General features: G+C 38.0%; 50 protein-coding genes (1 of these 50 running past the window's edge). 13 read left to right on the top strand and 37 right to left on the bottom strand.

Translation table 11 applies throughout. From position 1 onward, the window contains the following. The 23 genes from H5159_RS06685 to tagH all read right to left on the bottom strand — a co-directional run. Nucleotides 1–1,129: the 5' portion of an RHS repeat-associated core domain-containing protein gene (locus H5159_RS06685; RefSeq protein ID WP_310742391.1), read on the bottom strand. The gene continues 4,373 nt to the left of window position 1, outside the view; the window shows 1,129 of its 5,502 coding nt (coding positions 1–1,129); the start codon lies at nt 1,127–1,129; the stop codon falls past the left edge of the window. Next, nucleotides 1,129–1,980 carry a hypothetical protein gene (locus H5159_RS06680; RefSeq protein ID WP_182780048.1) on the bottom strand — a complete coding sequence of 284 codons (852 nt, stop codon included), beginning with the start codon at nt 1,978–1,980 and terminating at the stop codon, nt 1,129–1,131. Before H5159_RS06680 ends, H5159_RS06685 begins: the two co-directional genes overlap by 1 nt. Beyond that, entirely contained in the window at nt 1,977–3,005 is a 1,029-nt protein-coding gene (locus H5159_RS06675; protein ID WP_182780047.1) for a hypothetical protein, read from the bottom strand. Before H5159_RS06675 ends, H5159_RS06680 begins: the two co-directional genes overlap by 4 nt. Nucleotides 3,006–3,007: 2 nt before the next feature. Then, a complete protein-coding gene (locus H5159_RS06670) occupies nt 3,008–3,298 on the bottom strand; it encodes a PAAR domain-containing protein (protein ID WP_024595244.1) in 291 nt (96 codons plus the stop codon). 35 nt (nt 3,299–3,333) lie between these two features. Next, entirely contained in the window at nt 3,334–3,690 is a 357-nt protein-coding gene (locus H5159_RS06665; protein WP_024595245.1) for a hypothetical protein, read from the bottom strand. A gap of 7 nt (nt 3,691–3,697) precedes the next feature. After that, on the bottom strand, nt 3,698–5,575 hold the full coding sequence (locus H5159_RS06660) for a type VI secretion system Vgr family protein (protein WP_182681464.1): 1,878 nt from the start codon (nt 5,573–5,575) through the stop codon (nt 3,698–3,700). A 73-nt stretch (nt 5,576–5,648) separates the two neighbouring features. Beyond that, nucleotides 5,649–6,128 carry a type VI secretion system tube protein Hcp gene (locus tag H5159_RS06655; protein WP_024594574.1) on the bottom strand — a complete coding sequence of 160 codons (480 nt, stop codon included), beginning with the start codon at nt 6,126–6,128 and terminating at the stop codon, nt 5,649–5,651. A gap of 250 nt (nt 6,129–6,378) precedes the next feature. Further along, entirely contained in the window at nt 6,379–8,982 is a 2,604-nt protein-coding gene (gene tssH, locus H5159_RS06650; RefSeq protein WP_182716264.1) for a type VI secretion system ATPase TssH, read from the bottom strand. 22 nt (nt 8,983–9,004) lie between these two features. Continuing rightward, nucleotides 9,005–9,994: a type VI secretion system baseplate subunit TssG gene (gene tssG, locus H5159_RS06645; RefSeq protein WP_024594572.1), complete on the bottom strand. Its 990-nt coding sequence runs from the start codon at nt 9,992–9,994 to the stop codon at nt 9,005–9,007. Further along, complete coding sequence (gene tssF / locus H5159_RS06640) at nt 9,991–11,817, bottom strand: type VI secretion system baseplate subunit TssF (RefSeq protein WP_182711775.1); 1,827 nt, start codon at nt 11,815–11,817, stop codon at nt 9,991–9,993. The genes tssG and tssF overlap by 4 nt, the downstream gene beginning before the upstream one ends. Further along, nucleotides 11,814–12,299 carry a type VI secretion system baseplate subunit TssE gene (gene tssE, locus H5159_RS06635; RefSeq protein ID WP_024594570.1) on the bottom strand — a complete coding sequence of 162 codons (486 nt, stop codon included), beginning with the start codon at nt 12,297–12,299 and terminating at the stop codon, nt 11,814–11,816. Before tssE ends, tssF begins: the two co-directional genes overlap by 4 nt. Nucleotides 12,300–12,316: 17 nt before the next feature. Beyond that, a complete protein-coding gene (locus H5159_RS06630) occupies nt 12,317–13,084 on the bottom strand; it encodes a type VI secretion system accessory protein TagJ (RefSeq protein ID WP_182711776.1) in 768 nt (255 codons plus the stop codon). Between the two features lie 2 nt (nt 13,085–13,086). Further along, nucleotides 13,087–14,613 carry a type VI secretion system contractile sheath large subunit gene (gene tssC / locus H5159_RS06625; protein WP_182780046.1) on the bottom strand — a complete coding sequence of 509 codons (1,527 nt, stop codon included), beginning with the start codon at nt 14,611–14,613 and terminating at the stop codon, nt 13,087–13,089. 36 nt (nt 14,614–14,649) lie between these two features. Beyond that, nucleotides 14,650–16,140: a type VI secretion system contractile sheath large subunit gene (gene tssC / locus H5159_RS06620; protein ID WP_182711778.1), complete on the bottom strand. Its 1,491-nt coding sequence runs from the start codon at nt 16,138–16,140 to the stop codon at nt 14,650–14,652. Continuing rightward, nucleotides 16,137–16,640 carry a type VI secretion system contractile sheath small subunit gene (gene tssB, locus H5159_RS06615; RefSeq protein WP_024594566.1) on the bottom strand — a complete coding sequence of 168 codons (504 nt, stop codon included), beginning with the start codon at nt 16,638–16,640 and terminating at the stop codon, nt 16,137–16,139. The genes tssC (H5159_RS06620) and tssB overlap by 4 nt, the downstream gene beginning before the upstream one ends. Before the next feature lie 16 nt (nt 16,641–16,656). After that, entirely contained in the window at nt 16,657–17,772 is a 1,116-nt protein-coding gene (tssA, locus tag H5159_RS06610) for a type VI secretion system protein TssA (RefSeq protein WP_182780045.1), read from the bottom strand. Nucleotides 17,773–17,992: 220 nt separating this feature from the next. Beyond that, nucleotides 17,993–18,790, bottom strand: coding sequence for a PP2C family serine/threonine-protein phosphatase (locus tag H5159_RS06605; RefSeq protein WP_024595081.1), 798 nt, complete (start codon nt 18,788–18,790; stop codon nt 17,993–17,995). Further along, a complete protein-coding gene (tagF, locus tag H5159_RS06600; protein ID WP_024595080.1) occupies nt 18,783–19,511 on the bottom strand; it encodes a type VI secretion system-associated protein TagF in 729 nt (242 codons plus the stop codon). The genes H5159_RS06605 and tagF overlap by 8 nt, the downstream gene beginning before the upstream one ends. Continuing rightward, nucleotides 19,493–23,005: a type VI secretion system membrane subunit TssM gene (tssM, locus tag H5159_RS06595; RefSeq protein WP_182724126.1), complete on the bottom strand. Its 3,513-nt coding sequence runs from the start codon at nt 23,003–23,005 to the stop codon at nt 19,493–19,495. Before tssM ends, tagF begins: the two co-directional genes overlap by 19 nt. A 9-nt stretch (nt 23,006–23,014) precedes the next feature. Beyond that, nucleotides 23,015–24,295: a type VI secretion system protein TssL, long form gene (tssL, locus tag H5159_RS06590; RefSeq protein ID WP_024603626.1), complete on the bottom strand. Its 1,281-nt coding sequence runs from the start codon at nt 24,293–24,295 to the stop codon at nt 23,015–23,017. A 21-nt stretch (nt 24,296–24,316) separates the two neighbouring features. Further along, nucleotides 24,317–25,645 (bottom strand): type VI secretion system baseplate subunit TssK, encoded by a 1,329-nt coding sequence (gene tssK / locus H5159_RS06585; RefSeq protein ID WP_182780044.1) that lies wholly within the window; start codon nt 25,643–25,645, stop codon nt 24,317–24,319. Between the two features lie 15 nt (nt 25,646–25,660). Further along, nucleotides 25,661–26,125, bottom strand: a complete 465-nt coding sequence (tssJ, locus tag H5159_RS06580) for a type VI secretion system lipoprotein TssJ (protein ID WP_024595400.1) — start codon at nt 26,123–26,125, stop codon at nt 25,661–25,663. 15 nt (nt 26,126–26,140) lie between these two features. Beyond that, nucleotides 26,141–27,451, bottom strand: coding sequence for a type VI secretion system-associated FHA domain protein TagH (gene tagH / locus H5159_RS06575; RefSeq protein ID WP_182780042.1), 1,311 nt, complete (start codon nt 27,449–27,451; stop codon nt 26,141–26,143). Between the two features lie 493 nt (nt 27,452–27,944). On the opposite strand from tagH, the gene H5159_RS06570 reads away from it, so the two are divergent. Further along, nucleotides 27,945–29,918: a serine/threonine-protein kinase gene (locus H5159_RS06570; protein WP_182719986.1), complete on the top strand. Its 1,974-nt coding sequence runs from the start codon at nt 27,945–27,947 to the stop codon at nt 29,916–29,918. 169 nt (nt 29,919–30,087) lie between these two features. After that, nucleotides 30,088–30,444: a PEGA domain-containing protein gene (locus tag H5159_RS06565; RefSeq protein ID WP_182780040.1), complete on the top strand. Its 357-nt coding sequence runs from the start codon at nt 30,088–30,090 to the stop codon at nt 30,442–30,444. A 64-nt stretch (nt 30,445–30,508) separates the two neighbouring features. On the opposite strand, the gene H5159_RS06560 is transcribed toward H5159_RS06565, so the two are convergent. Further along, nucleotides 30,509–30,880, bottom strand: coding sequence for a DUF1294 domain-containing protein (locus H5159_RS06560; protein ID WP_182780038.1), 372 nt, complete (start codon nt 30,878–30,880; stop codon nt 30,509–30,511). 51 nt (nt 30,881–30,931) lie between these two features. On the opposite strand from H5159_RS06560, the gene H5159_RS06555 reads away from it, so the two are divergent. Next, complete coding sequence (locus H5159_RS06555; protein WP_182780036.1) at nt 30,932–31,462, top strand: hypothetical protein; 531 nt, start codon at nt 30,932–30,934, stop codon at nt 31,460–31,462. A gap of 62 nt (nt 31,463–31,524) precedes the next feature. Here H5159_RS06555 and H5159_RS06550 read toward each other — a convergent pair whose 3' ends face one another. Further along, the gene (locus H5159_RS06550) at nt 31,525–32,067 is read right to left on the bottom strand and encodes a carboxymuconolactone decarboxylase family protein (RefSeq protein WP_024595406.1); all 543 of its coding nucleotides are present in this window, start codon (nt 32,065–32,067) and stop codon (nt 31,525–31,527) included. A gap of 112 nt (nt 32,068–32,179) precedes the next feature. On the opposite strand from H5159_RS06550, the gene H5159_RS06545 reads away from it, so the two are divergent. Beyond that, nucleotides 32,180–32,767, top strand: coding sequence for a TetR/AcrR family transcriptional regulator (locus tag H5159_RS06545; protein ID WP_004334521.1), 588 nt, complete (start codon nt 32,180–32,182; stop codon nt 32,765–32,767). Between the two features lie 103 nt (nt 32,768–32,870). Here H5159_RS06545 and H5159_RS06540 read toward each other — a convergent pair whose 3' ends face one another. The 5 genes from H5159_RS06540 to H5159_RS06520 all read right to left on the bottom strand — a co-directional run bounded on the left by H5159_RS06540 (nt 32,871) and on the right by H5159_RS06520 (nt 38,333). After that, nucleotides 32,871–34,991, bottom strand: coding sequence for a methyl-accepting chemotaxis protein (locus tag H5159_RS06540; protein ID WP_182724130.1), 2,121 nt, complete (start codon nt 34,989–34,991; stop codon nt 32,871–32,873). Nucleotides 34,992–35,098: 107 nt separating this feature from the next. Continuing rightward, entirely contained in the window at nt 35,099–36,316 is a 1,218-nt protein-coding gene (gene arsJ, locus H5159_RS06535; protein WP_149603491.1) for an organoarsenical effux MFS transporter ArsJ, read from the bottom strand. Nucleotides 36,317–36,340: 24 nt separating this feature from the next. Further along, a complete protein-coding gene (locus H5159_RS06530) occupies nt 36,341–37,351 on the bottom strand; it encodes an ArsJ-associated glyceraldehyde-3-phosphate dehydrogenase (protein ID WP_182780034.1) in 1,011 nt (336 codons plus the stop codon). Between the two features lie 20 nt (nt 37,352–37,371). Further along, complete coding sequence (locus H5159_RS06525; RefSeq protein WP_024595411.1) at nt 37,372–37,728, bottom strand: metalloregulator ArsR/SmtB family transcription factor; 357 nt, start codon at nt 37,726–37,728, stop codon at nt 37,372–37,374. A 176-nt stretch (nt 37,729–37,904) separates the two neighbouring features. Continuing rightward, nucleotides 37,905–38,333: an organic hydroperoxide resistance protein gene (locus H5159_RS06520; RefSeq protein ID WP_024595412.1), complete on the bottom strand. Its 429-nt coding sequence runs from the start codon at nt 38,331–38,333 to the stop codon at nt 37,905–37,907. Between the two features lie 129 nt (nt 38,334–38,462). Between H5159_RS06520 and H5159_RS06515 the strand changes: the two genes are divergently transcribed. From H5159_RS06515 to astB, 3 genes are all read left to right on the top strand, one after another. Next, on the top strand, nt 38,463–38,897 hold the full coding sequence (locus tag H5159_RS06515) for a MarR family winged helix-turn-helix transcriptional regulator (RefSeq protein WP_024595413.1): 435 nt from the start codon (nt 38,463–38,465) through the stop codon (nt 38,895–38,897). Between the two features lie 45 nt (nt 38,898–38,942). Next, nucleotides 38,943–40,049 (top strand): L-dopachrome tautomerase-related protein, encoded by a 1,107-nt coding sequence (locus H5159_RS06510; protein ID WP_182780033.1) that lies wholly within the window; start codon nt 38,943–38,945, stop codon nt 40,047–40,049. A gap of 635 nt (nt 40,050–40,684) precedes the next feature. Beyond that, on the top strand, nt 40,685–42,031 hold the full coding sequence (astB, locus tag H5159_RS06505; RefSeq protein ID WP_170071193.1) for an N-succinylarginine dihydrolase: 1,347 nt from the start codon (nt 40,685–40,687) through the stop codon (nt 42,029–42,031). 92 nt (nt 42,032–42,123) lie between these two features. Here astB and H5159_RS06500 read toward each other — a convergent pair whose 3' ends face one another. Continuing rightward, nucleotides 42,124–42,978, bottom strand: coding sequence for a mechanosensitive ion channel family protein (locus H5159_RS06500; RefSeq protein ID WP_182780031.1), 855 nt, complete (start codon nt 42,976–42,978; stop codon nt 42,124–42,126). Between the two features lie 275 nt (nt 42,979–43,253). Between H5159_RS06500 and H5159_RS06495 the strand changes: the two genes are divergently transcribed. Both H5159_RS06495 and H5159_RS06490 read left to right on the top strand, forming a co-directional pair. Continuing rightward, on the top strand, nt 43,254–43,934 hold the full coding sequence (locus tag H5159_RS06495) for an SDR family oxidoreductase (RefSeq protein ID WP_182737661.1): 681 nt from the start codon (nt 43,254–43,256) through the stop codon (nt 43,932–43,934). A gap of 48 nt (nt 43,935–43,982) precedes the next feature. Further along, on the top strand, nt 43,983–44,663 hold the full coding sequence (locus H5159_RS06490) for an SDR family oxidoreductase (protein ID WP_024597443.1): 681 nt from the start codon (nt 43,983–43,985) through the stop codon (nt 44,661–44,663). Nucleotides 44,664–44,785: 122 nt separating this feature from the next. On the opposite strand, the gene H5159_RS06485 is transcribed toward H5159_RS06490, so the two are convergent. Next, entirely contained in the window at nt 44,786–45,244 is a 459-nt protein-coding gene (locus tag H5159_RS06485; RefSeq protein ID WP_182737660.1) for a GNAT family N-acetyltransferase, read from the bottom strand. Nucleotides 45,245–45,649: 405 nt separating this feature from the next. Between H5159_RS06485 and H5159_RS06480 the strand changes: the two genes are divergently transcribed. After that, a complete protein-coding gene (locus tag H5159_RS06480; RefSeq protein ID WP_182780029.1) occupies nt 45,650–46,963 on the top strand; it encodes a M20/M25/M40 family metallo-hydrolase in 1,314 nt (437 codons plus the stop codon). Between the two features lie 64 nt (nt 46,964–47,027). On the opposite strand, the gene H5159_RS06475 is transcribed toward H5159_RS06480, so the two are convergent. The 4 genes from H5159_RS06475 to H5159_RS06460 form a co-directional block, all read right to left on the bottom strand. Beyond that, nucleotides 47,028–47,825, bottom strand: coding sequence for a response regulator (locus tag H5159_RS06475; protein ID WP_182780027.1), 798 nt, complete (start codon nt 47,823–47,825; stop codon nt 47,028–47,030). Between the two features lie 121 nt (nt 47,826–47,946). Further along, nucleotides 47,947–48,663 carry a Sir2 family NAD-dependent protein deacetylase gene (locus H5159_RS06470; RefSeq protein ID WP_182780025.1) on the bottom strand — a complete coding sequence of 239 codons (717 nt, stop codon included), beginning with the start codon at nt 48,661–48,663 and terminating at the stop codon, nt 47,947–47,949. Beyond that, nucleotides 48,660–49,676 (bottom strand): kelch repeat-containing protein, encoded by a 1,017-nt coding sequence (locus H5159_RS06465; protein WP_182780023.1) that lies wholly within the window; start codon nt 49,674–49,676, stop codon nt 48,660–48,662. The genes H5159_RS06470 and H5159_RS06465 overlap by 4 nt, the downstream gene beginning before the upstream one ends. Nucleotides 49,677–50,119: 443 nt before the next feature. Further along, on the bottom strand, nt 50,120–50,995 hold the full coding sequence (locus tag H5159_RS06460) for a sensor domain-containing diguanylate cyclase (protein ID WP_182733413.1): 876 nt from the start codon (nt 50,993–50,995) through the stop codon (nt 50,120–50,122). 479 nt (nt 50,996–51,474) lie between these two features. Between H5159_RS06460 and H5159_RS06455 the strand changes: the two genes are divergently transcribed. From H5159_RS06455 to H5159_RS06445, 3 genes are read left to right on the top strand one after another with little or no spacing between them, the layout of a single operon-like run. Further along, nucleotides 51,475–53,535 (top strand): TonB-dependent receptor domain-containing protein, encoded by a 2,061-nt coding sequence (locus H5159_RS06455; protein WP_182780022.1) that lies wholly within the window; start codon nt 51,475–51,477, stop codon nt 53,533–53,535. Between the two features lie 9 nt (nt 53,536–53,544). Beyond that, nucleotides 53,545–54,072, top strand: coding sequence for a YfiR family protein (locus tag H5159_RS06450; RefSeq protein WP_182780020.1), 528 nt, complete (start codon nt 53,545–53,547; stop codon nt 54,070–54,072). A 4-nt stretch (nt 54,073–54,076) separates the two neighbouring features. Further along, nucleotides 54,077–56,098, top strand: a complete 2,022-nt coding sequence (locus H5159_RS06445) for a bifunctional diguanylate cyclase/phosphodiesterase (RefSeq protein WP_182780018.1) — start codon at nt 54,077–54,079, stop codon at nt 56,096–56,098. Nucleotides 56,099–56,351: 253 nt separating this feature from the next. Here the strand turns inward: H5159_RS06445 and H5159_RS06440 are convergent, their stop codons facing one another. Then, nucleotides 56,352–56,987: an isoprenylcysteine carboxylmethyltransferase family protein gene (locus tag H5159_RS06440; RefSeq protein WP_182696525.1), complete on the bottom strand. Its 636-nt coding sequence runs from the start codon at nt 56,985–56,987 to the stop codon at nt 56,352–56,354. Nucleotides 56,988–57,671 lie beyond the last annotated feature (684 nt).

Genomic DNA, 57,671 nt, shown 5'->3' with positions numbered 1-57,671 from the left:
TTTCGTTTTGCTGATTAGTAGACTGAACAAGGTTTTTGTTTTCATCGTACTCGTAGCTTGCAAGCAATGGCGATAGCAATTGCTGTTTGTTGTTTTTATCTGTGCAATATGCTGCTATTTTGCTTAATAAACCTTGCGCGTTGTAGCTAATTATACAGCCACGTACTTTGTTTACTTCTATACGGTGTAGGCGCTCTTTCGCATCGTAATAAAACGCGATGCTTTGGCCTTTTTCGTTAATTATTTTTTCAAGCAACCATGCGCTTTCGCCTGATTTAAAGGTAAGGTGTTGGTCGTCTGGCGTTACAAGTACTTGCTTACCATTTGTTTGGTAATGTAGCGCAAGGTTACTACTTAACTGATAGCTCGATTGGCCAGGTTTTACCTTTTCAAATTTATGTTTAGCGCCATGCTCGTCTTGGTACTCTAACCAGTAGGTGCCTTTTTGTTTAGGACCCACTTTTGGCGGCGGCAAGTAATGCTCTGTAAGGCTTGCCATAAAGTCATGGCGCCAACCATTACCCATTGTTGTACACACATCAGCATGAGATGAGCGATACAAACGTCGCCACACTAATTGGCGGCTGCCCGCCAATGTAAAGTCGATAAGCGGGAGGATTTCTTCGCCCGACAGCATTGATACCGGATCTGAACGGCACTCTTGATTTGTAATGGGCTCTTCGCTTGCGGTGTTATTACTTGCACCGCCAGTGTTTTTAGCGGGTGCTTGCGATGCGCTTTTACCTGATGCGGTTGAGCTTGATTTTTTGTTCGACTTTTTGCCCGCTGAGCCACTATTAGTATTATCGCTTACTTGAATGGCCGACTTTGCTTTTTGGTGGAAACACGTTACTGCGCCAGCTATTAAAGCTTGGGTAAGTACGCTTGCGGTTTCGCGAGCTGATGCGCTGCGTGGGCAGTTAACGCCAGCACTATTTAATAAATTAATTACATCAAGACGTTTGGCAGCGTCACCAGTTAGCGCACCACCAATTTCAGCTATTTGCTGTTTAGCACTTTGTGCCGTGTTTGCTACTGCAGGTGCATAGCCAGAGGGCGTTTGGCCTTTACCAGCAACGAGGCAAATGGGGTAACTTGATCCTTGTAAAACAACTGTATTACTTTGCATTAGTTGTGTACTTCCTCACTTATCCATAAGTATGATGCTGCGGCCTGGTATTTTGATTGTTCTTGAGAAATCACTAACGCATGTTTAAAGTGATTTACAATAGCCGGGCTTGAGGTCAATTGATATAAATTGACGAGTCCTTCAAGCGCACCAATTTTACCTAATTTGTAATTAGGTAATTCATAATGTGTATGCTCACTAATTAAATTACTGAGCAATTGTAAATTTGTTAACCACACATCGCTTTCGTGGTTTACGCCATTACCTGGCGCACATATAAAATCTATTCGTTTTTTACTATTAAGCGCAATGTTAGAAAAAATCCCACTTAATTGGTTATGCTTTATAAAATCTACAGATGGAGCCAGTTCGTGGCTTTGTTGCATCCAACCAGTTTTAACCGCTGTAACAGTTGCAAATGCACCACCAACACCTCGATAGGCATATTCACCATTTATATTTGCTTTGTATGTTGCGTCTACTGCAAGTACGTTAACCTTTTTCCACTGATTTTTTTGCACAAGTTCGATCATTGTATTAGCGGCTGTAGCACCATAAAACAAAATATGACTTACATGCTGTGGAAATAACTGTTTTAAACTATTTGCCAAAAGTTGCTTAAGCTCGCCTTGGTATTCAAGCGCAGGAAGCAACCAAACTAAAGGTGCTTGTAAGTCTTCAACTTTTGCAAATAATTCTTTTGCTTTTAATATGCAATCGTAAATGCATGCATTCCACGATTGCCATTCTTTAAACTCATTTGATGCAGACTCTTCGCCGTATAAAAGCTCATCTATGTCTTGAGAAAATGGCGCTAAAAAACACTCCATATTAATATTAAAAGCACTCACAACACGGCCTCCGCAGCTAACTTTTTAGCAGTAGCGTATTGGTAGTAGTTATATAAGTTAAATACAGCTTGGCTATAGCTATCCATAGCAGACATTTCTATAGCATTTAACTTAGTATTTAGCGCTTTACCTGCTATTAAGCGCGAAGATGAAAGCTCGCCCTCAAACTTTGGCCAGTTAGTGTGTAACTGACGCTTAAATTCACTACACGATAACTCATCACCTTGCCATGCTTGCTGTTGTGTTTCAAAGCTCACCAATAAATCAAGCTTATCGCCAAGCAAGCGCCTTATTAAAGCAATAATGGTATGTGGTTCTTCAACTTTATTTAAAAAAGTATTAGCTAATGGAATTAATTTTGCAAAGCTACTTTGCAGTAATACCTGCATGGTTTGGTCAACCGTTAAAGTGTTGCTTGCATGGTTGCCAACTACATTCACCTGTTCCCAACTGAGTGATAATAAAAAAAGCGACATTAACGGAGAATTAATAAGCCCAGCATTGCATAAGTGTTTAAACGTATTTATTACTTCGGTATTTTTGGCTGGGCTACTTATTAATAAATTTTGCTCCAACGCTGGCTGTAAATGCTCAAGTGACTCTTTGTCAGTGGTTAATGCAAAGCACAAAGTTTTTAAGTCAATATAAGCGATTAAATTCAAGCTGTGTTGCTGTAACAGAACTTTATAAATAATTAATTTAGTTAGGCTATGTAAGGTAGGCTCGTTCATTAAAGCGTTAATAAACGCTAAGTTAATGTTTTGAGGCAAATTAGCCATTACCTCAACGCATGCTTGTGCAGTGGAATCAATATTGGGGTCACTTTGTAAAAAAGTGATTAATTGCACTAAATCTGGCTGGCTAAATTTTTGTGGGACGTTATTTTTCTTAGCCGTTAACCAACATGCTTCTAATAGCTTTGTTTTAAGCGTTTTAATAAAACCTACGCATGTAAAAGGGCAATATTGTGCTTCACTAATTGCTAGCAGTTGCGCTTTATGATTACTTAGGTATGTAGATAGCAAGGTTAGCCACCTATTAATACTGTAGGGTTGCCAACAACAATTTTACCGCCGTGGGAGCTGTCATCGCCCATTCTAGCTGCAGGCTTACCGTTAATTTTAACCGAGCCAGAACCCGATTTAATACTATCTGGTGGGCCAATACACACCATCATGTCGCCTTTGCGCGCAGCAGGCATTCCACCAATTAAGACATTAGTTGAACCAATAACTACAGGGCCGCCTACATGCGGCACTGTGCCGGTTGTTTTGGGACACACATGCATGTGACCAATTGTAGCTGCGGGCTTGCCCATAAAGACTCCTTGTCTGTTTATATTTTTAAATAAAACTAATCAAATAAAGGGATAATTAATAACTTGCTGTGCGCCACTAATAGAGATAAACACTCTATTAATTCACTTTGAGAATAATCTGAAAGTGCAACAGGGCTTTGCATAGCATATTGGTATAATCCCGACACAACATCTTCACTATTTAATACAGGGTGTAAATTATTTAAAAACTGACTAGCGTAATAACCATTCATTGCTTTTAGGTGACTTAATGCTGGATTTAGCAATGGATCGTCTGGCCTATTAATTGGCAAACATATTAAATGCGCAAGCCCATAACGGCAATATACAACATATCCGTTATTATTAATGCCGTTTCTAAGTCCTGAATGAAAGCTATTTATTATTTCCATATTTGCACTAATTTAATTTAATCATTCCAGCTGATAAAGTAATAGCACTGCCGTCAACTTTAACATTACTACCTTTAATATTTATATTAGTGCCTTCAATAGTTATATTACCATTACTGCTCATTTTAATTTGTGCAGAGCCTGTTTTAATAACTATTTCATCACCCGCTTCTATATTTAATGTTTTACCTACTTTTAAAGTATCGTTTTCACCCATTTCGGCAATACGATTTTTAGCAACATTAAGGGTGTCGTTGTTAGCAATATCTGTTTTTCTGTCGTTGCCAATTTCAATGTTGTGGTCGTGATCTGTCTTATCGTTTTGATCGTTTTTAACATAGAGCTGCTTGTCTTTTTCTGCTTGAAGATAAACCAGCTCACTGCCTTTTTTATCTTCAAACCTAAGCTCGTTAAAATTATCTGCTCCGCCTTCTTTTGTAGAACGCGTTTTTATGCCGCTTTGCGTTTTTTCTGCTGGTAATGCATACGGAGGCATTAAGTCTGCGTTATACACAGCCCCACTTATTATAGGTTGATCTGGGTCGCCATTTATAAAATCCACAAGTACTTCTTGGCCAACGCGAGGGAAGAAAAAAGCCCCCCACTTTTTACCAGCCCAGTTTTGGGCAACGCGGATCCAACACGAACTTTTAGAATCTTTTTTGCCTTCTCTGTCCCAATCAAATTGCACTTTTACGCGACCATATTGGTCAATCATAATTTCATCAGCGCTGTCGCCAGTTACGATTGCCGTTTGGACCCCGTTTATTACAGGCTTTTTCTTATTTATTTGTGCTCTGTAAGGGATTTCTTTCGGGACACATTCAAAGTGATTTGAATAAACTTCTTCTACCGATGACTGCTGCGAACCTGATTGGTTGGGTACTGTAATTGAAGTCATCATAGAGGTAATAACAAATGTTTTACCTTCAAGACGTGGGTCTTCGTGCTTTTTAAAACTAAATAACTTACCTACAGTAAATGAGCGGCAATCACTGCGCCCACTAGAAAGCTTCATGTCTCTTTGCAGTGACTCTAGCTGCACAGACGCTAGATTAGCAGCGCGCGGATGGCACTCTTGCTCGCCCGTGTATTCAAAAATTTCAGAGACCGATTGAGTAGGAAGCTCAGGGTTTGCTTGCTCGCCATCAGGGTATCGAGATGGCTGTTTAAAGTCGTAACCAACACGTTTAAAACTACCAGGGGCAATGCTTAAGCCACCTTGCCAGCGCGATACGTGTGATTCGCTTAAATGGCCAGTTGAAAATACAACTTTGCCTTCATTACATACTTCGTAAGCCGTAATATCATCAGCTAATACAAGCGTATGGTTACTGTTTGAGTGTTCAAAAAAGTAAAATATACCTTCTTGTTGGAATAAGCGCTGAATAAAATCAAAATCAGACTCTTGATACTGAACACAATATTCATATTTAGGGTAGGTTTTACTGGTTTTATCGCTAAAGGCAACATTGTGTTGGCCAAATAAATCAGCAAAAATTTCTTTAATTGTTTTCTTTTGAAAAATGCGGCTATTTTTACGATTGCGCATTGAAGCTGCGAATGGAACTATCGTCGCTTGATAATCTATATAATTTTTTTGCTCGTCAACATCAGCCGTACGGCTGCCATTTGAAACCAAATGACTAACAATGCCGTGGTAGTAACGCTCACCACCGCCATCTGCATTTTTTACTTTAATAGATACAGGTTTACCCACTAAGTCTTCGTGCGCGATTTGTTTACCAATAGTGTACATATTGGCCGACATAACAAACAAATCAGACATTGCCTCTTGGGCAACAAAGCGAGTTAAATAGAGGGCATCTTTACCAACAGGGGTGCTAATTTGAATTACGTTTTTATCTTGTGTTGCTTTTTGCATTCCTTGCTTTTCCCGTCCTAAAGATCAAAAAAAGCTCTGAGCAATGCCCAGAGCCATTATAAGGTAACAAATATTACATTTGTTGACCTTTAACACCGCTGTAACCGTATACAAGAGGAGCAGTAATGTTATTTTTGTCGTCTGTTGGAGTAACAGTCATCATCATTTCTGTGTAGCTGATAGTGATTGTTTCGATTGGACGATCATTTTGTACTGAAACTGAGTAGCTAGAAATCATTGCATCTGTAAGTTCGATTTTCATGATTTCTTCAACCTTATCACCTTGCTTAGTGATATGGAAAACAGCTGGTAAACCTTTACCGATTGTCGCTTCTTTGAAAAGATCCGGAGATGCTTTATCTTGAAGTTTAGTGATTGTTACGTCACCAAGGCGAGTAGAGCTTGACTCACGGTCCATCGCTGTACCAGTAGCTGAGCTAATTTCGCGACTTACATTCCAATCAAGAGATAAAACTGTAATTAAATCTTTGAAAGACTCAGCAGTAGTTTCGCCTTTGATTGAACCGTATTTTAAATATGTATTTGCTTGCATTTGATAATGCTCCTTTTTATTAAACAATGTTATCCATTAATACTGGATTCTTTACTTTGGTATATACCAAAATTCCTTTGAAACCATTATCTTTAATACAGCAATGAAAAGGCCTTCTGATTCCTTTCCTTAGATGAAGACAATGTCTCAAAAATTCCATGTAGTGATATCAGGCACCAAAATTATAATGCCCTCAAACTAAAGAAACAACCTTAATAACAAGTTATTTCAAATTAACTTTAATTAACCTTTAATTCAGCTCTAGTTCAAATTCATTATCTTTTACTAATAGCGATATACTATTAATTTCTTTGTCGTCAATCATGCTAGAAAGTAAAACCTCAGACAACAATGGCAGCACTCTATTTTGAAGTATAGTGTGAATATTACGTGCACCTGAGCCTGCATTTTGGCAATTAGCAATAATATATTCAATTACATCGTCATTATAAATTAACTCGGCATTGTAGTGTTTTTTAACACGTTTAATTATTTTATTTATTTGAATAGCGGCAATTTCAGTAAGAATATCGTCACTTAACGGAATGTAAGGTATTACATTAATACGACCTAAAAATGCCGGTTTAAATGAAGCAAGTAAATCATCTTGTAATGCCTTTAATAAACCTTTGATGCTTGGTTTACTTTCTTCGTCTTCAAACAAGCTCATTGTGGTATCTGTGCCCACGTTTGAGGTCATAATAATGATTGTGTTTTTAAAGTCGATATCGCGGCCTTCACCGTCTTTAATTGTACCTTTATCAAACACTTGATAAAAAATATCTTGTACGCCTGGGTGTGCTTTTTCCATCTCATCCAAAAGTACAACACTATATGGCTTTCTTCTTACTGCCTCGGTTAATATTCCTCCTTCACCGTAACCTACATACCCTGGAGGAGAGCCAAGTAATAAAGAAACTTTATGTTCTTCTTTAAACTCTGACATGTTAATTACCGTGACGTTTTCTTCACTACCATACACTTCTTGGGCTAGCGAAAGTGCAGTTTCTGTTTTACCCACACCGCTTGGCCCTGCTAACATAAATATACCGTTAGGACGGCTTTCATCTGCTAGCTGAGCACGAGATGTTTGAACAACTTTAGCTATTAAATCAAGAGAGTGGTCTTGCCCTACAACTCGTTGCTTCATTTGCTGTGCTAAATTTAAAATGCCATGTATTTCATCTTCATGCATTTTGCCAACAGGTATCCCTGTCCAATCTGAAATAACTTGCGCTATAAGCTCTTCGTTAACCTGCCAATGAACCATATTATGTTCAAAAGAGGCTAGCTTCTCTTTACTAAGTCTTAGCTTATCGAGTATCTCTTGTGATGACTCTTCATCTTGAGAGTTAATAAGCTCTAAAGCTAGATTAAGCTCAGCCACAATTTCTTTTTCAGTACTAAATTGCTCATTTAACGGCGCTAATCGCTCTTCAATTGTAATTAGCTCTGCTTTTAATGTGTCTAGTTGCTGTGAATGATCTAAGCCCGTTTTTTGCTCTCTGTTAAGCATTTTTACTTGTGTTTCTATTTCGCTTAAGCGATTTACAAGCTGCTCTATAGTATTTGGAGTAGATGCTTGGCTCATTGCAACACGTGCACAAGCTGTATCTAGTAATGCAACGGCTTTGTCTGGGAGCTGCCTTGCAGTAATGTAACGATGTGATAAATGCACCGCGCCTTCAAGTGCTTGCTCAGATATAAACACTTTGTGGTGTTTTTCCATTACAGGCACTAAGCCTCGTAACATTGCCACCGCTTTTTCAGGGGTTGGCTCTTCAACTTTTACAACTTGGAATCGGCGTGTTAATGCGGCGTCTTTCTCAAAAAACTTTTTGTATTCAGCCCAAGTAGTTGCAGCTATTGTGCGTAATTCACCACGCGCTAAAGCAGGCTTTAATAGATTTGCCGCATCATTTTGACCCGCTGCACCACCGCTACCAATCATGGTATGTGCTTCATCAATAAATAAAATAACCGGATTTACCGCATTTTTTACTTCATTGATAAGCGATTTAAGGCGATTTTCAAATTCCCCTTTCATACCTGCACCAGCTTGTAATAGTGCTAAATCTAAGCTGTGAATTTTTACATTTTGTAATACAGCAGGTACGTCTTTTTGAGCAATTCTTAATGCTAGCCCTTCAACAACAGCTGTTTTACCTACGCCCGCTTCACCAGTTAAAATTGGGTTGTTTTGGCGGCGTCTGGTTAAAATATCAACCATTTGACGAATTTCGAAATCACGACCAAGAATAGGGTCTATTTTTCCAGCGAGTGCTTGGGCAGTTAAATCAACAGTAAATTGATCTAAACTTGGAGTTTTAGAACCAACATTTGCTTGAGTTGACGCATTTTGTACTGAATGGTTGCGCTCTTGAGATTGCGCAACTATTTCAGGCCATGCATGAAGCAATTGACCAGGCTCTATTTTATTAAATAACTTACTACAACGTGTTACTAAGCTAGATAATGTATCGTCTTTAGTAAGGGTATAAATAACGTATGCACTACGAATTTGATTATCTGTAAACTCAATGCTGGTACTTAACCAAGATTGCTTAAGAAGACTCGTAACATGCACTGACAAACTAGGAGATGACTCACTACCCGTTTTAAACGACTCTAATGATTGATTTAAATCCTGTTGAACTTTATCAATATCTATATCGAACGAGCCAAAAATTAGTCTAACATCATCTAATTGCTGCTCAATCATTGCAAGTAACCAATGCTCAAGTTCAACCGTGAAATGACTGCGACTATTACATATAGCAACAGCACCTTCTAGGCTTTTTCTGCAATCAGGACTCAGTTTTTCAACTAGTTTATTCAGTGTCATCGAAGACATACTTTTTTCCTTTTAATTTTAATTATCCCTTAAACGATAACTTAGTAGGGTTAGATTTTAATTTGTTATCTTGTACAGATAAGAAGCTATTAGCGCCTAACTGACACTCATTTTTTGAAAGTTTAGCGGCACCTAAATTTTGAAAATTTGACTCAATGACCAAGCGAAAGTTAATAGCATTTCCTACATAGTCTTTTGTTATTTGATTAGCTATTTCGAAAAGCGGACCTTTGGGCAAAAGTTGTTTTGCTTTATCTGGATCATCTGATTTTATGTGGATTTCGATATTAGAAGATACGTCCCATACTTTATTTCCAATCATGGTATCAACACCTAAACGGGCGTGCTGGCCTTCATATAATGCCTGGCTGGCTAAACGGGTTTGTTCTTGCTCTTTTAACTCGTGCCATTGGCCAACCATTTGTTTGATTGATACATCACAACCTAGGTATGACGAAAGTACATTTTTTAAATCAAATGCATTTCTAATTTTACGGCTATATAAACCTGAAAAATGCAGTTGGTGCTCGTTATAGCCACCACTTAATAAACCGAGTATTTGTGTGTATGGGTCTTTGTTTTTTTCTTTATTAACGTGATTAAGTGAAGGCTTATATTTTTTCCAAGCGCGGTAATACAGTGAGACTAAACGATGATTAAACATGTCGTAAAAGTCACGCATGGTTGTATCTTTATAGCGTAAACGCTGCATCACAAGTTCACTATAAAACTGGGGTAAAGCGCCTGAACAACCCGTCAGCCCCATAAAAGAAACCTGCATAGTTACTTTATGCATACCGTCTTCAAAACCAGTTTCTTCTAATTTGGTAATTGCATTACCTGGATAACCAAACTTTTGGGTAGCTGTAAACTTAATCAACTCTTGCTTTGGATTACTGTCGTAACCGACATGTCGATAATCTAAGCCACGCTTTTTTAGCTGATTTTCAATTATGAAAACAGCTTTGTAAAAGTCAATTTGAGAAGCTTGTGAGATTATTTGCTTTATCATAATAACGGACAGTCACCCACTCTTGCAGGCCATTGATAATAAATTTGTTCTTGCTCTTTAAGCCTTAAACTTAAACGCGTGTAGCTATTTATTGCTGCAAATTGAGCAAAAAAGTGATCAAGTATTGATGCAAAGAAGAACATGCCGCTGCCAGAAAAATCATCGTTAGCAAATGTAATTTCAATTTCGCTGCCTGTTGCAAAGCTTACTTTACCTTTTTGAATCACACGGGCAGTTGAAGGCTCTATTACCACTCTATAAATATTATCTATCATGCCTTTAGTTTGTGGTGATGCTCTAAAATCGTATAAACGCAAAACTTCTTTAAGCTTATTACATGCGTCTTCACCACTAAAGGTATCAAGCGTTAAATGATTAACTAACTGCCACCGTGTTGCATCAGCTAATACAGGTCTCACTGCATGAGTAAATGGCGTTAAACATCTAATTTTTTTAATTACATCGCCGCGCTCAGGCATTAATAAACCAAGTTCGTCATCACCAAATGGCATGCTTGCTGGTAGGTTGCGATTACTACAATTTGCGCGCACAGTAAGTACAGAGTTTCCGTCACCATATTCCATCGCACTATTTTCAAAAGTAGCATCAACTAACGATAAAAATGTTTCGGTTCCTGACTCTACATAACCGCCAGCCCAAGAAGCAGTTTCTCGACGAATATGCCAAAACAAATCATCATGTCCATGATATTTAGGATGTGTTTGACCATAAAAAGGCGAAACAATTTGTTTATTGCCTTTATGATCAAATGCAATAACTTCTGATATACCAATTACTTCTGATATTTCCGAGTCCATATAACGCGGTGTTAACTGATATTCATATTCACTGATCTCAGGTCGTATTGGCTCAAGCTCTTGTTCAAATAAGTTTATTATTGGTGTACAGCCTAATAAGAACATATCTTTATCTACTTGCTTTTCAAGCTCAGTAGATTCAGTATCTAGGTAAATATAAATACTACATTTATTAGATTGCTTAGGCAGTGATGAAAGAATGCCTTCAAGCTCAAAAAACCTAAACTTCTCAGGAAAAGTAAAATTTTCGACGAGCAAACGATATCCTGCAGATGAGCGCTGCGAATAAGGAACCACAGCCTCGTTAGAATCAAAGCCCACTGCTTTTAATTGGTTTTTTGACAGATATCTAATACCTTCATCGCCATTGTCTATAGCAATACCAATACTATGTTTGAACAGTAGTTCGTAAACTTTAAGTGTATGATGCCATTGGCCATTGATAAAAATCCGTAATTTTTCAAGGCCAGTTTCTGCAAGCGAAACCCCTTTATACTCACCTGTTAATTCTATTTTGAAAATAGATTTTGCTTTTTCTTGCCAGCGAGGCTTCGGCGCTACAAATGGGCTATTATCAAATTGCACATTTGTTATTTCAACAGGCCAAAGGTAGGTTTCATAACACGTTTGAAATTTACATTGCTTCATTGAGTCAACGTTAGTTTCTACTTCACTTGCCTTTGGTATAACCACCCCTGCCGTAGATAAGTTCTCAGCTTCGAGCTTAACAACTGACATTGATGGGATTGGCGCTTGGTAATCTGGTAGCATTTGCCCTAGCAAAGCATCCGTTAACTCCGGGAAACTATCGTCGAGCTTTTGCCTAATATTGGCAGTTAAAAATGCAAAAGATTCTATTAATCTTGAGACATGAGGGTCTTCAATATGATCTTCACTTAACTTTAAACGCCCTGCAACTTTTGGATATTTTTCAGCAAAGTCTTTACCTAAATGACGCACAAATGCTAATTCACGATTGTAATACTTCAATAACTCATCGTTCATAATGATGCCTCAATAATTTTCATACCCAAGTTCACGGGCTCTACTTCTGAATCAAAACTAATAAACTCTGGCTCAGGGTCGGCGTATAAAAGCGCATTTATTCTTAAATTTAATACTCTGTTTAAAGGTACTTCTTCATCTGTAAACACTTCTACTTCAAGAAACCGTGGCTCAAACTTTAAAATTGTATTTCTGACGGTTTCGCACAGTAATGCGCGCCCTTCGTGAGAGCTTACAGACATACTCGAAAAGTCAGGTAAACCATAAGACAAACATGAAGTAGCCAGCTCGGTGTATTGAGTTGGCCATGTATGCCATTGAATTCGAGCATTTAGCAAAGCTTCAATATCTCTGCGCACGTTTTTTCTAAGCTCACTAATAGTGATGCCTTCGGTACGTGATGGCGCATCCTGGAAGTCGGGCTCATCGTCAATGAGCCTATCTATAATGGATGCTTGAAGCTGCTGTTTATGCTCTATCATGGTTGCTTAAGCTTAAATTATGCTGTTTCAAGTGAGCTTATTTTTAAATTTGGGATGGTGATAGCCTCATCATCAACAAACAGCATTTTCATGCCCTTACCGATAATAAATTCATCTTTTAACTCAACCCAGTCAGACACTTGACCTAGCTTTTCAAGCTCCGATTCAGAGTTAATATAAACAAGTGGTAAATGAGCTGTACCTGATGGACCATCTTTAATTGTAATTTCAACACGTAACCAAATACTTTCTAATAAAGATTCTACTGGCTCCATTTTTAACGATTCAATTTCGTTAAAGTTTGCTAGATAAAACTCACCATTAGTACCTAAAACCTCTAGGTACGGGTTTAAGCAATCATCAAGATCTCTTGTTGATGCCTCGTCTGTGCTAACTCTTAAAGACTCCATCTCTTGAGCTAACTGAGCTGCTTCGTCAGTTGAGCCTTCTAACAGAGCAACATGCATTTTCAAAAATAGTGTGTCTAACTCATTCGCATCATGAAATAACTTAGGAATGCCTTTACCTTGATAAAAATCTACACGAGATTGCTGAGCACGAATTAAGTGCCTTAAATTTACTGCACCTACTGCAAATTCTGGATTTTTTTGTACCATGAAATCTAGCTGTTTATCGGCTTTTTCAAGTTCACCATTTATGCAAAGTAATTCGGCGTAAATACTCCTGATATCAAAGTTTAATGGCTCATCTTGAAGCTCTGTAGCACAACAAGATAATGCATCAGTAAGTTTCCCCTCGCGAATTAAGCTATGTATTTTTTTCATGACTATTCCTTTATTTTATGATGAGGACTGAGCTCTGTAATTAATTTAATACTGGAGATCATCTGATCTAATTGAAAATGTGGCTGTAATTGTAAAACAGAAAAGTAATGCCCTGGATTGGCTTTATTTTCACTGACTTTTATTCTGGCATTACTTAACGGGTACTTACTTCTTATATGCTCGGAGGAGGAATCTGAAGCCGTTGTATAATTATTTATCCACGCTTGTAGGTCTCGCTCACAAGCTTGTGCCGTGTTATAAGAGCCGACACGGTCTCGAGCTAATAGCTTTAAATAGTGAGCAAAACGAGATACACACAAAATATATTGCAGCATTGAAGATAAGCGCGCATTAATATTAGCGGCGCTTGATTCATAGTTTTTGGTTTTTTGAACCGATGCATTACTATAAAAAACAATGTGTTCTGTATTAGTCACTGATGATGCTGGAATAAAGCCAAGTTCAGAAAATTGCTTTTCAAATTTGCTTGTTACTAATAAGTTTAGCGGTGGCTTTGCTTCTTTTTGATAAGTGTCGTTTGCAAAACTGTCTCTCGCAAGCCCTGTAACCAGACCCTTTGAAATTTTACCCGGCTCAATACCGCGAATGTGCCCAAACCAGCCACTATCGCAATATGCTCTTATTAAGGTAGATACAAATTGATATGCTGCATTGCCCCAAAGCATATCGCTTTCAGGGTCTTTAATTTGTTCTTTAAAGTAAAAATCTTGATGACGTTTTCCATCATTGCTATATGGCGGTCTAACTAATACATGAGGAAGCGTAAGCCCAATAAAACGAGATTCTTCCATCGCTCGAAAGCTCTGCCATTTAGCGTATTCGGGTTGTTCAAACTGGTCAAATAAGTCTGCGTAATAGCCTAAATCAGAAAAGTTATCTGCACCAAATAAGTTAGGAGAAGCTGAGCAAATAAATGGAGAGAAAGCAGCGGCAGCGGTTCTAGATATTTCTTTTACTGTGTCTATGTCATTATAAATTGTGCCTGCTGAGCACATGTTACTAATTTCATAATCACCCACTACTACACCAAATGGCTCGCCACCTGCGCTATCAAACTCACTTTGATAAAGTAGTTGAAAAAATAGGCTTTGGTCAAAATCAATAGCTTTGTTTACATCTTTAGAGAGTGTTGCCCAATCGCAGTTCAATACTTTTATTTTTACTTTATTTTCTTTGTCGTATTGTTCGCTTTGAAGTATCAGCCACCAAAGATTACGCCAACTGGCTTCTAACTTTTGAAATCTATCATTATGAATTATGAGGTTTAATTGTTCTGAAATGAGTTGATCGAGTTCAACAATTACGCGCTGTAAATAAGGACCAAGTGATTCTTTAGTCCAAGATATAGGTGAATCTGAAGAGCCTTCAAGCCATAACAACAAGGCTTTATCTAGGTTTTTTTCGTTTAAAAACCTATCGAGTAAAGCCTCATTATCACTTATTCTAGACTGCGCTTTTTGTACAAAAGCGAAGTCTTGATTTATAAATGAAAACTCTTCGTGATTCATTCTACTGCATTATCCTTAACGCTAAAGATCAGTTAATTAACCGATCTCTGGAATTTTAGCTACAAGGCGTAAAGAAGAAGTAAGCTCTTCCATTTGTAGCCAAGGTCGTAACCATGCAACTGCATTATATGCACCTGGTTGACCTGGAATTTCCTTAACTGATACTTTTGCATCTGCTAGAGGATAACGTGCTCTGATCTCTTGACCACCACCCTCAGTCGCATTTACATACGAAAGGATCCAGCGGTTTAACCAAGACTCAACGTCTTCAGCTTCCATAAAGCTACCAATTTTATCACGCGCCATTACTTTTAGGTAATGAGCAAAGCGAGACGTTGCCATAAGGTAAGGTAGACGTGCAGATATTGCCGCATTAGCTGTGGCATCTGGAGTTGAATAAATTTGTGGTTTTTGACAGCTTTGTCCACCAAAAAATACTGCATAATCTGTATTTTTGTAATGACAAAGAGGCAAGAAACCTAACTTGCTTAATTCAGCTTCACGACGATCTGTAATGCCAATTTCAGTTGGGCATTTAAGATCTGGATCGCCATCATCACTTGTGAAGATATGCGTAGGAAGACCTTCTACTTTACCGCCGCCTTCAGCACCACGTATTGCAGTACAGAAACCGTATTGAGCAAATGCTTTGGTCATATTTGTTGCCATAGCGTAGGCTGCATTACTCCAACAGTAATCACTGTTATCAGTACTTACTGAACGGCCATCTTTTGGTTCAACTTCAAACTCTTCATAGTTAAATTCTTCAACTGGTTTAGAAGCCGCACCATAAGGTAGGCGAGATAAGAAACGAGGCATAGTTAATGAAACAAAACGCGAATCATCGCTGTCTCTGAATGAACGCCACTTAGTGTACTCTAGAGATTCAAATACTTTTTCTAAATCACGTGGTTTGGTTAGCTCTTCCCAGTTATCAAAACCAAATAATGATGGCGATGAAGCTGAAATAAATGGACAGAAACCAGCGGCTGCAACATTAGACATTAGGCTTAATGTTTCAACATCTTCAGGGTGGTTAGTAAACTCAAAGTCACCAACGATAGTACCGTATGGTTCGCCACCTGGAGTACCAAACTCAGACTCATAGATTTTTTTGAATGTTTGGCTTTGGTCAAACTCAACAGCTTTGCTCAAATCTTTATGAAGTTCTTTTTTCTTCATATTTAGCATACGAATTTTAAGTGTAGAGCTTGTCTCAGAATTCATTACTAAATGGTGCAATCCACGCCAAGAGCCTTCTAACTTTTGAAACTCTTCGCTGTGCATTACTACACTTAGCTGTTTTGAGATCTTTTGATCGATTAATTGAATTGCTTCATTAAACGTCACTGTCATGTTTTTGTTCCACTGAACAGTCCCTTTTAAGGCTTCTTCTGTCAGTGTTTTAAGTAACTCTTCTGCACGGCTTGCATCGGTTTGCTTAGTTGCGCCAATAGCTTGCTCTAATAGTGAAGACGTTGCTTCTGAGGTAGACTCTAATTCAGTACTTAGTTGCTCTGTACTCATTTTTCAGTCTCCTCTATTTTAAGCTCTTTTGCGATTGTATCTAAGCTTGCTGTGTTGCTTAGTACTTCTTCAAGCACGTTTTCTAATTCTTCTGAGCGGTCAATCTTAGTCATTAAATCGCGTAACTTGTTGCGTGTTTCCATTAATTTACGTAATGGCTCAACCTGATTTACAACAGCTGCTGGTTCAAAGTCATCAATCGATTTAAAGTTAAGTTTTACTTCAAATTCAGAACCATCATCATTAAGCGTATTATCAACTAATAATTTTAGTGAAGGGCTCATGCGCTTTAAAACGTCATTAAAGTTTTCACGATCTATTTGCACAAATCGTCTATCTTTAAGTGGTTTTAATGCTTCTGTGTTATCACCAGAGAAGTCGCCCATAACACCAACAACAAATGGTAATTCTTTTTTTACTGCAGTGCCTTCAGTTTCCACATCATAAGTGATGTGTACGCGAGGCTTACGAACTCGTTTTAATTTATCATGGATACTCATAGAGAACTCCTTTTACTTATGTTTCAGTTTCGCTGATTTTAATGCCAGACAACTTAAAGTACCCAGTCCTAGCATCACTATCTGTAATTAATTCATTTAATAATTCAGGCAGCGACAATTCGCTCCATCGAATTACTTGTTCTATGGTGTACGACATAGGTGAGTGCGGCTCTGTCTTTCTAAAAAAAGTAGCGATTTCTTTGAGTTTATTAATCGCACTTTCTCTTGAGTTAATTTCGTGATTAACTTTTACAACTTGCTCTGTAACACTTTGACCGTCGTCGTCTTCACTTTGAACCACTTCTTGCACTTCGTTTAATGCAGCTTTTGCCTTATCAGCAGCTTCAAGCTTATCTGCAGCAACATGCTCAACAGCAGCAAGACTAACTTCTAATGCTTGTTTTATATTTGATGTTGGCTGTGGCTGTCCAGTTACTCTATCCAATACTTCGCTTAATAAAGCAAATTGCTCAATCGCGTTTTCAATGTCTTGTTTTAAAGTAACAAAGAATTCAGTACTTGTTTCTGCAGCACTTCTTTCAATGAGCTCATAGTCAACAGCACCTAAATTAAGCTTTTTCTCTCTTTTCTCATCTGTTAAACGAGAAATATCATAGCCTTGCTGATATTCCCAAAAAGAATATGACTCCATACTGGCGCTATCGGTCAGATAGATACTTTTTATCGGGATTATTAATGTACCTTCGCCTGCTGAGCCATTAAGGCCAACCAATGCAGATACTTTGTCTGATACTTCATCATCGTCATCCAGTGACGGGTATAATTCATCAAAATAATTGTCGAGCAAGTTGTGAGCAACTTTAAAACCAAAAGCTAAGCCTTTGAAGCCATGAATTCGACAAAGTGCTTCAATAAACCAAGCTAAATATTCGATATCTTTGCTTTGTGTTTTTATTGCTTTGCTACATTGCTCTAATAAAGGAAGCCAATCTCTTGCTAGTGAGGAAATACCTTCTTCATCCACTAATGCATTTCTTTCTGCTGCGCGAAGCTGGTTTCTTAAATCTTTTAAGGCGTAATAAGTCGACGTAGGCGAGACATCTGAGCGAGGATCAATACCTGCAACCTCGGTCTCTGAAATAGGGGAAATATACTCTTCAAATAAAAACATTCCGTCGTCCTAATAATTATCCATAAAACTCCAATAAAGCGGAGCGGATTTCATATTACATTCTTTATAATAAATTACAAGCCTAGTTACAATTGAGTTTAAACCTTAATTATTGCTTTTATATAAACAATTAAAATTTAATATACTTATTAATTAATAGATGTAATTAAAGTAAAAACTCAAATATAAAATACAAACCAAATTTTTTAACTTAAAATCGTTATTTAGAAAAAAGCGGGATAGTAGCTTCATCTTGAATGTTGAATGTTTCTGATTTATGACCAGCGTATCCTTCATCGTACTTAATTAAAATACAGGTCACATTATCTCTTGCACCTCTAACTAATGATGAATGCATAAGCGCCATACCAGAATCAATAATGCTACTAGGCTCTAGCGATAAACATATGTCTTCATCAGACAACTCACCGGTGAGCCCATCTGAACAAAGTAAAAATATATCGCCCGTTTTTACTTCATTTTGAATAACGTCTACTTTTACATCCGCAGTTACACCCACAGCTCTTGTGATTACATTTGATAATGGATGTGTCTTGGCTTCTTCTACTGAAATAATCCCTTCATCAATTAAATCGTTTACTTGGCTGTGATCTCTCGATATCTGTTTAAGTTGACCATCTCGAAGCATATAAGCTCTGCTATCACCAACCCACAAAACATAGTACTTATTATTTTTAAGAAATAAGGCAGTAACTGTACTTCCTGCGGTTTTGCTACCTAAATATTGGGCGCTATATTCGTTTAATTGCCTATTCGCATCTTCAATGGCTTCAACTATGTGAGATACTTCAAGCTTCTCAAGTGGTAGCTCTTCAACTTTTGCTCTTATTACATCTACAACAAGCTGACTGGCAACTTCACCTGCTTCGTGACCTCCCATCCCATCTGCGACAACCCATAAGTTATGGTTATTTATCTCTACATGCGCATCTTCGTTAAGCTGCCTCACAGCGCCTCGGTGGGTAATTGCATAACTTGTACTAAACTTGCTAATCACTATTTTTTACCTGTGTAAAGTTCCATTCCCAGTGTTTCCACCTTCCATCTAACATTGCTGCAACTTGATTTACCGCAGGCAAGCCAGGCGTTATGAGTACCATAGGTTTTATATTATAAGAGCCATGTGTCCACCAAACGCTGTAATCACCGTGTTTTTTTAACAAAAGAGCATGCATTGCATCTTGGAGGGCTTGACTTGATAACTCATCACCTGAGAACTCAAATGCTTCTGCACTTTTATTTTTATCTACAGAATTTAAAAAACTAACCTGCTTTTTAACTCCTGCTATAGAGCTTAGAGACTTAGCAACCTCTTTACGCCAAGAAAATAAATCAACCGAACTATCAAGCACTTTTAATACAGTGTCTTCATACTCTAAAGAAAACACACCTGAGTTTAAAACATCAATAGGTGCAAATTCTAATGTGCTAGCAACTGTGAAGGGATAGTGCCTACCTACTGCGTCCATACTCGGTAATAGAGTCCCCATAACGCCTTTGTCACCAACAATGTTTGGCGATAATGCAAAGTGCCATACTGGTCCAATTAAGTAATTATCTTGCCATACTTCACCTAGCTGTTCTTTACTCACTGCAATGGCTGCTTGCAGCCACTGCTCCCAATGCTCTGAAAATTCTTTCGAAACGCTATCTTGTACAAAATCACCTAAACTAGGTACCTTGCCAAGATAACCAATATTTATAATCGGGTCGGACATGAAAACTTCTCTACACTTTTATTCCAAAATGGATGCCTGATTGATTTAGGCAATAACTCGACTTTCGCATTGTTTCCCATGAGTGAAAAATGTAACTCTAAGTCTTCACGTGTTTTTGATCTTTTAGCACTTAACTCGTCTAACATGCGATATAGCGACCATTCACCTTGGTAAGTTGTATTTATAGAACGACCACCATTTGGAGGAGTAAATACAACTCGTGTTTTACTCTGGCCACTTGCTCCAGGCCATACAAAATTTGTTACCCTAAGTGGACCATGCCTGTAAGTCATTGACTGACCATCAATTTCCAGCATAAAGCTAGAGATGGTACGGTCTAATTCTAATGGTTTTAAGCCAAACTCAATTCTTGGTGTTGCACTTCCGCCATCAAAAAAGACTGTTTGAATTTGATTTGCCAGTTCAAACATCGCTAATGTATCTCGGCTAATACCTATATCTTTTTCAAATTTCCATGGCGTTGAACTCATATCTACACTTGGCGCAATATAGTTGGTGAAAAAGCTATCAATTGTTCCACCTGGGCCGAAAAATCGAGTGAAATCTTTCATATTCACTTCTTTATCTGCGTATGGAGAAAACGGATAACGGCCAACAATTGCAGCGTTATATTCGCGTAGCACCTTACTTTTCCACATCTCGTTTAAATGTCTGTTGGCACTATTTTTAGTTATGTTACTTGTATCTCTACTTATATCTAACAGCCAACTATTAAACGGGTAAGGTAAATCTCGACTTTGAAACTCAAGCTGACGAATAAAGCTAGGCTTACTTTTACCGCTAATTTGGTCTTTAATTGACGACTTTAACTGATCGCCTCTATCAAGTTTGGTTAAGTAAACGTTTAACTCTCTTAGGTTTTTCTGAATATTATCTAATTGTTGAGCATCAATTTTTATTACATCTTCAAAGGCTTCTTCAACTTGGTGACCCGGTAATTTAATATCAAATTTAGGGGCTTCGTCAGGTAAAAATCGCTTGATACGATTAGCTTTGGTTTGCATAGCTATTTCAGCAGCATTTGCTGCAACTTTACCTGCAGCCTTTTGGTTATCAGATACTGGTAATTTAGTTAGCTGCACATTTTTTTGTACTGCAGTGATAATATTTTTAATAGGCGCTTCAGAGCCTGCTAAGGCATCAGTAATATTAACTCCCTCAGCCGGAGAGCTATATTGATTCAGGCTCAGATCATCAATAAATGATTGCCAATAATAGATATAATCTTGAAAGTATCGCTGCTCTAGTTTCTTCTCAATCTCATCTTTAGAAATATCGTAAGTGCCCGTTGCCTCTTCACCATACACCCAGCTACTTGCCATTAAATTGCCAAGCATTTTACTTTTCTCAACATTAAAAATGCCGTGAAAACCATTAAATGTATATAAGCCAGGGATACTTCGCGTAAGCTCACCGTCATTTCTAAAAGTAAATTTTTGCGCACTTTCAAAACTAATAATGTCTGTAAGCCTAAATGGCGGAATACTACTATCTAGGAAGTCGGCTTGTAATCTTTGATATGCTCGCTCAGCAATTGGTAGCTTAGTTAGCTCAGCTCGCGCAACACGCACTGCTTGATTATCAATTTCAATTTGGCTTACACCATTTTCAAGTAATGTAGCTACATGCTCCATCAGCTCTACTCTGGTTTGCATATTTTTATCGCCTGGTAAGTTACGCTCTAAATAAGCGTTAAACCAAACCGTTATATCTTCACTTTCAAAGTATTCAGGCTGAAACAACATGAGGTAACACTTCAGTGTTTCGTATAAATAACTTAAGTGCTCAGGATGAGCTTCCATTTCTTTAATTAAGGTACTTGCAATAAACGGTTCTAAATACGTTTGTAATGAACGGTCGTAGGCTTGTGTAGAAGCCATTTTTATTTCATTTAGTTTATCAAACCCAATTGATTTAGACTCTTGTGTATTAACAAGTTCAGGGTTGCTTGCAGGTAAGTTTCTAAGAGCCTTTAATCTGTCGTTTAGTACTAGTAAGTTATTACGGTCAAATGAGGCTGTATCAAGCTCTTGGTACGTTGCAATCGCATCTTCAGTCTCTGAAATTAAGTTACTATTCCAAGCAAAACTAAAGTACCACGATGTTGAAAAACCAAGTAAAGCTATGCATGCAAGCGTTATGCTACCAACACGAAGCCATTTATTTTGCTTGTCATGATGTTTGTTAGTACTTGCTAAGTTTTGCTCTGGAAAAATTACACCTTCTAATACATTCTTTATAAAAAAGCTTTTAGATTGGTTAATGTATCCAGATTCGCCTGCGTTTGCTTCGTTTAAAAAACTAGATGGCGTACCTTCTTGCGTTGCACTTGTGAGGTAAACACCACGAAACATTGGTAGTTCTTCGTATGCATTAGGAGTGAATATTTCTTTTAAAAAAGCATCTCCTACACCTTGTAAAACACGAAGCTGCCTAGGGAATTCAAATATCTTAGCGCGAATTTCTTCGTTTCTTTCATTAATTAATCTACGATTTAACATTTCAGTTAATTTAGAAATTAATGAGTGAAATTCTTTGTTGAAAGCATCTACTTGTGTGTCTTTATCTAAATCAAGTTCAAAGGTTACGCCCCAAACCTGCTCACACTCTTCTTCTGTTAATTCGCCAAAAAACTCTCTAAAACCTTCAATTAAATCAACTTTAGAAAAAATAACGTAAACAGGAAAGGTCATACCTAATTGGCTTTGCAGCTCTTGTAAGCGCTGTTTAATAGCGCGAGCATGTAGGTTTCTCTCAGTTTTGGTCTGGCTCATAAGCTCAGAAATACCCATACTGATCATTACACCATTAATAGGCCTAAGTGGACGGTACTTACGAAGTAACCCTAAAAAGCCTTCCCATGCACGTGAATCATGCTTTGCATGGCTGCTTTGCGTTGTGTAGCGCCCAGCTGTATCAATTAAAACTGCTTTATTGGTAAACCACCAATCACAATTACGAGTACCGCCAACACCATGAACCAAGTCAACACCTAGCTTGTCTTTTAGCGGGTAATCAAGTCCTGAGTTATGAATAACGGTAGTTTTACCAGCCCCTGGTGGGCCTATCATTATGTACCATGGCAACTGGTAAATATTTTTACCTTTGAACAGCTTTACGTCTTTTAAAAGATCGATAGCTTCGTTCATTCGCGTTTTAAGCGTAGTAATTTCTTCATTTACTTCAGAGCTATTTGTATCGTTATTACTATCAATTAACTCATCAGCCATTTTTTCGTCTCGTTTGCTTTGTTGCACAAGACGATAAATTTTAGACACAGAGAAAACCAATAAAACCAATATAATAGTAAACAGTCTTGCTGCAATACTTTGTAGTGGTACATAGTCAGCTATCGCGATTAATGGGCCGCCAAACCAAATTAATAATGATAAAGCTAAAAAGCCGATAATTAGCATTGCCGTACGAGATGTAAGTGCGTAGGTCACTTTTTTTATTTTTTGTGAAAAACTCATTTCAGCCTCTTAAAATAATAAATCGATTTCAATTCGTCGGTTTAATGACCGAGAAGCTGAATCTGAATTACTGGCAATAGGCTCTGCTGCGCCCTTACCTTCGGGCCATAAACGCCCACTGAGGTTTGTACTTTTAGCCATAGAGTTTGCAACTTGCGTTGCGCGCGCTAAAGAAAGGTGCCAATTAGAAGGGTACTTATCAGTTCTAATTGGTGTGTCATCTGTATGGCCGGTTATTAAAATACGTCCTTTGGTTCCTTCAAGGCTTAACGCTAGTTTTTCTAAAATAGGCTGAAATGAAGGTAATAATTTAGAGTCACCTTGATTAAAAAGGCTCTCACTATTAATAGAGATTCTGATCCTATCGATATTTTTCTTTATCGTCACAATCCCCATTTGAATCTCAGTTTGTAATAGCTGCTCTAGTACAAGTAACTGCTGATCTTTTTTATCTACTGCTTGGTCTTCAGCTACAGGATGAATGATAGCAAGCTTGTCACTAACAGCCATAACATCATCATTTAGCTTCATATTTATAAATAAATAAACGGTAAGTAAAAGTAAGCCTAAAACAGAAAAAATAACCCACAATGGCACCTGATTTCTTAATTCTACGCCAGCGGCTACTCTTTGTTTCCAGTTAGGAGAAAGCTTATTATTGATTGGCCCATCTAATTGATTTAATAAGTGATACATTTGTGAGCGGTATTCTTCTACTTTATTGTCACCCACAGTATCTAGTCTGTACTTACCTTTAAAACCTAAATTTAAACAGTGGTATTGCAGCTCTAAAAAGGCTTTGTGTTGCTCAGGCTGGGCCAATGCATTATCAAGTAAAGTATAAAAGTACTCACCGCCAAAAGTTTCTTTATGAAATGTCGAAAGCAAGCTTTCGTCAGCCCATTCCATAGAACTCCATTTAGAGTTTAAAACTGATTCATCTAAAATTGCACATAAACAATAACGAGAGTTTTTGATTACATCTTTTGATAAATTTTGATTACGTAGTTCGACTTCAAAACGTTTGATAGCCTCTACACATCGATGCTTTAACGCAGCTAAGTTAGTCATCTCAACTGATTTTCTAATTGAAATAACCAAAGAGAAACAGTCTGTTGCGGCTTCCATTAATGGGTTTCTAAATATAGAAACCTTTGCATTACTAGGAATACTACTTGCAACAGGCTCAACAGACATGACTGTTTTGTCTGGATCATTATCTACTTGAGGATTATTTGAGGCATCACGCCCTAATCGACCAGGACGTGGTTTTATAATGGTTTCGTCCATTGAAACTCTTCCTTTTAAAAGTTAAGTTCTTATTGCCCACAGGCTTAGTTGTAACTCGGGGTAATTTCCTGACAAGTGAATAGCAATACCACCACTTGAATGAAGTTTTGCCCAATGCTCGCCATGTTTATTTAATTCAAAATAATGAAAACCTGCATGGTAAGGAATTTGACGCGGTGCCGTTGGTAAGTTACTGATTGTAATACCTGGGATTTGATTATTTACTAAATCTCGGATTGTCTCAACACTACCAATTTTAATTTGAGAAGGTAATATCTTACGAAGCTCCTCGTGAGGAACACTGGCTTTAATAGCCAATACAAATTGACCTGAGCTAAGTACTGATTTGTCTTTGAGCGCACCAAAAGAAATACCAAACTTGCTTTGCTCTAACTTTATTTCCGTAGCAGTTTGCTCAATTACATGACTTAAAGATTGGTATAAAAAGTTTATTACTTCACTAAATACCGGGCCTAAGTTTTTATGATCGTACTTAGGTAATTTAGGCACTCTTTTGTTTACTGTACTAAAAGTAGATAACTCACCAGCAAGCTCTATTAGACGAGTATAAAGAACGCTTGGATGAAGATTATTAACTGATAATAAGTTTTCAAAAACAGCGTCATACTTGTTTAATGTTTGCAGCATAATAAAATCAGCTACAGAGGTACTTCCCGCATAACCTTGGCACAATCTAACAGCAATACTCTCTGAGCGCTGCTTGATCATTGAGCCAATCTCTCTCACTAAACCAAGTAATGGCTTACACTGACCGACTTTTAACGATGCTGGTATATACTTTGGATCGAGCTTAATTTGACCTTCACTGCTAACTTCAACAATGCGTGCAAGTGGCAATAATATATAGCCTGCATGGTCGTCTGATGACAATACTAGCTTACTAAATACCTTAGCTACTTGAATAATTTCTTGAGCTTGTGCACCTAAAGAGTAATCACTTACAGATAAGTCGTTTAGTTTATAACGCGTAACAATATCCTCATCTAAAGATGAAATATTAATACCACTGGCTTTTAGTGCAGGAACCGCTAAATAAATTATTTCATCATAAACATCTTTGCCCACCACTAAAGGCTCAGGCAAAGAGGTAGATTGAGGCATATCGATAGGTAGCAAATCAGGGGTAATAGCTGACAATGACTCAATAGCAAATTGGCCTGAGCTTAATAGCTGAGTATCGATACTTATATCAAGTATGCCCCAAGGATCTGCTAAATTCCCATTACAAATTTGCTTAATTAAATGCGAAAAATGCTTATCTGACTGCTGAAAGTGTTGCGGCCTTAAGAACATTCCTTCGGTCCAGGCAACACGAGTGTTATCACTCATTGTACAAATCCTTTTTTACTGCTCTCTCATGTATGTAGCAATTGCTTCAACATTTACATCTATATCGTCATAGCCAGTTGGGTCAACTTCGATTACAGCTCTCCATCGTGCTTGATCGATATTTCTGTACGCGACAACAACACCAACATATCGTGTATTGCGGTTTAAGCTCATTTTATATTTTTGAACAGAGTTTGGCTGTAATTCTAATTCATCTTTTTTTAATAAGTCCGGGCCTAATAGTTTTTCAGGTGTTTCATACAGGCTAAAGAAATCCTGAGTATCAAAAATTGTTCTCGAGCTAAGCTCAAAAATTTTCATTACTACCGGTGAAGGTCTATCTGACGTGTCTGGATTTACATTTTTAGACACATTAATTTTTAGATCCGTAGAAGGAGGCACAAACTTATTAACAGTTGAACAACCCATGGCTAAAAACAGTAAACTGAAACTCATTAAAAAGAGCTTAAATTTGTTCATTATCTACTTTCCTTTCTAGAACGATTCTTTAATTCTATCGTTGTATGCTTTTAAGAAATCATCTGACAACGCCATAGCTCCCTTACTATTTACATCATGAGATAACTCATCATATAAATTTTTGTATAGCTTCCAGCACTTAGCCTCTGTTTGACCAGGGATGATTTTTAATACGTTAGAATTATCATTTATTTGTTGATTTATATGTTGGGGAGAAACTTGCTCTAACATCCCTTTTAATACGCCGTCAGCTCCTGCTAATAAAGCATGTTCATGTCTTCGCGTATCAACAAAGCTTTCTTTGATTGATTCTTGAGACGACAGGAAGCTTGCACTATTTCTGATGAATAAATTCTGAATAACGTCATCAATATCTGCCGAAAACTTAATTGGGTTATTTTGTTGAGTTTGAAACATCGTTTGGTTTAAACGCAATTGGTTTTTTACAAGCGCTCTTTGGCGAAGAGACTCCATCAACTCGGTCAGTAATAGATTTAACCCTTGGCCCATTTCAAACCAAAGTTCTTGTGAGTTTAATGAGTTTTGTAACTCAGCTTTAACCCCCAGTCCGTTTAAAAAAGCATCAGTTAAAGCGGTATCTTCACTAAGCGATGTTGGATTTTTTTGCACTACTGGTTTATGAACAGGTTTTACTGCTTGAGGTTTAGTTACAGGCATATCTAATACTGGTGTATTAACTGAAGTTTGCTGCTCAACAGCTGGCTTTTGTTGTGGCTTACTTACAACAGGTGCTTGTTGAGTTACAGCTTCTGGGTTCATTAAGTGAGCAAGCTCATCCCAGTTTTCCGGTATTTGGTTAGCTGAATTAAGGTCACTGGCCTGAGTCATAGAAACTGCAGGCATAGACTCATCCATTATTGATTCATTAAAGTACTGTTCTGGCTCAGAAAAATACCCCGTAGGATGCTGATAAGAGCTTTCTGGCTCTTTGCTAATACTAGCTGCAGCGCTTGAATTACCATAATCGGTGTCAGGTGTTTTTTCATTAGTAGCTAATTTTACCTCTATCTGAAAATCACCCACAGTGATCGTATCACTATTTGACAAGCGTTGTTTATTGCCTTGACCTAGTGGAGCTACACCAAAATTTACAAAAGTACCATTTGTAGATGTATCGTAAACATAAAAAGAGTCGCCCTCTTTAACTATGCGTCCGTGCTTACTAGAAATGATTTTTTCAGGATCAGGAAAATGCCAATCACATGCTTCTGAACGGCCAAATATTAGAGAGTCTTTTACTGTTTTAGTTGCTTCAATTTCTGGAGAGAGTCTATGATAACTAGTGATGTTTAGTATCAGTTCCATTTGATAAGTTAGTCCCATAAATCTACATTCTCATTAGGATAAAGTAGAAGAGAAACTATTGTCAACATTGAAATTAATATATAAAAATATACTCAACCATACAAAAGCTCAAATTTAAATAAATTAAATTAAACAAAACCTCTATAAAAAAGCCCTTTCAAAGCTTACAAAAAATATTTTGTATGTTCCCATTTAAAAAAATGCTATTTAATAATTAGCATTACATTTTATTCATTTTAAGCCCCTAGAAGTGTTACAAAACAATGCCTGTAGGCTTACACTGTTTATAAAAATAAACAGTAAATAAACGATATTTCAATAATTAATATAAAAGCCCTTAATTTTTTAAAGTTTTGTACAAAAGTTCTGCTTTAGAAACATTGCTAAGTTGGCTAATTTTTGTAAAAATACAACGCTTATCAAAGGGAGAATTGATAAAAATAAAAAACTCACCTTTGCGATTATTTTAATATACACAATAAAAGGATTTATAATGAGCGGTGTCAACAGTTCTAATGATAAAACGCAGATAGCTTCGCTTGACTCAAATCTTCGCACGTCAAAAGCAATAAATAAATTAAACCTTATTGGTAAAAAAGTATCCGATCGCTACTTAGTTGAAGAACTTATTGGCCAAGGTGGTATGTGTTACATTTACCGAGCCAGAGATTTATTTTTAGAAAGTGCGAGTCGTCCTGAAGTTTTCGTAGCGATTAAAGTATTATTAGAAGAGTTTTCTCATTCTGAAGAAGCTATTTCACTTCTTAAGGATGAAACAACTAAAACACAACAGCTCTCCCATCCAAATATTGTAAAAGTATATTCTGCAGGTTCTGATAACGGTTTACATTACGTAACCATGGAATTAGTAGAAGGCGAAACGCTAGAGCAAATAATTAAACGCAACAAACCCTCTGGAATGGTTTTCAAAAAAGCGAGCGTGATTCTTAATCAACTTGCCGATGCTTTAATTTATGCCCATTCTCGTGGCGTCATTCATAACGATTTAAAGCCATCGAATATAATCTTCGATTCAAATGGTAGCCTCAAGGTACTTGACTTTGGTATTGCTAAACACAAAACCATTGAAGATGCCTATGCAGTTAATAGTGAATCAAGCCTAGGCACTGTAGGAGGTTATACGCCAACCTATGCAAGTCCTGAACAATTAAAAGGTGCTGCAGCATCCGTTAAAGATGACGTTTTTTCTTATGCGTGTATTGCCCTAGAGTTATTAAGTAGCAAACATCCATATAATCGTGTTGCAGCAGACACACTCCCTAAAGATACATCGGCAAAACGTCCTAGTAACTGCCCTTTATGGTTATGGGGCACACTTAATAAAGCAATTTCTTTAGATGCAGCAAAAAGAACTGATTCGTTAAAGCCTGTTTTAGATAAGCTTCAAAGTAACTTTAAACCGGCAATAGCACTTGCAGCCAGTACTGTTGTGCTAGCCCTTTTGGCTAGTCAGTACTATCTATCAAATACAAATAATATAAAGCAGCTTGAAGCAAAATTAGATAATGCAAAAGCAATTAACCAACAAGTAGAAACATGGATGTCTTGGGATGGGCCGGAGATTCTAAACAAGCTTGCAGAAATCCCACCTCAATACGAAGTATTAAAACAGGGATTATTAAGATCTAATCAAGCTAATATTCTACAAAGTTTTGATTACAGAGCGAATCAAATCAATACAAGCGCTAACAAGTTTAAAGACTTTGATGAAACAATTAATGTTTATAGTAAAGCCTTGGAGTATTACCCAGATTCAGAAAAGCTATCGGTACAACTCGAAAGCATTTTAAGAGAGCGTCAATCAATAATTTCAGATATTACTTCTCGTATTGATTTGTTACTTGAGCAATCTCGCTATAGTGAACTGGACAATAATAGTATTCCACAATTAATCAATGATTTAAGTGTAGTCGATAGCACCTACGTTTATCGCCCGTCTGAAGTGCATTTTGATAACTATAAACTTGCCTTAGATAAAGCGATTGAAGAAGATGATGTTATCACGCAAAAATCTTTACTTAATGTTGGTAAAGCTATTTTCACCAATAATCAAAAAAATGAACTTGGCTTTGCAGACCTTCTAAAAAGAGAGTCGGCGATAGATGCTTTAACGCTTTACCAAAAGAAAGTAAACCTAGGTGAACCAGCTGATTTTCCTACTGAAGATGCCGTCGTATTTTACGGTCCTAGATTTGATAGATACACACAAAAACTAGAGACGATTGAAGAGTACAGAGATTTATTAGATTTTGAAGAATTAATCAATACCGAGTCTGCAACATTACCTAAAGACTTTTCATTACTCGTTTCTTTAAAACAAGAATTATCTAGACGCTATATCACTATGGCAAATACGTTAATGAAAAGAAAGATGTACCGTACAGCAGAGCAACTAGTTGAAAGAAGCGAAGCTATTACTCAGTCTCTTGATAATGTAATGCTTTAAAAACTATTTATTGCGAGAGCATCACCAAATAACTAAAAATATATTAAACTAACAAACGTTTTGTTTTAACAAACGAAGGTCAAGGACGACGGGTTGAGCGATCATTTTGCATAAACTCCTCCAAGATTTTTCGTAATTATCACTATTTAAATGAGTTTATGGAGTACCTATGAAAAAGATAAGCGCACTAGCGGCATTACTAATACTAAGTGGTTGTTCAGCTACATCGTCTGTAGATGAAACGCAGCAACTTGCAAAAGAAGAAGCAGTTCAAGTACAAGAAGAAATTGTCGAAGCTGTAGCACCTATTTCATTAACTGTAATCACTAACCCTAGTGATGCACGCGTACGCATTATGAACATTGCGCCTGTGTACCAAGATGCCATTGAACTTAAAGAAGGTAAGTACGACGTTGAAGTAAGCAAGCCAGGTTACTTAACTTACCGCAAGTGGGTTGTAGTCGATAAAAAGACAATTTTAACAGTAAATTTAGATGAAGTAGCAGCAACTGAAGCGGCTAACTAGTCCAGTATCTAAACTTTAATTATGCCTTTAAACATTTCACATGTATTAAAGGCATAATTTTAAACTACCCCAAATAATATAATAAACTCCCCACAGCCCCTACATTTATTAAAATACATAACCACAACACCACTATAAAACGCCGCTTTTGCGATTTATGACGAAGTAATTGTTGAGCAAGTAATGCCCCCGGCCATCCTCCAAATAATGCAAGTAGTTGCAGTGTGCGCTCTGGCGTGCGGTTTACTTTTTTATGTGAAGAGCGTTTAGCTTGTCGCTTATCCCACGCGTACATAAAAAAGGTTATAGCACTTAATACACTTATATAACCAGGTACATATATAGGTATATAAACAGGTAAGTATTGCAGTAGGTAAGCCTGCCAAATGGCGGCTAAATAAAGTAATGAGAATGTGATTAATATTTTCTTTATCAATTAATTATCGCCTATACTTGGCATTGGTATTACAAAAACAAGAGCCAAATTATGACACATTTTAAAGCGATATTCTTAGTCTTATGCTTATTAACATTTAGTAGCTATGCATCCGATACATCCACCAACCTTGATAAAGAACTTGCCGTATTTAAGCCCTATTTAGGAACTTGGCAGGCTGACTTTAAAGTACCTGAAGGTGCTAAAAAAATACAAGATGTTGCCCGTTGGGAGCGTGCTTTAAACGGTAAAGCGATACATACCAAGCACTCTATTAATGAAGGTGAGTATGGCGGCGAGTCGATGATTTTTTACGACAGTAAAAAAGAGTCTTTGGTATTTTACTATTTCACAACAGCAGGGTTTTATACAAAAGGGACTATGAAAGTCCTCAGCCCCACTCAATTTGTAGCTTATGAAGATGTAACTGGTAGCCAAGATGGTATTACAAAGGTTAAATCGATGAGTGAACTAAAGGACGATAAATTTATTGTATCGACCTCTTATTTAAAAAAGGGTGAGTGGACAAAGCCCGAACAACGTATTTATACACGCAGTATAAAAACGGTTAAATTTAAATAGCTGTGATTTATAAACACAAAAAAGGCAGCCTAGGCTGCCTTTTGTCATTTATAAAACCGTATTTATTTTACGTATTTTTTAAATGCAGCGTCTACTGGTGTATCAGCAAGGTGATTAGTGTAGTTGCTCATTACTTTTTGAGACAAGCCTACAATAATTTCAAGTAGTTGCTGCTTAGCGTAACCTGCGGCAAAAAATTTTTCGATTTGCTCATCGCTGATCACGCCACGTTCACGTGTCATTGCAAGTGTAGTTTCACGAAGAGTTTCTAGCTTAGGGTTTTCAAGTGGTGTTTTGTTAACAAGTGCGTCAACAATACCTTGATCAACCTTCATTGCCGCTGCAATGCCACTGTGAGCAGGAACACAGTAATGACAGTCGTGCTCTACGTTAATTGATTGCCATACTACTGTTAGCTCTTCTGCGTTGAATGATGTTTTTTGAAACAACTCATGCAGTACTTGGTAACCTTTAAGTAATGTTGGTGCTTCAGCCATTACTGCATGTAAGTTAGGAAGCATACCAAATGCTGCTACTGAATCAGCTAGTAACGGTTTTGCTTCTTCTGGTGCGTTTTCTTGAGTGTATAAAGTAAATTCGGCCATGGTTAGCTCCTAATAATTAATAGTTTTAAGTAACTTCGAGACACATAGTATTTGATTTTGAGCGACTGTTCAAGTTAAAATTGAGCAAATGTTCAAATTGATTGAGAATGATATGGCTAATAAGGTTAAATTTGAACGCGAGAATGTAGTTCGCGTTGCTAGTCAGCTATTTTGGCAAAAAGGTTTTCATGCAACCTCAACGCGTGACTTACAAGAAGCCGTTAATATGCGCCCAGGTAGTATTTACTCTGCGTTTGGCTCTAAAGAAGGTCTATATTGCGAATCGCTGAAAGATTACACCGTACAAATGAAAACCCAAATAGAAGGGTTTTTATCAAGTGCCGATACAGTACTTGGTGGATTACGTGCGTTTGTTGAAAACGTGGTAATTAAAACAAAAGATTGCAGTCCAAGCGCTATTTGTATGCTAGTTAAGGCAAACAGCGAGTTTGCAGAAAAAGATTCAAACCTGTATGAGCTAAGCTTAGATTTAACGGCTCAATTTGAAGCTTATTTAACGCAATTATTTAACCAAGCAATAAACAAAGGTGAGTTAAGTAACACGTTGACCGCTGTTGAATATGCGCGCTTTTTTCAAGTGCAATTTACAGGTTTACGCGGTTATTTTAATCGTCCTAATGTAGAGCAATTTGCTGAGCCAATGATCAACCAAATGTTTATGTTGATTAAAAAGTTATAAATAGCAGTTATCGAGCATTCCCAACAAGTTACATTTATTCTACTAAATAAAAATGGCCAGTATTAACTGGCCATTTTTTTGTGCTTAAAACTTAATTTGTAAGTTACGTTTTAAGCTTATTAAGTTCATTATCTTGCTGGGCAACGAGTGCATTAAGCGCTTCGCTGCTATCCCCTGCTTGTGTAGATAAGTCAGCAAGTTGCGATGCGGCATCAGATATAAGCGTTAAATTGCGGTTTATTTCTTCAGTTACTAAACTTTGCTCTTCAGCAGCAGTTGCAATATGTGTAATTTGATTGGTTATTTCATCAACTTTAACAACAACACTGTGCAGAGCATCAAAAGCTACTGATGTTTCATCAACGGCATTTTGTGCACGTACTACGCCTTTTTCAATAACGGTAGATGCGTTACCTACTTCAGATAATAAACTATCAATTAGTTGGCTTATGTCATCTGTTGATGAACGCGTTTTAGAAGCAAGTGCACGTACTTCATCGGCAACAACAGCAAAGCCGCGCCCATGTTCACCAGCGCGCGCAGCTTCAATAGCAGCGTTAAGTGCAAGTAAATTTGTTTGTTCTGAAATAGTACGAATTACATCTAATATTTGCGTAATGTCTTTACTACGCGAAGCAACTTTTTCAACGGCTTGGTTAGCTTCTTTAATTTCTTCAGACATCGTTTTAACTTGCGTCATCGCTGATGACAAGCTCGACTCACTGCTTACTACCAAGCTATTTATTTCATCGGCTTGTTGGGCTGATTGCTCTGATGCTCTGGCGACTTCAAGTGCTGTTGCGCTCATTTCGTTCATAGCCGTTACCACACTTTCAATTTCTTGAAATTGAGATTGCACATTATGCTTTGTATCAATAGCTATGTGTTGTGCTATTTCGCCTTGCTGCTTGGTTTGATCAGACACCGTTTTAAGCTCAGAAATTAAATCACGTAGCTTTGCTAAAAATCGATTAAACCCACCAGCTAATGCAATAAGCTCTGCGTGACTATCAACATGCAATGTATGTGTTAAATCACCTTCAGAACTTGCGAGGTTATCAACCCGCTGTTGAATTTGTTGTAGCGGCGCTATTACACCTGCTATTACTAATTTCATAATAACAAAAGCAACCACAGCAATTACTAAGCCTGTTATTAAAATAATAAATCTGAGTGATGTTGCTGTTTCTTGCATGTTTTTTTCTAGCGCTTCAGGCCCTGCAAGTGCTAGTTCTGTAGGTACTTCTATGATTAATGACCACTGAGTGTTAGCTAGTTTTATATTAATTGGGTAGTTAACTAAATACTCCCTAGGCGTTTTAAAGAGACCATGTTGGCCTTTAAATTTAACCAGCTCACTGTAAGTGTTGCTACTAACCGCCTCTTTAAATGGGCGGCCTAATTTAGATTTATAGTGACTGCTGCCTACAATTAAACCTATATCACTTAAAAGTGTTACTTTTGCTTGGCCGTTGTAAAGCTCGCTCGACAGCTTTTCGGTTAAGCCCTGAAAAGTTGGGAGCGTTAAATCAACGCCAGCTAAACCAATAAACTGACCTGACTTTAAAATAGGCACAGTTAACGAAGTTAGCATTACTGAGTCGCCCGATGGGATTTCGTATAAATACGGTTCCATAATACAAGGCTTAAGCGTGTCTTTTGCACACAAATACCAATGCGCTTCACGAATACCAAATTCATTTAAAGAGGTAATATATTTATCGGCAGCATTAGCTACTTTTTGCTGTTCAATTACGCCGTTTTGGTCGCGAGTAATATACACCTCTAAGGTGCCATTACCATTAACCGAATGTTTGTAACCTTGTTTAAAGCTCGAATCTTGCCCATCAAAAGCATTAGGCTCAAATTGCGAATATATAGAAGAAAGCAGAGTATTTTGCTCTAACATCGAGCGGTTAATACTTACTACTGTATCGCGGCTCAGGGTTTCGCTTTTGGCTGCGTCACCTAATAAAGCCGCTAATGAATAAGGAATGCGGTAAGCTTCATTAATAAAGCCTGCAATTTTTTCTCCGTATCCAGCTGCATGAGCATTAAGCTTTTCTTCTACTTCTACAGTAATGTACTCTTCAGATTTAGTCGCTAACTGCTTATTACTTGATGATAACTGCCACCACAAAACGCCTGATAACACTAGTACAGTTATAAATATACTACCGACACTAAGCCAGAGTAACTTTTTTGCTAACGATATTTCTCGCATTCATTACACCCTTTAAATTAAAACTACTGATACAGTTTAGTAGATCTAACCAACGAAGCTATGAATATCGTTAAACAAATTGAATTTAATACAATACGTTGGGTTTTTTAAAGTTTAGCTAACCGTGCTGTTGTAATTGCGGCTAAAACTAATAAACACACACTTACCCATAAACACGCACTAAGCCCATATACTTGAAAAACCCAACCAGAAAGCACCGTACCAAGCAAACGCCCTATCGCATTGGCCATATAATAAAAGCCAACGTCTAGTGACACCCCATCATTTTTAGCAAAACTTACTATTAAGTAACTATGCAGCGATGAATTTACAGCAAATACTCCACCAAAAATAAGTAAGCCTATTACAAGCGTAAAATGTACCGCTATATCCAATTGCATCAACAACGCCAAAATGCCAGTTACACCACTTAATAAAGCAACCCACCAGTATGCTTTTTTGACCGAATGTGAAGTTGAATCACCTTGCCCAGTTATTCGCGGTGCTTGCGATTGCACCAGCCCATAAGCAATTACCCACGAAGCCATAAAACCGCTGACCCACCAATGATCCCAGTTAAACTGAGCGGCTAAGTAAACAGGTAGTGCAACTACAAACCATACATCGCGCGCTGCAAACAAGCATAAACGCGCTGCGCTAAGTAAGTTAATTGCCCGCGATTTAGAAAATAATTCTTTAAACTTAGGTTTATTTTTAGCTTTACCAATATCGCCTTTTAAAAAAATTAAACTAATAACCCACGCAACACTAAGTAAAATAATTAGACTTATTAATGCCCCCACAAAACCAAATACAGTTAGTAATAAGCCGCCTAAAAAAAAGCCCACCCCTTTTAAAGCATTTTTAGAGCCCGTAAGTATGGCAATCCATTTATATAATTGGCTTTGCCCTGCATCGTCTTGTGGTACTAAATACTTAATGGCGCTCTTTGCACTCATTTTATTTAAGTCTTTTGCTATGCCACTCAGTGCTTGCGCTGCCATAACATAGGCAACGGTTAGCCAATCCCCTGGCACGCAAAGCATGGCTAAAGCGACAAGTTGTAGCCCAAGCCCTACATTCATGGTTTTGTTCAACCCTAAATGCGCGCCAAGCCAACCACCTACTAAATTGGTGATCACCCCAAATATTTCATAAAACAAAAACAACATGGCTATCGCAAATGCGCCATAACCTAACTGATGAAAATACAGCACCACCAACATGCGTAGCGCACCATCAGTTAAAGTAAATGCCCAATAGTTACCAGTAATTATTAAATATTGTTTTATAGAGCTCGGTAAGTTAGCCAACTGCGCAAACATAGCGTTAAACCTTTTTAAACGAGATTAAACCAAATCACTTTGTGCAGCTTTAAGCATTAGCTCAGCAGTACGGTTTGCATAACCCCACTCGTTATCGTACCAAGCGTATAATTTAAGTTGAGTGTTGTTAATTACCATGGTTGAAAGCGCATCAATAGTGCAGCTGCGCGGATCTGTTTTGTAATCTATAGATACAAGCGGCTTTTCTTCGTAGCCTAAAATACCTTGTAGCTCGTTATTTGCAGCGTCTTTAAACCACGTGTTTACTTCGTCTTGTGTAACACCTCGCTCGAGCTCAAAAACACAATCAGTAATTGATGCGTTAGTAAGAGGTACGCGCACGGCATGGCCGTTTAATTTACCTTTAAGCTCAGGAAAAATATGCGTAATAGCCGTTGCACTACCGGTTGTAGTAGGAATTAAACTTGTACCGCATGAACGCGCACGTCGTAAATCTTTATGAGGGGCATCAATAATCGTTTGAGTATTAGTAATGTCGTGAATAGTAGTCATTGAGCCGTGTTTAATGCCCACTTTTTCTTGCAGTACTTTTACTATTGGCGCTAAACAGTTAGTAGTACAAGAGGCGGCTGTAACAATGTTATGCTCACTTGGGTTATAAAGATCATCGTTTACACCCATTACTACATTTAAAATACCGTCTTCTTTTACAGGTGCGGTTACCACAACACGCTTAACACCTTGCGCTAAATATTGATTTAACAGCTCTGTGGTTTTCATTTTACCGCTGGCTTCTATTACTACATCGCAATCAGACCAATCAGTTTCGTTTATGGCTTTGTTGTTGGTAACTGCAATCGTATGCTTACCCACACTAAAGCTATTATCATCACTAGAAACCTGTTGTGCTAAGCGCCCGTGTACTGAGTCAAACTCAATTAAATGTGCGTGGGTTTTAGCATCGCCCGCTACATCATTTACTTTAATAAACTCTATTTCTGGCCAATCAACTGCTGCACGCAGAGTTAAACGTCCCATACGGCCAAAACCGTTAATACCTACTTTAATAGTCATAATTAAATACCTTTAATAAGTTAGTTACAGCAGCTAGTAATACGTTCAGGGCGATTACCCATAACATTTAAGCGCGTTAAATCGTTTTCATAAAATGAAGGGTTAGCAGTAAGCGTTTGCGTTAATACATTTTTAGCCCACTCTGGTAGGGCTTTATTAATACTGTAATAAACCCATTGATTTTGTTTACGGTCGCTCAACAATCCGCATTGTCTTAACTGCGCTAAATGGCGAGACACTTTAGGCTGGCTTAGCTCAAGTGCAGTAACCAGTTCGCATACACATAGCTCTTCTTGATGGCTAATGAGCAGCATTGCTTTTAAACGCGTATCGTCCGCTAGGCATTTATAAAATTGAAGTGGGTTGAATTGTTCCATATTGTCCTCGCAGTTTTATTACACATACAATAAAACAAAAACAGAATATATGGAATAGTGAATATATGATTTTTTGTATGTTTATTTAACGACTCATTTTTATTAAACTCCACGCACAAAAAAGCCCAGTGGCAAAACCACTGGGCTATTACAGTATTAGTTAACTTAGCAATTAATTAAATAACTGAAAGCTCTACTTCAATATTGCCACGTGTTGCGTTTGAATATGGACATACTTGGTGCGCTTTATCTACAAGCTCCTGTGCTGCAGCTTTATCCATATCACCTAGTGATACAGCAAGTTTTACTGCAATACCAAAACCACCTTCAATCGCGCCAATAGATACTTGTGAGTCAATATGTGTGTCGCTTGGTAAATCTATTTTTTCGCTACCTGCTACAAATTTTAGTGCGCCAATAAAACACGCGGCATAACCTGCGGCAAATAATTGCTCAGGGTTAGTACCTTGACCGTCGTCTCCGCCTAAACCTTTAGGTGTTGATAAATTTACATCTAAACGACCATCATCAGATTTAGCTACGCCTTCACGGCCGCCAGTTGCAGTTGCTTTTGCTGTGTAAGCTACGTTTTGTAATACATTCATAATGAACTCCAAAGTTTAAAAATATCAATCAATTTAGTTTGTGTGCAAAATAATAGAACAAGTAATTAGAGATTGCAAATACTTTGCATGCAAATTAAAATGCCATGTATCGAAATAAAGGATAACGTTATGCCGTTTGAGCAATTAAAGTTAAAAAATCAGTTATGTCATCGGTTATATATGGCATCTAACAGCATTGCGCGTGCGTATCGCGAGCCTTTAAACGAGCTAAATTTAACTTATCCGCAATACGTAGTAATGATGGCGCTGTGGGAGCAAGACGAAATAACAATTGCAGAGCTAATAGATAAAACCGCGATAGATGGCGGTGCAATGACCCAAATACTCAAAAAAATGAGCGACAAATCATTACTGGCTGTTATTAAAGATGAGCACGACAAACGCAAACGCCTAGTTCAGCTAACCAAGCATGGCCAATCACTTAAGTTAAAAGCAGCCGATATTCCTAAAAATATTTTATGTAAATTTGATAGTGTAGATGCAACACAAGCGAAACAGTTGATGCAGCTGCTCGATTTAGTAGTAAACGACTTAGCCGATTAGGCTCTTAATTTTTAAACAATAAACGTGTTTTAAAAGGTTTTAAAAATGACTCATATTAAAAAACTACTATTAGCAGCGGCGTGTAGCACGGCACTTTTAGGTAGCAACGCTGTAACTGCTAACACCGCTGGCCAAAATGCTGATTTAAAAACAGTAGCCACCTTTGATGCGCAGCACCCTCCGGGCAACATTGCTATTACCCCATCGGGCAGAAAGTTTTTATCTGTGCATGGCTTTTTTGGCCAAAAGCAAAAAATTATGGAGCTTTTAAGCGATGGTACAACTAAGCCCTACCCTAATGAAGAGTGGGCATACGCGTACAATAACGGTAAAGGTTTTTACGACGTACTTGGCATAAACGTATCAAGCGATGGTGTATTATGGATGCTCGACACTTCAGGGCCCGATCACGCTGGGCGCTTAGTAGGCTGGGATACAAACAAAGAGCAACTACATAAAATTATTTATCTGGCTAAACCGACCATTACCGACACCTCGTTTTTAAACGATTTAGTCATCGATAATAAACATGGCGTTGTATACATTGCCGACACAGCCCAAGGCAGCCAAGCCGCTATTATTACGGTAAACCTTAAAACAGGTGTCGCACGCAGAGTGTTACAAAATAGCCATTACACCACCGCCGAAAATATCGATATGGTTATTGATGGGCGCACAATGAGCCTTGGCGGACAACCAGCCCGCTTAGGTGTTAACCCTATTACGCTTGACCCTAACGAAGACTGGCTTTACTTTGGCTCAATGTCGGGTACGTCGGTTTACCGCATTGCCACCAGCGATATAAATAACGAGAGCCTTTCGGCTAAAGCGCTTGAAGACAAAGTTACGCGTTACGGCACTAAGCCAATTTCAGATGGTATTATTGTTGATGGCGGCGGTAACATATATGTAACCGACATAACCAATGGCGCAATTGGCGTAGTTAAACCCACTGGCGACTACGAAGTATTATTTAAAGACGAACGTTTGAGCTGGCCTGATGGCTTTAGCTACGGAGCCGATCATAAAATATACTTTACCGTTGACGACTTACATAATTCGCCTGTACTTAATAATGGCAAAAATCAAAGCCACGGTAAGTTTAAAGTAATGTCGTTCGAGCCTTTAGTAAAAGGAAAAGTAGGCCGCTAATTTGCTTTTTGAGTGACTGTATTTTTTAAAAAGCCTTGCACATTTAAGTGACCTAATAGTTGCAGGGCTTTTTGTTAAAAACACACCACACTGGTGCATATTTTAAAAATACTTCACCGCTTTGGTGCTAATCCTTTAGTACGTATTTACACTTAAATACTAAATACCTGATTTCTATTCATAAAATATTCAAGTTAATGTTGGCATACTTCTTCCAATAAACTGATGTGTTCAGTGAAAATACCAAGGAAAAACCATGTTCAACTTATACCATACCCTTTACCTTTTATGGCGTTTAGATATTAGCGTTTGGCAAGTTAATGATCCAACAAATACCCATACCACCGCTGATAAAGAGCGCGTCTATGTTAAGTAACATCGTATTGTGTAAAGGCTTGGCATAAAGCTTAAATGTATAAACCTACTTTAGGCTAAGCTTTTACACACTATGAAATTTATATGTACATTTTAGTTAAACTTCAAATTAATCGTTCAATATCAAAACAACTCCCTTGTAATAAATTCCCCATTTAAAAACATCAAAAATTAGTAAAAACACTGCGTTTATAACTTTGCAAGCAACCCTATTGCGTTGTATTGTTGCACCCTATTGAAAATTTTTAGTTGGAACGTGTATGAACGCTTTGGAAGTTAATTTTGATGGCTTAGTGGGTCCTACTCACAACTACGCTGGTTTATCGTATGGTAATGTTGCTTCGTTAAATAACGCAGCAAGCTTTTCAAATCCTCAAGAGGCAGTACTTCAAGGCCTTGAAAAAATGAAAGCCATGCATGACAAAGGCCTAACTCAAGGTGTATTTGCCCCTCATGCGCGCCCCGACTTAAACGTACTGCGCCGCTTAGGCTTTAACGGTAACGATGCACAAGTAATTCATAAAGCGTTTAAAGCTGACCCTATTTTATTACGCGCATGTTATTCAGCGTCAGCAATGTGGACAGCCAATGCTGCTACGGTATCGCCATCTCCTGATACAACCGACGGCAAAGTACATTTTACTTCAGCTAATTTAAATAATAAGTTTCATCGTTCATTAGAGCCTGCAACCACTACGCGCTTATTAAAGGCTATGTTTAATAACGACAAATACTTTGCGCACCATACCCATTTGCCAGACCAAGGCTTTTTTGGCGACGAAGGTGCAGCAAACCATACTCGTTTTTGTGACAGCCACGGCGAACAAGGCCTTGAAATGTTTGTATTTGGTGCCAGCGCGTTTAACAGCCAATTACCAAAACCCGCTAAGTTTCCTGCAAGGCAAACACTCGAAGCCTCAGAAGCAATTTGTCGTTTACATAACTTAAAAGATTCAAGCCAAATTTTACTACAGCAAAACCCAGACGTAATAGACCAAGGTGTGTTTCATAATGATGTAATTGCAGTAGGTAACGCCAATGTATTACTGTGCCACCAGCAAGCATTTTTAAACCAAGCTCTGGCACTGCAAGATATTCGCGAAGCGTATGTAGGCAATAAAGAATTTTACATTATTGAAGTACCTACCGACAAAGTAAGTATTTCCGATGCTGTAAGTAGTTACTTATTTAATAGCCAGTTAGTGAGCCTTGAAGATGGTTCAATGCTGTTAGTGGCACCACAAGAGTGTAAACGCAACAGCGCGGTTAACGCCTACATTGAAGAAATGATTATGGCTGATAACCCAGTAAACCAAGTGCAGTTTTTTGATTTACGCCAAAGTATGCAAAATGGCGGCGGCCCTGCGTGCTTGCGTTTACGTGTAGCCCTTAACGAGCAAGAACTTGCTGCAGTAAACCCAGAGGTTATTTTAACCGATACTAAATACACACAACTGTGTGACTGGGCAAAACGTAACTACCGCGACAAATTAGGCGCAAGTGACTTTGCAGATTCAGCCCTACTCACCGAAAGCTACCAAGCACTTGATGAGCTAACGCAGCTACTTAATTTAGGCTCAGTGTACGACTTTCAATTAGAAGGTTAATACCTCGTCAGCACAAAGGCTAATACAAAAATAGCGAGCAAAGGCTCGCTATTTTTATTCGTGTTTATGTTTATGTTTATGTTAATACATATTTAAGCATCTTTGTTAACAGTTATTGCCGACGCCATCGACTCCGATAAATGCAGCGTACGCTGCGGAAACGGAATACTCAGCCCAGCGCCTTCAATTGCTTCTTTAACACGTTTATTTAAATCCCACACGGTTTGCCAATAATCACCATTAACAGTCCACGCACGTAATTGAATGTTTACTGCGCTTTCGCCTATTGAAGTCACCATTACTTTAGGAGCAGGCTCTGCAAGTAATCGGCTCTCTGATGCTGCTAATTCTTTAAGTACATTTAAGCCAACATCAATAGAGTCGGCATACGAAATACCCACCACTATGTCCATCCGTCTTTTGCCGTTACGGGTAAAGTTTTTAATATTGCCACCCCATACTTTGCCGTTAGGCGATGCTATATAAAGACCGTCGGTGGTTTTAAAAATCGTGGTAAACAGGTTTATTTCACTCACAGTACCAAGCGTGCCACTGGCATCAACAAAGTCGCCTATTTTAAAAGGTCTGAGTATTAGCAGCATAATACCCGCAGCAATATTGCTCAGCGTATTTTTAAGGGCTAAACCAATCGCTAAACCTGCAGCGCCCATTAGCGCAATTAAGCTTGCCGTATTAACGCCAAAAATATCTAAAATAAATAGCCCACCAATTATATAAACTAAATAACCAGCAATACTCGATAAAAGCGGGAGTAGCGTACTATCTACCCTTTTTAATGGCGATTTAGAGTTTTTAATCGCCTTTTTAACCGAGCGTGCAATTAAGGCACTCGCAACTAAAATCACCAACGCTAAAATCACTTTGTACCCTAAAGTGATGATTGTTTCTGAATGGCTTTGCCAAAACGCTAAAAGTTTATCTTTCATGTTTGTTCCGATAAATGTGGCTGAAACTCAGCAAAATAATGGTTAAATCTAATAAAAACCGACTTCAAAAGAAGTGGCGCGAGTATATAGAATAAAAAATTTAAACCTATCTTTTTTAATCACTTATTTCAACTTTAAAAATACCGTTAAAACTATGGTTTTTGATACGTAGAGCCCACCTATTTACGGCTAATTTATAGCGCCTATTCAATATAGGTTAATCGTTTATTGGTATGGTTATTTTAAGCTTTCAAGGTTCACAAAAGAGGTTATCTATGGGAAAAGAGAAAATAGTACTCATAACCGGCGCTTCAAGTGGTATTGGCGAAGCAACCGCAAAAATGCTGGTTAACAATGGTCATAAAGTAATACTTACCGCTAGACGCGAAGATAAATTAACTGAATTAGTAGAGTCATTGGGCTCAGATAACGCCATTAGCGTAGCCGCAGATGCAACCGACTTTACCGCGCTTGAAAACGTTGTTGCTAAAGGCATTGAAAAATTTGGTCGTCTGGATGTTGCCTTTGCTAATGCAGGTAAAGGGCTAGACACTTTAGGAGTTGAAGAAGGCGACCCCGATGAGTGGTCAACCATGATCGACATAAACATTAAAGCCCTACTGTGGACTGCAAAACTAACGCTTGCGCATTTACGCCAAAGCAAAGGACACTTTATTATTACTAGCTCAGCAACTGGTCGCAGAGCTGTTAAAGGCTCTATATACGGTGCAAGCAAGTGGTTTACTTACGGTTTTTCTCAAAACCTAGCACAAGAAATTAGTGAATGGGATGGGCGTTGTACAACCATCACCCCAGGCGCTGTAAATACCCCTTTTACTGATGAAGCAAGACCTGACAAGTTATACCCGCAAGATGTTGCCGATGCTGTGCTATTTGCCATTGAGGCAAATCAGCGCAATAACATCAGAGAAATACATTTAAGACCAACTCATTAGTAAAACTATTCTCATAATTTTGAATATGTAAACATAGGAGAAATAATCATGGCGAAAGAAAAAATAGTCCTCATTACAGGTGCTTCAAGCGGTATTGGCGAAGCAACCGCAAAAACGCTGGTTAACAATGGTCACAAAGTCATTTTAACCGCCAGAAGCGAAGACAAATTAACTAAATTAGTTGAGTCATTAGGCTCAAATAACGCACTTAGCGTAGCTGCAGATGCCACAGACTTTACCGCACTTGAAAACGTAGTAACAAAAGGCATTGAAAAGTTTGGCCGATTGGATGTAGCCTTTGCTAACGCAGGCATGGGTGTTTCAACCGCTGGCACCGAAAAAGGCGATCCGGATGAGTGGTCAACCATGATCGACATAAACATTAAAGCGCTGCTATGGACTGCAAAACTAACACTGCCGCATTTACGCCAAAATAAAGGTCACTTTATATTAACCAGCTCTGCCGCTGGCCGTAAGCCAATTGGCGGCTCTATTTACGGTGCAACTAAATGGTTTGCTTATGGCTTTGGACAAAACTTAGCTGAGGAAATGAGTGAGTGGAATGGCCGCTGTACCACCATAGCACCAGGTATGGTAAACACCCCGTTTTTTGATGAGGCAAAACCCGATAAACTCGACCCACAAGATGTAGCCGACGCTGTACTGTTTGCTATTGAAGCAAACCAGCGCAACAGCGTACGTGAGATTTATTTAATGCCGACTAATTAACGTTGATTGGTTGAGTTTGAGCTGTCAGGTTTAATGCTAATGGTATTAAACCTGATGGTTGTTAATTCTAAATACCGGCTAGATAGAATGAAGGGAAAGTATTCGGCATTAATAAAAGCTTGTTAGCTGCTTTTTAGATTGCGTTCTAAGAATACAACTCTCGTTTTACCCAGCTTTGCCGTTTTAAACTCAGAATAACCACGGCGTTTATACATCGCTAAATTAGAAGCACTAAACTCCCCTGTAAAAAGCTCGACACGATTAGCTTCTGGAAATACAGTTTCAAGTGAAGAAAGCAACTTAGAGCCAACACCCTGGCCATGCAGTTCAGGCCATACCGCCATGCGTCCAATATGACAACTACTAGCTTCTAAGCGAGCTTGACCGCTTGCCAATAACTTACCGTTATCAACAACTTTCAAAATGATTTTCTTCTCAAAGTCTGCTTTCAGTTCATCAAGCGTTTGAGTTAAAGGCGGGATATTAAAGTCATTATGCAGTTCAGCTTCTGATTGATAAGCTACGCGCTGAAGTTCTAGTAAACATTCTGCATCTTCTATTGTGGCGTGAAATATTTCCATATACTCAATTCCTTTTGGCAACTAACAATTTAGTCTACGACATTTGTCGCTTTACAAACCGGCAAATGTCCTTATATTACAATGACTTTATCCTAGCTATAAAATAAACAACTGTAAACAGTTAGTTAGCTTCGCCTTACCTTTCCTAAATGCAGCAAAACCCCAAAATGGTGGAGTTCAGTAATATCAGACAAATTACTGTTTAGTTATGCAGCTTGATTATTAATTAAAAGATTATATTTTAAGTACCTGTGTTTAAACTAATAACACGTTCACCCTTTGACCCTTAAACTTGTAACTCGTTATTGCTTATAAAATTAGTTAAAAATCACAATCTACTTCTATTGAATCCTGTGTATTTTTAATTCATATTAAATATTCTTATTTCTCACTTATTATGCTGTTATGTCATTTTTAAAATTTAGCCATGCACTTATCCTTACACTTGCTAGTACCCTACCGCTTACAAGCCATGCGGCGCTTGATAAAAATGAGCGTGAAATAGTAAAACAGGTCGATAAAAATACTCCTCAAGCACTTAAAGAAATAGAGCAAGCCGTAAATATTAATAGCGGTTCGCTTAATATTGAAGGTGTAAAAAAAGTAGGCGCGCTGACAAGCGAGCAACTTAAGGCCATTGGTTTTAAAGTAGAATGGCTGGATGGCAGTGCGTTTAACCGCGCAGGACATGTACTGGCAACCCATGAGAGTAAAAACCCCGATGCAATAAAAATACTGATGATCGGCCATCTAGATACGGTATTTGCCAAAAACGATAACTTTACTACCTACAAACAACTTGATGCCGATACAGCCAGTGGCCCAGGCGTTGCCGATATGAAAGGCGGTAACACGATAATAATTACCGCACTTAAAAGCTTACAAGCCCTTAATTTACTCGAAAATGTAAGCATAAAAGTATTGCTGACTGGCGATGAAGAAAGCAGCGGTCGCCCGCTTAGCTTATCTAAACAAGCTATTGTTGATGCGGCAATTTGGGCTGACGTAGCGCTTGGTTATGAAAATGGTGACAACAATATTAAAACCGCTATGGCGGCGCGCCGTGGTTATACCGGTTGGACGCTAAACGTAACGGCAAATGCGGCGCATTCTTCGCAAATATTTAGCGAAAACGTTGGTTATGGCGCTATTTACGAGGCATCACGCATTTTAAATGATTTTAGAGAGCAACTTGCCACGCAACCTAATTTAACATTTAACCCAGGGCTTATTGTGGGCGGTACCAATGCCGACTACGACAGTGCTAACTCGTCAGCAACGGCGTTTGGTAAAAGCAATGTAATTGCACAAACCGTGCATGTTGCAGGTGATTTACGCGCACTTTCGCCAAAGCAGGTAGAAAGCGCTAAAAGGGTTATGCTACAAATTGTGGCTAAAAACTTAGATGGCAGTAAAGCAGAGCTTATTTTTGAAGATGGTTATCCGCCAATGGCATTAACTGATGGCAATAAAAAGCTATTAGAATTATACAGCGACGCAAGCCACGACTTAGGCTTCAACAAAGTAGTAGCCGCCAATCCACGCAATGCAGGTGCGGCTGATATTTCGTTTGCGGCAAACCATGTTGATATGGCACTTGATGGTTTAGGCTTGATGGGCAGCGGTGCGCACACTAAAAACGAAACAGCCGATTTAACCAGCCTTGATAAAAACATTAAAAAAACGGCATTACTCATTTATAGATTAGGAAAACTGTAATAGTAAATGTATTTTAAAGATGAGCGTAGGCCAAATAATAACCGTCCTACGCTTGTACTTACTTTTAAGACATTATTTTATACAGTAATTCTCGCACTGTGGCCGGTTCAAACGGTTTATCACAAATAGCATCAACTCCCGCTTGAGCAATATTAGCTAGGTGAGTGTCGTTTGCCTCTGAGCTCACCATTAAAATAGGAATATGTGAGTAGCTATTTGAGCTTCTAACGGCTTCTGTTAGTTCTCGCCCGTCCATTTCTGGCATGTTGTAGTCGGTTACTATTAAGTCAAACGGTTGGTTATTCAAGTGCTCAATAGCTTCTTTACCGTTTTCAGCTTCTATTGGTGCAGGTATTCCCATCCCTGCAAGTACACGTATTATGTGTTTACGCGCAAAGCGGCTGTCGTCTACCACTAAAACTCGCAGCAGCGTTACGTCAAAATGATCAAGTTCTACTTCTTCTTCGCTTATAATATCGAGGGTTGCTTTGAGTGCGCGGGTAATGGCTTTTGCGCTAAAAGGCTTAGGCAAAATAGCCAGCACACCCGATTGGCGTAATTGCTCAAGGTATTTTTTATTACGCTCGCTCGATATAAGCATAAAAGGTTGATGCTCGGTGATAGGGTTTGATCTTATTTCTTGCAATAGTGAGTCGGCTGTCCCGTCAGATAAATACATAGAGCTTATAACTAGATCAGGGTGATAACTTGCTAATAAGCTAAGCGCTTGTGTTTGTGTAGATGCAGTTTCAACTTGTTTTACACCACTTTCTAAAAGCGATTTTATTATTATTTTTTGCTGAACCTCTGAAGGCTCTACAAGTAAAAGGGACAAGTTTGCTATTGCAGTTAAGTCGCTCATTCAGATCTCTTTAGTATTGTTATAATCAGGATAATAATAACATTTTTGACTCGTTAATATTATATAAAGAGATTTTAATATTTAAGAAAACATTATCAACCCCTTTAAAATATAGCACTTATTAATTAGATTGAATGTAATCTAATGCATTCATTTTTTTATATGTGACGTTAGCGTGTAAAATATGTGCAGGTTCAGGGTCAACCACTTCAACAGGAATATCGTAATTTCGGGCTATTTCAATTGCCATTTGCGTAATATTAACGCTAAACGAGGTGCCCATAAATACAATTTTATCGGCGTTGAGCATACGCTGTTGTGCTTGTGTTATTCTGTAAAGCTCGGTGTAGTATTCGTCAAATAATAAAACAAAGGGCTTAAATGAATGGTTTAGCTCAGGCGTTTGGTTTTGAATATTAAATAGCTCAAAAAGAGACTCTTGCAGGCGGCTTTCGTCTACGCTATCCCACGGGGTGGCAAGTGGCGTGACAGGCTCACCTTGCTCATGAAATAAGGTCATTTGATCAAGCCTGCCGTGTATCGCTATGTAATTTTTGTTACCCGCTTTGCCATCAAGCCCATCTATGTTTTGAGTAATTAGGTTTTTGTCACTTAGCCAATGGTGTACGTCGTTTGGGCCATGGTTGCGATACGTTGCAAAGCGATGGTAATACCATGCTAAAAACTCTTTTGGGGCGTTTTGATACATTACGCGCGTTGCCATTTCCATAGGCGTATAATTTTTACTGCCAATGGTCCAATAACCATCCTCCCCTCTAAAGGTGGGAATACCACTGGCTGCGCTGACTCCCGCTCCTGTAATGTAAAGAGTGTTCACTTTTCAACCTCGTAACCGAGTACGTTAGCGCTTACTTGCTGACTGTTATCTATGCCGCCAATTCTATATAAAACCCCACTGTGCTCAAGTAAACCACGATGATCCATGCTCTTTACTTCAACTGGGGATAAAATCTGCCATTCGTTTTTTTTGATACTAAAGCGCCAAACATGGTCACTTGCTGGTGCAGGTTTGCCGTCGTAGCCTATTGCGCTGTAGTTGTATGGGTTATTAGAGCCTGCCATCATATAAATATTGCCATTATAGCTGGTGGCTGCCATTCGGTAGTGAGCAGTGCCTGTTGGATGTGGCAAGGTACGCCAATCTATTTTTTGTGGGTTAGTTGAATCTATTGTGCCTTTTAAGCACTGTGCTACACCTGCAAACGAGCGACGCGAATCAGGATTAGCTTGTGTTTTAACGCCATCACAAATAACAATGGTGTTACCACTAATAGCAGCGGCTTGGCCAAATACGGGCTCACCTAAAAATGGCGAGGCTTGTTGCCATGTATTATTTTGCGTGTCGTATACTTGTGCTAAGTTTACGTTGCCGTCGTTATGCCAACCGCTAATTAGATAAATGTAACGCGCTTTGTAGCTCAGCGCTACGCTATCGTCTACGGGTACTGGCATGCTAGCAAGGTGAGTGTAGGTATCTTTTATTACGTCGTACCTATATACGTCGGGGCTTGAAACTTCAGTATGATCCTCTGCTACCGTATAACCGCCAAACACATAAGCGTACTCGCCTAAGCCGACTGCGGTGCTTGCTAAGCGCCCTTTTAATGGCAAGCTTGAAGGCACACCAGTTTTAGATTGCCACTGTGAATCGCCAACTTTAAGCGTCCACACTTTGTTATGCACTGACGAGTATTGTTTATCGCGCCCCAGCCCCATAAAGCTTAAAAAGTAGGGCTGGTTTTTTACAATAACTTTAGCCACAGCATTATTTGCAACAGGCTCAGGTAAAGCGGGAAGGCTTGCTAACGCAAGAGAAAAAAGAAGGCTCATAAGGCAAATAATTTAATAAGAATTAATACGCTCAGATTAAATTATTTTAGCCTTGTGAGCCAGTATTGTTATATCAAAATAATCAAACGTTTTTGATTAGTAATCATATTAGTAGGCAATACTAATATGCTGATTTACGTACACTCCTTTTTGCGCTTCATCAACCATTGCTGTTGCGTAATCAGTGACCGAAACTTTGCTTTCGCCTGCATCATTAGTAAAAAATGTATTACTGCCTATACGGTAATTGCCTTCATTATCACCCAGACATTACTTGTGCAGTTTATTTATCAAGGAACTACCTACAAACTGCTGTAAGAGCATTTATAGATTTTTAACGCAGCGCTGGAAAACCGCTATTAAAAATGTGGCGCTAAGTAATGTATTGTAGTTAAGGGCGTTGTGAAGATGAGCTGTCTAAGGTGGTAGTTCAGCATAATTTTTTAAGGTAAATAGGTTACGTTATCTAAGCCTTGTTGTTTATTTTTGTACATAGCTTGATCAGCATATTTTATAAGTTCATGATCTGTTTGTCCGTGCTCTGGGTAGTTTGCAAAGCCAATACTGGGGGAAATATTTAGTAGTACGTCATCTAACTTAAAGACAGCTTTAAACTCAGTGAGGACTTTATTTTTTATTCTGACGGTTTCGTGGCTAGAACTTAAATTATCTAAAATAATTAAAAATTCGTCTCCACCTAAACGCCCTACTGTGTCGTAATGCCTAACCGACGCTGAAAGCCTTTTTGCTATAGCACATAAAAGCTTATCGCCAGTTTCGTGTCCGTGGGTGTCGTTTACTGCTTTAAAGCCATTTATGTCTATAAACAGTAAAGAAAAAAATGTGTTGTTTGTAGTTGCACTAATAATTACTTTTTCTAATCGCTCCATCAATAAAGAGCGATTAGGCAAACCAGTTAACACATCGTGCCGAGCCATGTAATGGAGCTGCTCTTCCATTACTTTTCGCTCAGTTATATCGTGCGCTACTGCAATTCTTACTTGATGTTGCTCTGACCAACGAACAGACCATAATATATGGACTAATTGACCATCTTTTCTCATCCAGCGGTTTTCAAAGCGAGGGTTTACCGTTTCGCCAGACAATAGCGAAGTTACGGCGTTATGCGTTTTGTAATGATCACCTTCGTAAACATAGTTAATCATCTTTTTGCCTACAACTTCGTCGGCCGTATAACCAAAAATTTGCTCAAATGCTGCGCTTACAAAAACAAATGTGCCTTGTTTATCTACCACACAAACGGCATCAAGCATTAAATCGAGTACTTCTTCTACTTTAATTAATTCATTTTTTATCATACTTTGGTGCCTTTAAAGCAAAACCAAGCAAATTTAAGTATTCTATATAGCTTTAACAAAAGCAAAGATAATTAAACCACAATCGCAGATAACACAGGGCTAGGTATAAATTGTGCCCATATAATTAATATTGCTTTGAGAAGCATGACACGAAAAAGTTAAGATTAAATATTTAATAACCATAAATACTTTGAAGTTATTCTGAAATAGACTAAATTTTAAGTCGTATATAAACATATAACTATCAGCTATTTACATTTTACTGACTCTTTAATAAATATACTTATAAAGTTCATTTAACTATATTTTTACAGTTCAATTGGGCGAAATTAGACCTTTTAACTACTACAAAATTAGCTACCTTGATTTAATCTCATTTATGCTTTTACACTGTTAATGTATGTTAATATTGTGTGATATCACATGTATTACAAAAACAAAGACTGTTTTTGATTTTTGATTGCGCAGGAGACTTTTGGGTGAAAATATCACAACGTTTGTTTTGGCCATTACTTTTTGTTTGCCCTCTCTTAACGGCCGAGCCGTTTGAAGATGAAGACCTCGATCTTGATGCTTTAATGGGCATGGATGTACAAGCAACTTCTGCGATGAAAAGAGCACAATCAGCATTTGATACCGCTTCATCTATTTATGTATTAAGTAAAGAACAAATTACTAACTCTGGTGCTACATCAGTACCTGAAGCACTGAAAATGGTGCCTGGTTTAATTGTACGTCAGCTCGATAACAATCAATGGGCTATTTCATCAAGAGGTATCGCCTCTCGATTTTCTAGCAAACTATTGGTTATGATTGACGGACAAAGCTTATATACCCCAAAATTTGCTGCAGTTTATTGGGAAACACTCAACGTTCCTTTGTATGACATTGAACGCATTGAAGTAATACGCGGACAAGGCGGATTACTTTGGGGTAGTAACGCAAATAATGGCGTGATTAATATCATTACTAAAAACAGTATTGATACTCGCGGTGGATACGCAAACGTAACAACTGGTAATCAAATAAATGTTGATGCAAATCTTCGTTACGGTGGTGATATAAGTAACATAGGCAGCTACCGTGTGTATGGTCATGTAAAAGATGCGAATGAATCAAAAAAAGGGATCTTACTCGCACCTAACGATACAACTAAACAAAATTCTTTAGGTTTTCGGGCTGACTTTACCCCTAATGATGAGTGGTCTGCGCTACTACAGGGGGACGTTACTCACTCAACACTTGGTCAAAACTACCGAGGTGTTATAGATGAAACCAACGAAAACATTTCATTCTCAGATGATTTAAAGCGAACAGACTCACGCATAATGGCACGCCTTGAAAACAGAGTGTCGCCCGATGCCAATCAAATGCTACAAATTTCTTGGCTGAAACAAAATGGTTCCCAAGATTATATTAAAGAAGATTTTGAATCGATAGATATTGATTATCAAATGAACTTCATATACCAATCTCTACAGCTAGATTGGGGATTAAACTACCGGTATAACTCTATCTCTTTCGCAGAAAGTGTATTTTTAGATAGCGATAAAAACTTTGATAACCTCAAACAGTTTGGTGCACTTGTTCAAGCTCAATACAATGTGACGCCTGATACACTCGATTTTATTATTGGTACTAAGCTTGATCATAACGATTTAACTGGCTGGGAAAATCAACCGTCAGCAAGGCTTATATACAAACCAGTAGATAACCACCTTACTTGGGGTGCTATATCGAGAAGTGTACGTACACCAACATTGATTGAATTTAACGACAACTTTAAAGTTAATGGTACTGAAATTAAAGATCTTACCGGTTTAAGCTCTGGCTTTGGACAAATAGACGACTACCGAATTGCAACCTACCTAAATGGTAACGACAAAGTTAAATCTGAAAACTATCTATCTTATGAATTAGGTTACCGTTTTACTGCTAACGATTGGTCATTGGATATTTCTACTTATTATACCGATGCTAATAACGTAGCGGTTATTGATATGAATACGCATGCTGAACAATTCACACCTATACTTGAATTATTTCTAGCAGGGAGAATCCCAGAAGTATTTCAAGCACTAACAATGACTCGCATAGATTTAGACTTTGCATCTGTAGCAGACACGACCACTAAAGGGTTCGACCTAGTTGTATCATGGCAACCTGTTGATAATCTCAATACTGAGTTTGGTTATAGTTACACCGATTATAACTACGATTTACCTCCTCGAGTAGAGCCCGCAATCGGCTATGACTCTAAAAACAGGCAGTTATTTGCAAAAGCCGATTATTCTTTTTTAACCAACCATAATGTGTTTGCGACATTGCGCGCAATAAACTCAAATGCATATAACACTGATAATTACACAACGTTAGATGTTAGTTGGAATTGGCAAGCAACACCTGTGTGGTCTACTGCAATTTCGGGTAAAAACCTCTTTGCAGGTTCACATATTGAGTACAATAATACGCGCGAAACCTATACATTACCAAACTATATTGATGAATGTATTACATTTACAATTTCAGCAAATTTCTAAGTTAATTAGATGATTAAATTAAGAAGTTTAATTCACAGTAGCTTAATAACGTTGACACTTCTTAGTGCCAGCGTTGGCGCTGTTGAAAAAGAATACATGCTAAAAGCAGGCTTCTTATATAACTTTGCACGTTTTGGACACTGGGATTATCATTTAGGATCTCTTAATGAATTTATTATTTGTAGCCCTGATAAATACTTTATTGATGCGGCTAACAACGCTTTAAAAAATCGCACTATAAAAAACTTACCTCTATACAATAAATTAATCACTCTGGATGAAGTAACAACCTCGGCGTGTAACATGCTATTTATTACCTCTGATACATTTATCGAATGGCAAAACATAACACCTTTAGAGCTGAAAAACGTTATGCTAATTGGTGAAACAGACACATTTATTGAAAATGGCGGTCATATCAGGTTTTTTCTTTCCAGTGGTAAAATTCGCTTTGAAATTGCTCCGAAGCAGCTTAAAGATGCAGGCATTACTATGAGCTCAAAAGTGCTACGCCTTGCCCGCGTTGTAGATAGGTAGTGCAATGAAAAAACTATTTGCATTAAATACGATGAGCAAAAAATTACTATTTATCTTAATGAGTGTTGCACTTGTATCAACCGCGACAGTAACCATTGTATTTAGTGCTTATGAAATAACCAGCGCTCAAGAGGAACAAATAGAAAGCTTGGGCTCTCTGTCAAAAATGCTTTCACCGAATATAACTACAGCACTTATGTTTGATGATATTGATGCAGTGCAAGAGCTTATAAACCCAATACTTATACGCTCAGATGTTATTAGTATAATGGTAACAAGTGTGACAGGTGAGCAACTTGTTATTGCGCAATCCAAAGATGAAGATATGGAGCAAAGTATTGAAGTGAGTACACCCCTTCAGCTCGATATGCATGATTACGGTATATTAAAAATACGCGCTAACAACAGCTACATTCAAGACAGAATTACTTTTTACTTTAAATTTATAATGATTTTGATGGTATTCACCTTTGCCATCAGCCTAATTTTATCTCTTTTATTAAGGCGTCGCTTTTTAAACCCTATTTTATATTTAGCTCAAACAGCAAATAAAATAACCACATCACATGATTATAGCTTACGCGCTAAACAGCTATCACAAGATGAAGTAGGACAATTAACCTCTTGTTTTAATGCTATGTTATACAACATTGAGCAAAGAGAAAATTCATTAGAAAACCAAGTGAGACTGCGTACTAATGAACTTGAAAATGCGAATATTCAGTTGCAACAATATGCCTACCAAGATGGATTAACCGACTTACCGAACAGGCGTTATTTTTACGAAAAACTACAAAGCTTAGTAAGTATTAAGGGAATGAAGTTTGCCCTTATATTCATAGATTTGGATGGCTTTAAAGAAGTAAATGACAGCCTAGGGCACGACTACGGTGATTTACTCTTACACCAAGTAGCCACAAGATTGCAAAGTTGTATAACGACTAAAGATACAGTCGCACGTTTGGGTGGTGACGAATTTACATTAATTTTAGAGGGTGTAAATAGCCCGGATGAAGCATCAAAAATTGCCGAAGCAGTAAAAAGAAGCTTAATGCAGAGCATTAAAGTAAAAAAAGAGACAGTCTATGTTACTGCAAGCATAGGTTTAACATTTTTCCCTGCTGATGGTTTAACAGTAGAAGAGCTCGTTAGACGCGCTGACCAAGCAATGTATTTATCTAAAAATAAAGGGCGGAATCGCTATGAGTTTTTCTCCTATGCTATCGAAGAAAAAGCCACAGAAAAGCGTCGTCTAATAGAGGAAATACGCACTGCAATTGTTAAAAACCAATTTGAATTATTTTACCAACCTATATTTTCAATTGACGGGAAATCAGTACCAAAAGCTGAAGCCTTAATTCGTTGGAACCACCCTGAACGAGGCCTAATAGGGCCAAATGAATTTATACCAGTTGCTGAAAAAAACGGATTAATAAACGATATCGGCCAATGGGTAAAATCTCAAGCAATTCAAGATACCGTCCAATTCAATGTTTTAAGTGAAAAGGCAATTCAAGTCAGTGTAAATACATCACCTCTTGAAATTGACCGCGCTGGTTGCTGGGTGGATGAATGGATTTTTGCAAGTAAAAAGTACCAACTACCCGCAAACACCATTTTAATTGAAGTCACTGAAAATACTTTAATGGATCCCGACTCGTCAATACAACGACAATTAAAACGCTTAAGCACTATTAATATAGATATTGCGATTGACGACTTTGGTGTTGGTTATTCTTCTTTGGCGTATTTACAGCGCTTAGATATAGATATTTTAAAAATAGATCGCTCATTTATCAACGATATAGAATCAAACGATAATAGTATTGCTCTCGTGAAAGCTATTATCACTATGGCTCACAATCTAGACGTAATGGTGGTTGCTGAGGGAGTTGAGACACAAAAACAGTATGACCTATTAAAGCAGCTTGCTTGTGATTATATTCAAGGCTACATTTTTTCAAAGGCAATTACTAAACAAGAGTTTATGGAAAAGTATATAATACCAATCCGCAATAATACTTAATCATTTTGCGGGGCTAAACGGGTCGCTACCTGTGTTAAAAAATTCTCATTTAGAACAACTAAATAGCAATTTTTTTGCCTAGCTATCAACACGTTTTTCCATCCTCAAAATAGATCACTTAATTAAGCGAATTGGTATAAAACAAAAAGAAGTGATCTGATTTATGTCTATTGTGCTGGATTTTAGCAAGCCAACACAGAACACTTCTTTACTTTTGCCTTAAAAATCCACGTATTTAAAGCTCAATCCCAAGCTATAACCAGCGAGGGACTAGTTGTTTATACTCTTTATATTCTATAGAAAAACGATGGGCTAAATGAGCCTCCTCAACTAATGTTTGTCTATATATAGCTGTAAAACCAATAACTAAACAGGTCAAACTAAATATACTAGGTAAGGCTAAAAAGAACCCCACCTGTGCAGCTACAACGCCTAAATACATCGGATTCCTAGAGTATTCATATAATCCTGATGTTTTAAGCTCATGTGGTCCCTTAGGATCAATTCCTGAACGCCAAAGTGCCGCCATATGAAAATGTACAAACATCGTCAAAATAAAACCTGCACTCAATAAAATATCGCCAAATAATACACCTGGCCAGCCATTGAGAATTGGGAATAGCCCAAGGTAGCTATCTAACTCAGGTACAAACACTCTAATTACACATATAAACCAAATAGCAGCCCTGAAAAATTTAAAAACCATATGGTTCCACCAACTAGTACAAAATTTATCACCGGGATAAATAACGCCAGATGGTGTATTTCGATTTTTATAAATAATTCTAAATGTATAAAATCCGGCAACAAAAGTATAAAAAATAGCTAAGTAAACTCGGGTAAATTCAACTAGCGATGCAGAGTCATCTACAAATGTTTCATAAGGCATTTAAGTTACAGCTCACAATCATTATTGGTAGTAATTTTAAAACAACTAAGCCAATAGATTTAGTTATAAGATCATGAAATCATATTAGTATTCATTGCCCTCATAAACAAGCTAAGTCTGTGGTTAGTTAACGAGTTATAATCAACTAATCAAACTAATTTATAAATTCTGTTTGATACTTCACCTAAACAACTGCTTACACAAACCGAAAACGTAAATTCGGTAGTTCACAATTTTATTTTTATGCCAATTCGCTTAATTAAGTGATCTATTTTTCCGCCCTACTTGATGGTGTTGGTATGAGTGTATATTAATTGCGCATATTTCACTTTTCTGCAGACGTAAAAAAGCCCGACTATTTCTAGTCGGGCTCTCTACAATTTGAAGCCTGGTAATGTCGTAGTGCCCACAGCGGTGGAGAGTCACATAGCAAATGCTACTGGATTGGCCCACTGAGATATTGAGGGATTTTGCTGTGATTTTAACGTCGGGAGTCGCTGTGCTCGCCCGACCTACGTGATGGGTGTTGCTGTGAGTGGATGATAATTGCGCACATTTTACTTTTCTGCAGACGTAAAAAAGCCCGACTATTTCTAGTCGGGCTCTCTACAATTTGAAGCCTGGTAATGTCCTACTTTCACATAGCAAATGCTACACTATCATCGGCGCTGTTTCGTTTCACTA

Source organism: Pseudoalteromonas sp. SG43-1 (assembly GCF_014164415.1).
Lineage (GTDB): Bacteria > Pseudomonadota > Gammaproteobacteria > Enterobacterales > Alteromonadaceae > Pseudoalteromonas > Pseudoalteromonas distincta.
The sequence above is the reverse complement of the archived record's forward strand: the minus strand, read 5'-3'. Positions and strand labels throughout refer to the sequence as shown.

Coding starts and splice junctions, on each gene's coding strand:
- H5159_RS06670 (WP_024595244.1), bottom strand. CDS start 3,298: ATGGGCAAGCCCGCAGCTACAATTGGTCACATGCATGTGTGTCCCAAA.
- H5159_RS06665 (WP_024595245.1), bottom strand. CDS start 3,690: ATGGAAATAATAAATAGCTTTCATTCAGGACTTAGAAACGGCATTAAT.
- H5159_RS06660 (WP_182681464.1), bottom strand. CDS start 5,575: ATGCAAAAAGCAACACAAGATAAAAACGTAATTCAAATTAGCACCCCT.
- H5159_RS06655 (WP_024594574.1), bottom strand. CDS start 6,128: ATGCAAGCAAATACATATTTAAAATACGGTTCAATCAAAGGCGAAACT.
- tssH (WP_182716264.1), bottom strand. CDS start 8,982: ATGTCTTCGATGACACTGAATAAACTAGTTGAAAAACTGAGTCCTGAT.
- tssG (WP_024594572.1), bottom strand. CDS start 9,994: ATGATAAAGCAAATAATCTCACAAGCTTCTCAAATTGACTTTTACAAA.
- tssF (WP_182711775.1), bottom strand. CDS start 11,817: ATGAACGATGAGTTATTGAAGTATTACAATCGTGAATTAGCATTTGTG.
- tssE (WP_024594570.1), bottom strand. CDS start 12,299: ATGATAGAGCATAAACAGCAGCTTCAAGCATCCATTATAGATAGGCTC.
- H5159_RS06630 (WP_182711776.1), bottom strand. CDS start 13,084: ATGAAAAAAATACATAGCTTAATTCGCGAGGGGAAACTTACTGATGCA.
- tssC (WP_182780046.1), bottom strand. CDS start 14,613: ATGAATCACGAAGAGTTTTCATTTATAAATCAAGACTTCGCTTTTGTA.
- tssC (WP_182711778.1), bottom strand. CDS start 16,140: ATGAGTACAGAGCAACTAAGTACTGAATTAGAGTCTACCTCAGAAGCA.
- tssB (WP_024594566.1), bottom strand. CDS start 16,640: ATGAGTATCCATGATAAATTAAAACGAGTTCGTAAGCCTCGCGTACAC.
- tssA (WP_182780045.1), bottom strand. CDS start 17,772: ATGTTTTTATTTGAAGAGTATATTTCCCCTATTTCAGAGACCGAGGTT.
- tagF (WP_024595080.1), bottom strand. CDS start 19,511: ATGTCCGACCCGATTATAAATATTGGTTATCTTGGCAAGGTACCTAGT.
- tssM (WP_182724126.1), bottom strand. CDS start 23,005: ATGAGTTTTTCACAAAAAATAAAAAAAGTGACCTACGCACTTACATCT.
- tssL (WP_024603626.1), bottom strand. CDS start 24,295: ATGGACGAAACCATTATAAAACCACGTCCTGGTCGATTAGGGCGTGAT.
- tssK (WP_182780044.1), bottom strand. CDS start 25,645: ATGAGTGATAACACTCGTGTTGCCTGGACCGAAGGAATGTTCTTAAGG.
- tssJ (WP_024595400.1), bottom strand. CDS start 26,125: ATGAACAAATTTAAGCTCTTTTTAATGAGTTTCAGTTTACTGTTTTTA.
- tagH (WP_182780042.1), bottom strand. CDS start 27,451: ATGGAACTGATACTAAACATCACTAGTTATCATAGACTCTCTCCAGAA.
- H5159_RS06570 (WP_182719986.1), top strand. CDS start 27,945: ATGAGCGGTGTCAACAGTTCTAATGATAAAACGCAGATAGCTTCGCTT.
- H5159_RS06565 (WP_182780040.1), top strand. CDS start 30,088: ATGAAAAAGATAAGCGCACTAGCGGCATTACTAATACTAAGTGGTTGT.
- H5159_RS06555 (WP_182780036.1), top strand. CDS start 30,932: ATGACACATTTTAAAGCGATATTCTTAGTCTTATGCTTATTAACATTT.
- H5159_RS06550 (WP_024595406.1), bottom strand. CDS start 32,067: ATGGCCGAATTTACTTTATACACTCAAGAAAACGCACCAGAAGAAGCA.
- H5159_RS06545 (WP_004334521.1), top strand. CDS start 32,180: ATGGCTAATAAGGTTAAATTTGAACGCGAGAATGTAGTTCGCGTTGCT.
- H5159_RS06540 (WP_182724130.1), bottom strand. CDS start 34,991: ATGCGAGAAATATCGTTAGCAAAAAAGTTACTCTGGCTTAGTGTCGGT.
- arsJ (WP_149603491.1), bottom strand. CDS start 36,316: ATGTTTGCGCAGTTGGCTAACTTACCGAGCTCTATAAAACAATATTTA.
- H5159_RS06530 (WP_182780034.1), bottom strand. CDS start 37,351: ATGACTATTAAAGTAGGTATTAACGGTTTTGGCCGTATGGGACGTTTA.
- H5159_RS06525 (WP_024595411.1), bottom strand. CDS start 37,728: ATGGAACAATTCAACCCACTTCAATTTTATAAATGCCTAGCGGACGAT.
- H5159_RS06520 (WP_024595412.1), bottom strand. CDS start 38,333: ATGAATGTATTACAAAACGTAGCTTACACAGCAAAAGCAACTGCAACT.
- H5159_RS06515 (WP_024595413.1), top strand. CDS start 38,463: ATGCCGTTTGAGCAATTAAAGTTAAAAAATCAGTTATGTCATCGGTTA.
- H5159_RS06510 (WP_182780033.1), top strand. CDS start 38,943: ATGACTCATATTAAAAAACTACTATTAGCAGCGGCGTGTAGCACGGCA.
- astB (WP_170071193.1), top strand. CDS start 40,685: ATGAACGCTTTGGAAGTTAATTTTGATGGCTTAGTGGGTCCTACTCAC.
- H5159_RS06500 (WP_182780031.1), bottom strand. CDS start 42,978: ATGAAAGATAAACTTTTAGCGTTTTGGCAAAGCCATTCAGAAACAATC.
- H5159_RS06495 (WP_182737661.1), top strand. CDS start 43,254: ATGGGAAAAGAGAAAATAGTACTCATAACCGGCGCTTCAAGTGGTATT.
- H5159_RS06490 (WP_024597443.1), top strand. CDS start 43,983: ATGGCGAAAGAAAAAATAGTCCTCATTACAGGTGCTTCAAGCGGTATT.
- H5159_RS06485 (WP_182737660.1), bottom strand. CDS start 45,244: ATGGAAATATTTCACGCCACAATAGAAGATGCAGAATGTTTACTAGAA.
- H5159_RS06480 (WP_182780029.1), top strand. CDS start 45,650: ATGTCATTTTTAAAATTTAGCCATGCACTTATCCTTACACTTGCTAGT.
- H5159_RS06475 (WP_182780027.1), bottom strand. CDS start 47,825: ATGAGCGACTTAACTGCAATAGCAAACTTGTCCCTTTTACTTGTAGAG.
- H5159_RS06465 (WP_182780023.1), bottom strand. CDS start 49,676: ATGAGCCTTCTTTTTTCTCTTGCGTTAGCAAGCCTTCCCGCTTTACCT.
- H5159_RS06460 (WP_182733413.1), bottom strand. CDS start 50,995: ATGATAAAAAATGAATTAATTAAAGTAGAAGAAGTACTCGATTTAATG.
- H5159_RS06450 (WP_182780020.1), top strand. CDS start 53,545: ATGATTAAATTAAGAAGTTTAATTCACAGTAGCTTAATAACGTTGACA.
- H5159_RS06445 (WP_182780018.1), top strand. CDS start 54,077: ATGAAAAAACTATTTGCATTAAATACGATGAGCAAAAAATTACTATTT.
- H5159_RS06440 (WP_182696525.1), bottom strand. CDS start 56,987: ATGCCTTATGAAACATTTGTAGATGACTCTGCATCGCTAGTTGAATTT.